This window comes from Pelatocladus sp. BLCC-F211 (assembly GCF_041928655.1).
GTDB lineage: Bacteria > Cyanobacteriota > Cyanobacteriia > Cyanobacteriales > Nostocaceae > Pelatocladus.
Map to the genome: position 1 here is coordinate 1 of NZ_JBHFLM010000009.1, position 40,741 is coordinate 40,741.

31 protein-coding genes and 1 pseudogene are annotated in these 40,741 nt (G+C 40.3%); 13 read left to right on the forward strand and 19 right to left on the reverse strand.

Going from position 1 to position 40,741, the window contains the following annotated elements; all coding sequences use genetic code 11:
* Positions 1-107 precede the first annotated feature (107 nt).
* From ACE1AT_RS00490 to ACE1AT_RS00505, 4 genes are all read left to right on the forward strand, one after another.
* Complete coding sequence (locus ACE1AT_RS00490; RefSeq protein WP_374865382.1) at positions 108-434, forward strand: hypothetical protein; 327 nt, start codon at positions 108-110, stop codon at positions 432-434.
* Positions 431-2,287 (forward strand): DrmB family protein, encoded by a 1,857-nt coding sequence (drmB, locus tag ACE1AT_RS00495; RefSeq protein WP_374865383.1) that lies wholly within the window; start codon positions 431-433, stop codon positions 2,285-2,287. The genes ACE1AT_RS00490 and drmB overlap by 4 nt, the downstream gene beginning before the upstream one ends.
* Positions 2,284-2,952: a DISARM system phospholipase D-like protein DrmC gene (drmC, locus tag ACE1AT_RS00500; protein ID WP_374865384.1), complete on the forward strand. Its 669-nt coding sequence runs from the start codon at positions 2,284-2,286 to the stop codon at positions 2,950-2,952. Before drmB ends, drmC begins: the two co-directional genes overlap by 4 nt.
* Positions 2,953-3,265: 313 nt before the next feature.
* Positions 3,266-3,700 carry a hypothetical protein gene (locus ACE1AT_RS00505; RefSeq protein ID WP_374865385.1) on the forward strand — a complete coding sequence of 145 codons (435 nt, stop codon included), beginning with the start codon at positions 3,266-3,268 and terminating at the stop codon, positions 3,698-3,700.
* A 223-nt stretch (positions 3,701-3,923) separates the two neighbouring features.
* Here the strand turns inward: ACE1AT_RS00505 and cax (ACE1AT_RS00510) are convergent, their stop codons facing one another.
* From cax (ACE1AT_RS00510) to ACE1AT_RS00540, 7 genes are all read right to left on the reverse strand, one after another.
* Positions 3,924-5,039, reverse strand: coding sequence for a calcium/proton exchanger (cax, locus tag ACE1AT_RS00510; RefSeq protein ID WP_374865386.1), 1,116 nt, complete (start codon positions 5,037-5,039; stop codon positions 3,924-3,926).
* A gap of 405 nt (positions 5,040-5,444) precedes the next feature.
* Entirely contained in the window at positions 5,445-5,945 is a 501-nt protein-coding gene (locus tag ACE1AT_RS00515) for a universal stress protein (protein ID WP_374865387.1), read from the reverse strand.
* 82 nt (positions 5,946-6,027) lie between these two features.
* Entirely contained in the window at positions 6,028-6,465 is a 438-nt protein-coding gene (locus ACE1AT_RS00520; protein ID WP_374865388.1) for a universal stress protein, read from the reverse strand.
* 551 nt (positions 6,466-7,016) lie between these two features.
* Entirely contained in the window at positions 7,017-9,548 is a 2,532-nt protein-coding gene (locus ACE1AT_RS00525; protein ID WP_374865389.1) for a heavy metal translocating P-type ATPase, read from the reverse strand.
* Positions 9,549-10,867: 1,319 nt separating this feature from the next.
* A complete protein-coding gene (locus ACE1AT_RS00530) occupies positions 10,868-11,095 on the reverse strand; it encodes a Nif11 family protein (RefSeq protein WP_374865390.1) in 228 nt (75 codons plus the stop codon).
* Positions 11,096-11,417: 322 nt separating this feature from the next.
* Positions 11,418-12,719, reverse strand: coding sequence for an SUMF1/EgtB/PvdO family nonheme iron enzyme (locus tag ACE1AT_RS00535; protein WP_374865391.1), 1,302 nt, complete (start codon positions 12,717-12,719; stop codon positions 11,418-11,420).
* 102 nt (positions 12,720-12,821) lie between these two features.
* A complete protein-coding gene (locus tag ACE1AT_RS00540) occupies positions 12,822-15,119 on the reverse strand; it encodes a heavy metal translocating P-type ATPase (protein WP_374865392.1) in 2,298 nt (765 codons plus the stop codon).
* Between the two features lie 660 nt (positions 15,120-15,779).
* Here ACE1AT_RS00540 and ACE1AT_RS00545 point away from each other — a divergent pair.
* Positions 15,780-17,096 carry a ParB N-terminal domain-containing protein gene (locus tag ACE1AT_RS00545; RefSeq protein WP_374865393.1) on the forward strand — a complete coding sequence of 439 codons (1,317 nt, stop codon included), beginning with the start codon at positions 15,780-15,782 and terminating at the stop codon, positions 17,094-17,096.
* Positions 17,097-17,505: 409 nt separating this feature from the next.
* Positions 17,506-17,769 carry a hypothetical protein gene (locus tag ACE1AT_RS00550; RefSeq protein ID WP_374865394.1) on the forward strand — a complete coding sequence of 88 codons (264 nt, stop codon included), beginning with the start codon at positions 17,506-17,508 and terminating at the stop codon, positions 17,767-17,769.
* 97 nt (positions 17,770-17,866) lie between these two features.
* On the opposite strand, the gene ACE1AT_RS00555 is transcribed toward ACE1AT_RS00550, so the two are convergent.
* The 3 genes from ACE1AT_RS00555 to ACE1AT_RS00565 all read right to left on the reverse strand — a co-directional run bounded on the left by ACE1AT_RS00555 (position 17,867) and on the right by ACE1AT_RS00565 (position 20,150).
* On the reverse strand, positions 17,867-18,592 hold the full coding sequence (locus ACE1AT_RS00555; RefSeq protein WP_374865395.1) for a manganese efflux pump: 726 nt from the start codon (positions 18,590-18,592) through the stop codon (positions 17,867-17,869).
* Positions 18,593-18,655: 63 nt separating this feature from the next.
* Positions 18,656-19,321, reverse strand: a complete 666-nt coding sequence (locus ACE1AT_RS00560) for a DUF1345 domain-containing protein (RefSeq protein ID WP_374865396.1) — start codon at positions 19,319-19,321, stop codon at positions 18,656-18,658.
* 76 nt (positions 19,322-19,397) lie between these two features.
* A complete protein-coding gene (locus ACE1AT_RS00565) occupies positions 19,398-20,150 on the reverse strand; it encodes a DUF1345 domain-containing protein (RefSeq protein WP_374865397.1) in 753 nt (250 codons plus the stop codon).
* Between the two features lie 1,086 nt (positions 20,151-21,236).
* Here ACE1AT_RS00565 and ACE1AT_RS00570 point away from each other — a divergent pair.
* Entirely contained in the window at positions 21,237-21,548 is a 312-nt protein-coding gene (locus tag ACE1AT_RS00570) for a DUF5132 domain-containing protein (protein WP_374865398.1), read from the forward strand.
* Between the two features lie 267 nt (positions 21,549-21,815).
* Positions 21,816-22,016: a hypothetical protein gene (locus ACE1AT_RS00575; RefSeq protein WP_374865399.1), complete on the forward strand. Its 201-nt coding sequence runs from the start codon at positions 21,816-21,818 to the stop codon at positions 22,014-22,016.
* On the opposite strand, the gene ACE1AT_RS00580 is transcribed toward ACE1AT_RS00575, so the two are convergent.
* The gene (locus ACE1AT_RS00580; protein ID WP_374865400.1) at positions 21,995-23,983 is read right to left on the reverse strand and encodes an HMA2 domain-containing protein; all 1,989 of its coding nucleotides are present in this window, start codon (positions 23,981-23,983) and stop codon (positions 21,995-21,997) included. The genes ACE1AT_RS00575 and ACE1AT_RS00580 overlap by 22 nt on opposite strands.
* Positions 23,984-25,038: 1,055 nt before the next feature.
* On the opposite strand from ACE1AT_RS00580, the gene cax (ACE1AT_RS00585) reads away from it, so the two are divergent.
* From cax (ACE1AT_RS00585) to ACE1AT_RS00595, 3 genes are all read left to right on the forward strand, one after another.
* Entirely contained in the window at positions 25,039-26,121 is a 1,083-nt protein-coding gene (gene cax / locus ACE1AT_RS00585; RefSeq protein WP_374865401.1) for a calcium/proton exchanger, read from the forward strand.
* A 210-nt stretch (positions 26,122-26,331) separates the two neighbouring features.
* The gene (locus ACE1AT_RS00590; protein ID WP_374865402.1) at positions 26,332-27,324 is read left to right on the forward strand and encodes a hypothetical protein; all 993 of its coding nucleotides are present in this window, start codon (positions 26,332-26,334) and stop codon (positions 27,322-27,324) included.
* 132 nt (positions 27,325-27,456) lie between these two features.
* Positions 27,457-29,124, forward strand: coding sequence for a SulP family inorganic anion transporter (locus ACE1AT_RS00595; RefSeq protein WP_374865403.1), 1,668 nt, complete (start codon positions 27,457-27,459; stop codon positions 29,122-29,124).
* Between the two features lie 202 nt (positions 29,125-29,326).
* On the opposite strand, the gene ACE1AT_RS00600 is transcribed toward ACE1AT_RS00595, so the two are convergent.
* The 5 genes from ACE1AT_RS00600 to ACE1AT_RS00620 all read right to left on the reverse strand — a co-directional run bounded on the left by ACE1AT_RS00600 (position 29,327) and on the right by ACE1AT_RS00620 (position 33,723).
* On the reverse strand, positions 29,327-30,106 hold the full coding sequence (locus tag ACE1AT_RS00600) for a carbonic anhydrase (RefSeq protein WP_374865404.1): 780 nt from the start codon (positions 30,104-30,106) through the stop codon (positions 29,327-29,329).
* A 228-nt stretch (positions 30,107-30,334) separates the two neighbouring features.
* Positions 30,335-30,547 (reverse strand): hypothetical protein, encoded by a 213-nt coding sequence (locus ACE1AT_RS00605; protein WP_374865405.1) that lies wholly within the window; start codon positions 30,545-30,547, stop codon positions 30,335-30,337.
* Positions 30,548-30,600: 53 nt separating this feature from the next.
* On the reverse strand, positions 30,601-31,725 hold the full coding sequence (locus tag ACE1AT_RS00610; RefSeq protein ID WP_374865406.1) for an ArsA family ATPase: 1,125 nt from the start codon (positions 31,723-31,725) through the stop codon (positions 30,601-30,603).
* A 207-nt stretch (positions 31,726-31,932) separates the two neighbouring features.
* Positions 31,933-32,079, reverse strand: a complete 147-nt coding sequence (locus tag ACE1AT_RS00615) for a DUF454 family protein (RefSeq protein WP_374865407.1) — start codon at positions 32,077-32,079, stop codon at positions 31,933-31,935.
* A 444-nt stretch (positions 32,080-32,523) separates the two neighbouring features.
* Positions 32,524-33,723 (reverse strand): ATP-binding protein, encoded by a 1,200-nt coding sequence (locus tag ACE1AT_RS00620; RefSeq protein WP_374865408.1) that lies wholly within the window; start codon positions 33,721-33,723, stop codon positions 32,524-32,526.
* A gap of 395 nt (positions 33,724-34,118) precedes the next feature.
* Between ACE1AT_RS00620 and ACE1AT_RS00625 the strand changes: the two genes are divergently transcribed.
* A complete protein-coding gene (locus ACE1AT_RS00625; RefSeq protein WP_374865409.1) occupies positions 34,119-36,983 on the forward strand; it encodes a cation-translocating P-type ATPase in 2,865 nt (954 codons plus the stop codon).
* A 128-nt stretch (positions 36,984-37,111) separates the two neighbouring features.
* On the opposite strand, the pseudogene ACE1AT_RS00630 reads toward ACE1AT_RS00625, so the two are convergent.
* The 3 genes and pseudogenes from ACE1AT_RS00630 to ACE1AT_RS00640 form a co-directional block, all read right to left on the reverse strand.
* Positions 37,112-37,294, reverse strand: a pseudogene (locus tag ACE1AT_RS00630) (IS5/IS1182 family transposase); the annotation flags it as partial.
* Between the two features lie 172 nt (positions 37,295-37,466).
* A complete protein-coding gene (locus tag ACE1AT_RS00635) occupies positions 37,467-37,829 on the reverse strand; it encodes a hypothetical protein (protein ID WP_374865410.1) in 363 nt (120 codons plus the stop codon).
* A gap of 252 nt (positions 37,830-38,081) precedes the next feature.
* Positions 38,082-39,569 (reverse strand): IS1380 family transposase, encoded by a 1,488-nt coding sequence (locus ACE1AT_RS00640; RefSeq protein WP_374865411.1) that lies wholly within the window; start codon positions 39,567-39,569, stop codon positions 38,082-38,084.
* Positions 39,570-40,038: 469 nt separating this feature from the next.
* Here ACE1AT_RS00640 and ACE1AT_RS00645 point away from each other — a divergent pair, with 469 nt between their 5' ends.
* Positions 40,039-40,620 (forward strand): Tn7 transposase TnsA N-terminal domain-containing protein, encoded by a 582-nt coding sequence (locus ACE1AT_RS00645; RefSeq protein ID WP_374865412.1) that lies wholly within the window; start codon positions 40,039-40,041, stop codon positions 40,618-40,620.
* The last annotated feature ends 121 nt before the right edge of the window (positions 40,621-40,741 follow it).

Below are 40,741 nucleotides of genomic sequence, written 5' to 3' on the forward strand. Positions count from 1 at the left end.
TGAGGATTTCAAACAGTTAGTAATGTTTGTCATACTGTCTATATTAATTACTCACTAATTTACGTGATTATATTTAATTGAAATTGTATCTATTAGTACTAGTATATGTGCTACAAAATGAAGTGCGGAATGTGGGTTATAAAGAACTTGATGCTGTGGAAGCCGAAGCACTACGTCAAAAAGTTCGCGGACGGGTGAAAGATTTACTAGACACTTGGGAACGCATTGCTAGTCAAAAAATTAGCTTGCAATACCAACAAGAAGTAGGTCAAGCACCACCATTATTATTCGACCCCCTTGACCCAGAACTTGAAAAGCAACCAATGGAAGCACGCAAGTTCAAAGCACAACGCAGCCTCCGAGATGTAGAACCAACAGTCAACTTGTGGGTTTGCAACCCTGATGGTTTTGAGGTTGAGGAGGACGAAAAATGAAGTCAAAAAGCAAACGCAAGCCTTCAGGAGAAATACGGCAAAGCCAAATTATCTCCACCTTTGGCCCCGGCGCAATGGTGGACTTACCAAATTACTCAGTCATCATCGGCGGACTCAACCACTGGCGGGGTAATAGACGGCGAATTTACGAAGACCGCCTTGCAGCCAGAGTTGCCGAGATTTTGGGTGTCAGAGACATTGCTATGTATGCGCCACCTACAGACGAGCAAGACCCAGCCGCCGCTAGAAGTGGAATTTCAGCTTTTACCTTCCCCACTTGGTTTGTCGCCCAAGTAGAAGAAACTTGGACTTCCCCTAACGCCAAAGAATACCGTACTCGTCCTCTGATTCCTTGGGGTAGTCTAGTTAAAGGTAAATACCTCAGCGATACCAAAAAGAAAATCCCAGTTGTCCCCGTTCGCTTTGTCCAAGCCTGTGTTAACGGACACATCAGTGATATCGACTGGTATCGCTTTGTCCACAGTAATAGCGATGTTTCCAGTAAATGCCGGGGTCAACTTTGGCTTGACGAACGTGGTTCTGGCAACGATTTCGTAGATATCTTCGTTCGCTGTGAAGCCTGCGGCGCTCGTCGTCCCCTCTCTGATGCCACAGTACCCAATGGCAAAATTTTGGGTCAATGTCTGGGGCATCGTCCTTGGCTTGGGCCAAAAGCTTTTGAACCTTGCGTTTCCCGCGTCACTGGTAAACCAGAGTACAACCGACTGCTAGTAAGAGCTGCCAGTAATACCTATTTTTCTCAGGTTTTGAGCGTTATCTCCCTCCCAGATTCAGATGAAGCCCTGCGAGCAGCAGTTAATTTAGTTTATGAAGACTTTCTTCAGTATGCAGAAAGTTCAGATGATGTCAAAAGAGAACGCCGTAAACAAAAAGTTGCTAATGCTTTAGAGGGATTTAGCGATGAAGCTGTGTGGGCAGAAATACGGCGCAAGCAAAGCGGCCAAGGAGACCAAAATAAAAGCATTAAGCAAGTAGAAATTGAAACCTTGCTTTCCAGCCCAGAAGAGATGGGAGAAGATGCTCCAGATGGTGACTTTTATGCCCGCGCCCGCAAGTTAACTGCTTTGCCCTCATTATTATCCTCTCGTATTGACCGGATTATTCTAGTACATCGTTTACGAGAGGTCATTGCCCAAGTCGGATTTACCCGCTTTGAACCTGCAATGCCTGATATTGATGGCGAACTGGCACTGGATGTGCGAAGGGCAGCCCTTGATATCGAACCAAGCTGGGTTCCTGCCATCGAAAACCGTGGTGAGGGTGTATTTATCAGCTTTCAAAAACAGGCAATCGAAAACTGGGTAAAGCAGCCTGCGGTGCAAAAACGTGGGCTGGAATTGTTGAGAGGCTTCGAGGTGTGGCAGAAGCGCAAGGCACTCCCAGAAGCTAAATTCCCAGGACTACCTTATATTATGCTGCACTCCTTATCACACTTGTTGATTACAGCAGTATCTCTAGAGTGTGGTTATGCTGCTTCATCAATTCGTGAACGCATTTATGTTGGTGACACTGGCTATGGAATTCTTTTATACACTGGTTCGCCTGGGTCGGAGGGAACTTTGGGAGGTCTAGTACAAATTGGCAAGCGAATTGAGTACCACCTAACTACCGCCCTAGAATTAGGAAAGCTATGTTCTAATGACCCTGTTTGCGCCCAACATCAGCCAGACAACGTACAAGAGGAGCGTTTTTTGCATGGTGCAGCCTGTCATGGGTGTTTATTAATTGCTGAATCTTCCTGCGAACGTGGTAACGAATTTCTTGACCGGGCGCTTGTCGTAGCTACAGTTGAAGGTTTGGGTGCTGAGTTTTTTCTTCATCAAGAAATATGATGGCAGCGTTTCTCCACCTGAGCCGACCAGTTTTGCTCAGTTTGGCTACAGCCTTTGAAACAGGAAGGCTTCATCCACCCTTTAGCATATCAACTATTAAAACCTACGTCCCAGAAATTCTCAGTAGCAGTGTTGTTGAGGAACTCAATCGACTTAACGCAATTGGTACTAGTCCTGACCACATAGCTTACACATTGCGTCTACTAGCAGCAGAACGGTCAGCATCTCAGGAAATACACGACAGAGTAGAGTTGGTTTGGACAGGACAGGAGGTTGTGGGTTCCCAAAGCCGCGATACTAGCGTTGTTGTGCGCGAGTTATTCAGCACAGCCAAAAGTAGCATCCTTATTTCTAGTTTTGCTGTTGACAAAGGGAAAAAAGCACAAGCTCTGTTTGGTGTGCTGGCTTCCCGGATGGATGCAAATCCAGAGCTAAATGTCAGGATGTTCCTTAACGTGAAGCGATCGCACAACAATAAATTACCAGAGTCAACGCTTCTCAAAGAGTTTGCAGACATATTCTGTAAAGAAATCTGGATGGGACAACGCTTACCAGAAGTATTTTATGACCCCCGTTCCCTCGCCCCAGGTGCAGGTACAAAAGCCTGTCTTCATGCAAAATGCGTTGTTGTAGATGAAGAACGTCATTTTATTTTTAATTCATGAATAATCTCAGTTATTACTGTTTCTGGTAATAAATCTTTGAAAGGCAATCCGATTGAATTACTAAACTTATGCTTGAGAATTTGTACCCTTTTTGGCATAGTAAAAGTACTAATTTATAGTAATGTCCCTAGTATCCAATCTAGTTTGACTGGATACTATGGGAATTTTCTACAGGGTCACTCATGTGTTGATTATGACTAACTGTTGCGTAATTTTGATTAATTCTTAAGCTGTTGATACGATTCCAGGTACAATTCGTTTAATCAGAGCGCGGAAATCGAGGAGCGAATTTCATCCGCTTGAAATTATAAAAATGTCACAGAAAATATCCTCTGACCAAGAAGATATAATTACACGTGCTGACTTCCTTGCAGCATTAATGTCAAATCTTGAGCGTGAAATTAAACAAATTACGTCCTCTGGGGAGGTTGCCCCCAAAGATTCTTGGATTGTACGCTATCAAGTAAAGGGTAAATACGGTGTCTATTGGTATTACAAATTGCAGTCATCATCTGCTGTGTTTCCATCACAACGTGACAATAAAAAGCTTTCAAAATATAGGCATTTAGGTAAACCAGGTAGTTCTGCATACAACGATGCTGTCCTTGCTTTGGCACGACGTGCAAAAATCGATGCCCTTGAACGCATGATTAATACGATTAAGCAAGGTTGGATTGATTTGTATGAGGAGAAGGAGAAAACCGAGAATAAGAACAATAAACATTCGCGTCAAAAATCCGCGAATTAATTTTTTGTTCTCTACTCCCCTTCACCCAAAACCTCAATCATTCAAACTCTTATACCATCTTTGTTTCGGCTTATCTTAGTACCATTCGCGTATAAAGCTAGTTTGGGCTATATTTGGGCTTAGTTTTTGTTTAAGTCCCATTACTTACTTTCCGCTTATCTTAGTGCCATTCGGCTACAGGCTAATGACGGAAAGGCTTTGATTGTTTTCGGAGATGTCTATTTTAGTGTACACCTGCTAAAGAAGGGTGTAGGAAAAAAGCACTAGCTAGCATGGCATAGGTTATCAACAGTAATATTCCCTCAAGCCAGTTGGCCCGTCTGTCAGTTTTGACAGAATTCGTCATTAAAACTGCAATGCCCAATCCCAATACTGTAAAGTTGTCAAAGTCCAAGTTCATTGGCTGATCGATAATCAAACCAGCAAAAACTAAAATAGGAGTCACAAACATTGCAATCTGTAGGCTAGACCCAATAGCAACTGAAGATGCTAACTCGACCTTATTTTTTGTGCCACATATTCCGCAGGTAATGATTTCAACTGCTGCACCAAACATAGGAATAAGAATGACGCCAGTAAAAAGCTCCGTCAATCCTGTGGTGGCGATCGCCTCTTCCAAACTACTTACAAGTACTTCCGAGACAAATAACAGAACTATTGTTGTTCCCAAAAGCAGTCCGATGTGAAGTTTTAACTTGTATAATCCTCTAGCTTCACTGCCGTAGCTTTCAGGTTCGGGATCTTCATCTAATCCGTAAAGATAGCTGTGAGTTTTCATTGAGAACAACAGCATCAAAATGTAACAGATAAGCATGAGTGCTGATGCAATATAGGAAAAATCATTGGTTGTTTCCAGGTGTAAAGAAATAGAAGTAATCTCTATTGCAGTCGGTGCTAGCAAAAAAACAACTACCAGGTTAAGCAGAGAGGCATTAACTCGAGCAACAGTACCAAGGTTTTCTGCATTCAGTTGAAAAGGTTGCTTCGGGATATGCAATCCACCTAAGAAGAGAGCTAAACCTAAACCTAATAGTAGGTTTGCCATCATTGACCCCATCAAACTAGCTTTGACTACTTCTAGAAGTCCCGCTCGAAGGGCAACTATGGAGACAATCATTTCAGTCGCATTGCCAAAAGTTGCGTTGAGTAAACCGCCAAAAGTGGGGCCAATACGAGTGGCGATCGCTTCTGTAAAGTTGGCAATCCAAGCTGCCAAGGGGATAATTGCCAAACCTGCCGTGATAAAGACTATCAATGGATCGATATCCAATCTATTCAAAACCAGGCAGATGGGTACAAAAATCAGCATCCGTAAAAGTAGTGCATCTTTACGGGACATGAAGCGATTGTTTGAACTGAATGTCTCTTTATTAGATTTTGTGACTGACATAGTTATCACTCTAAAGTTTTATTGTTTGACCGGAGAAAATGAAGAACGTGACAACTTCGAGGTGGTTAAACATCTAATTTCAATTCAGCACTCATTTTTCAGTACTGTCTTGCTTATAAAACCACCCTAAATCAGCAAAGTTTTGTTAATTAACTGGGAAAAATGTATTTAGTTTTTCCCAATATAAAAAATTCCGTAACAGAAATCTAAACAGTTACAAATTGAAAATTCTTAGGTGTAGAGCCAGCGTTTATTAATTGCAATACCAAGCTGGGATAGATTGGATTTTTTGGAAAAGTTGAAACAGCGCAGCTGTAAAGATCAACAATCCAAAATCTAAAATTCAAATTTGTATTAGAGGGTATTTGCCAATTGACTTTCTTTGAAAGTTTCAGATTTAGCTGAAGTTAAAGATTGCACTACTAGTATTGAGCAAGGTGCATGATGAGTGACATAGTTGCTAACACTACCCAAAATTAATTCACTAAGTCCTGAAATTCCTCGACGTCCCATTATGATTAAATCTGCCTCCCAAGTTTTAGCTGTTTCACAGATAATGCGGCTAGGGCTACCTAAAATTTGAGAATACTCAGTTGATACACCTGCTGCAATTGCTTCGTTTGCAAAAGATTTGAGTAGATCCAAACCGGGCTTCTCAAACTCTTCCCAACGTTTTTTGCTTTCTGAAGTATTCATTAATGACAATATGCCGGGGGTGTCTTTGTCGTCCAAAGATAGAACATGTAGTAGTCTCAAGTTTGCCCCAGTTGCTTTTGCCAGGTCGAGTGCTTCCCGAAAAAGGTACTTGCCAACGGTATTAGAACTAGCAATTGGAACCAGTATTCTGTGTAGCATAATAATCTCCCAAGTTATGAAATATAAATTGTCAGATGAACCTCATTGACAGAAAATTTGTTCTAATTAGGACTGCTGATGGCTATGTTGGTTGTATGGTTAATACCGAACATGGTGCGTAGTGCATAACGTAGTTGCTAACACTTCCTCGAGCTAGCTCTTGTAAGGAAGATATTTTTTGATGTCCAACTACGATTAGGTCAGCCTTCCAAGACTTAGCAAGCTTACAGATAGTGGACGGAGCAGATCCAGGGATTTGAGTAAAACCAGTATTGACACCTATGTATGTTGCAACATTCTGACGAGTTTGTAAGAGTTCTAGTCTCTTTTTGCTGTAGTCTTCCCATTTATCTAAATATTCATCTAGATTTTTGACCTTTGGATAGCCAATCTCTAAATCCGACAAAACATGTAGTAGCATCAAGCGTGCATGGGTCAGTTTAGCAATGGACAGCGCTTCCTCGAAAACATATTGACTCATTTCTGAATTATCTAACGCCACTAAAATTCTTTGGAACATACAAATCATTTTTGGGATTTAAAGTACAAATATTTCATTACGCCTATTTTTTTCTAGGTATAAGTTCATTGTAAATTTGGAATTGCAGGGTTGGAAGTTAATTTTGCTGAACTCATTTTTTGCTATATATGAGTTCATTTTAAATATAGAACTGTAAAATTCTAATTTAGCTCGATTAAGCTTATTGTTTTCAGAATGTAAGTTCATTTTGAATTTAAATAAATTGTCAAGACAGCTAATCACGGTAAAATCTTACAATCAAACATGAAAATATGACTATTCTCACACCCATTTTCTAGCTAGATATTCAGTATGCCAAGAGAAAGGGATATCCATAGGATGTCCCATACTCTCTTTAGCTAAACTAAACTCTCGGCAGGTGATTGTGTTGCATAGATTAGGGAATCAACTACATAGAAAGGCTTAGTTGTTGGCTCGTATACCCAAGCAACACCTTTTGGGTTTTGGATTCTTCTCCACTCAACGAAACCAGATATGGAACGGGAACGGTAACGTGTTAGTAATTGCGGAGATCATCCCAAGCCTTTTGCTCATTCACTTTGCTTTAGTTGTACTGTTTTATTGTCAGAAGGTTTTGCAGCCTTAACTGTGGTTAGTTGGCTTTTTACTTGCGAACCATTTGCTCCATTTAGAGTGATGGTAGTATCTTCTTTATGACCATTGCTATTGCTATTTTCATGGTTGCTATGTCCGTTGCTGTCAGCTAACTTGACCTCGGATTGCAATTCAGAAGAAACAAAAACCTCTTCAACCTTCACATCATAGGTTGGTAGAACTTGGTTAGATACAGGTTGATGTTGGTGAAGCCGATTTTCTTCTTCAGCAATTTCGGCAGCACTAAGTGTATGTCCTAATGGAGTGACATCACTTGGCCCCATCAGCGGACGCAGACCGTTGAGTTCTGCCAAAATGGCAGTACCATTATTGATGACGACTGCCAAAATTGGATCAAGGGCAAAGAAAATACCTGAAAGTAGAGCGCCGAGGTTAGGAATTGCTACGATCGCTGTATTCTGCCAGATAATATCCATTGCTTGGCGGGCGCATTTGACTGCCATGATTAAGCCGCGTAGGTCGTCTTCCATCAGCACCACATCAGCGGTTTCTCTGGCGATGTCCGTTGCACCCGCAAAAGAGATCGAAACGTCTGCGTATGCTAAAGCTGCCGAGTCGTTGATGCCATCTCCGCAGAAAGCAACCGTCTTCCCACTGTCGTGCAATCCTTTGACAACTTCGACTTTTTTCTCTGGGAAGGCTTCTGCATAAATGTTATCAGGATTCATGCCCAGATTGCCAGCGATTGATCTTGCAACTCGTGTCACATCACCGCTTAACATATAAGCATTGATGCCCATTTCTTTTAGTTCCTTGATCACTGCCTTACTTTCTTCGCGTGGTGGATCACTATAGCGAATCACACCTATAAGTTTGCCATCACCTGCCACATAAACCAGAGATTGTCCCCCAGACTTGGCATCTGGATAGCAGCGATCATACTCATCTAGATCGACGTTTTCCTGAGTCATGAACCGAGGACTACCTACAATGATCTGCATTCCATCGATTTTTGCTGCTGCACCCAGACCAACCCTGTACTCCCAGTCTTCACATTCCTTAAGAACAAGTCCCTTGTCTCTAGCATTGTGAACTATCGCTTCAGCAATTGGATGCGTCAGCCCTTGTTCAGCCGTAGCAGCTAGACACAATACCTCATCCTTGGTGAAGCGGTCATCCATGATATCAATGTCATTAACACCTGCATGTCCGATGGTCAACGTTCCTGTTTTGTCAAAGACGACGGTGTCAATAGTCGCCAAAATTTCAATCGCTCGACCACTGCGGATGAGAACGCCATTACGAGCAGCATAGGTGAGTACAGAGAGAATTGTTGTAGGTACGGAAACACGAATGCCAGTACCAAAGTCTAGTGTTAACAGAGCAACTGCTCGATTCATATTGCCCGAAGCAAGTCCAACACCACCAGCAATTAACAGGGTGGGTATCACAAACTGATTCGCCACCGTCGCCGCATAGTTTTCTACGCGGGTATCATGCACCGGAGCCGCCTGCATCAAGTTGACGATCACACCAGCACGGGTGTTGTTGCCAGTTCGCTCTGCCAGTATCGTCAAGTTACCATCTACTAACAGCGTTGAGGCAAACACCTCATCGCCTTCTCGACGAGTCACAGGAACCGATTCTCCAGTCAGTTTGCATTGGTCAAGAATGCCAGTACCTGTCAAGATAATGCCGTCAACGGGAACCTGATCACCTGGGTACACCAGAACATGATCACCCACTACCACATCTTTTGTCTCGATTTCCAGTTCCTGCCCATCGCGAATGACGATGGTGGTTTTATTCAAACAAGACATCAAGTCGAGATTTGCTCGCTCACTACCACGAGCAGTCATATCCCGAACTACTTCACCAGATTCCACTAAACCCAACATAAAGGAAGGTGCAAAGTAATGCCCTTGCAGGGTATGTAAGGAGATTGCCAAACCATCTAAAAAATCAATGGTGAGTTGACGGTCTTGTTGAATGGCTTCCCATGCTCGTTTAAAAACAGGTACGGCACCAATAAATACAACACCTGCAATCACAAAACCTGGAATTGGCAAGCCTACCAATGCTCCTACACTCAACACCAAACCAGCAATCGGAAATCCTAATCGTTCTACAAAGTCAATCTCATTATCAGCTTTTTTCTCTTCACCTTCCCCTGTCCATCCGAGAGGAACTTCAACTTCTGGTGCGCGCTGAATTGCAGTAAATAGCTTTTCTTGAACTGTAGCAATGGCAATTGCTGTTGGTTGATGTTTGTAACTAACTACTAGGGAACTAGCTTGGGCGTTGATTTCGACTTCTGTCACAAATTCGATTGTGTCAAGAACATACTTAAGTTTAGTGATGTACTCTTCATCTTCATGTAGTCGAGGAATTAGGATGCGAAAACGTCCTGGTATCCAATGCACAACCTGATAATGGATATTTTCTGCCTGACTGGAGTGAGCCTCTACTGATATAACCAATTTATCTGCAACTGCTGTAACCTTCATAAGGCACTCCTGAGTTGAGTTGTTAGCTGAGGTACAAATCTTAAAACACAATACTTACGGCAAATTTTTGGCAAGCTTTTAAAGCTTGTAGCTGTGAGTTCAAGAAGTTTCTAAAAAGTTTCCTGAACAATGATGAATTCATCAAAGCTTGGTAGAATTTTTCTGCCCAGATTTTAACTATTAAGCATTGAAAAATAATCAATCCATTTTCTAATTGGATTGACGTTTTTCAGCTAAGATAAAAGAAGTTGATGAATCATTGTTAATTAGATAATCATCGAATTACCACAACTTAGAGAATATCCCAATTTAGGTAATTTTTATTTTTGAGACGAGCTAAAAAATCGCCCCAGAAGTGAACACAAGTGAGCCAAGCATTTCACAAGAAATGATTTGTGTGTAACAGCGTGATGTGTCTTTATTGATTTGATGCTTATCCTACTTAAAGAAGAGTTTACATAAAAATTCCAAGAAAAAACAGAAAGTTTTGTTAACTATTTATTTACATAACTAATTAGTTTGAAAAGAAAACTTAACTTAAATGTATGAGCCTATCAATCAATATATTTTATTTATGAAAAATAATAGTACTGCTCATAGACTGGTACACAGCATAAGAAGCGATATATTCACAAAAAATAGGTTATTTTGGCTTTCAATAACCTATTTATACAAATATAGTAGTTTTCAATAGATTTATTCACATATAGTGCTATATACACAAGATATTGTACTCCTACGATGTAATAGAACTCTTGCATAAATATTATTTGTTTTCATGTTCCAACACAAAATTGAAGATCGAAGCAATGATCTATGCAATAATTCCAATGAAAACTATTGAAGATCACTATAGTTTTGTTTTGAGAATTCAGAGAGCAATTAGGAGACTAGACTTATTACAAATAGAAATAATGGCTACAAAAAAAAGCCTACTTACGCAGGCTTGAGATAGACTAAGTTTTTACGGCAATTCTTATTTAATGTCATGTCCAGTTAATTACCCTAGCATAATAGCAATCCTATTTGAGTTATGTTGGCGTAGCTTGCGCTTAAATTCGCAGTGTCCAGCTCCCCGACTTCTTTAAGAAATCGGGGAGCTAATACAATTTTGGATTTTGGATTACTCTGTCGAGTAGACACGGAGTGGCTTCCAAAGGTAGCCGCACTTCGTGCGTCTATAGATTTTGGATTGGGAAACTCTTTTTGCATAAGAGTTCTGTAAGTCTATCTGTCGGATTCTTTTTTCAAATTGGTATAACTTTTCACGAATGATTTAGGATTGCTATCTGATGACAAAAACATATCTATCGATAATATTACAATAAAAATTGTCTCATCAAAGTTAATATATTTTGGCCGATATAAGCCTCTACTTCTTGGTGAGTAAAATTATAACCCAGTTCAGTTCCCAACTGTACTGCTATTCTTACGAGACTAGGTTGGTCTGTCGCTACTCTTAAACGCTCTTTTAAGGAAGAATCTTGAAGAACTAATTGATGGAATTGCTTTAGTTGATGGAGTTGTTTTACTTGTTGTGGCGACACGTTTATCCTCACTTTTCTCTATTGAAAAACAGAAAATACAAGTTCATCATCCTTATCCCACCTTAGGTTTAGGAAAACGGATGATGAATTTTAATAAGTCAACATCAAGTTGCATAAATGTATATTTATGAAACTGAGATATTGTTGATGGCAAGGTACAAGCTAAATGGGTAATTGCTGGACAAAATTTGAAGAACTACAAAGAAAAGCAACTATTGAGCTGCTTTTGGAACCGATTTTTGAAAAACTGAGTTCTATAGTTTTACTCTCAATTTTTCTTATATCATAAATTAAGGATAAATAACTATTGAATCATTATGATTTAGATTGCACAACAGACTACTCGAAAACCAGTGCCACTACCTGCATGGTCTGCCTGATCCCAGTGCCGTTGGGCTGATCGGCAGAGAGTGGGGAGGCAATACCACGCTCCACCTCGCAATACACGATAGTTATTAGACTCATCCAACTGCCAAATACTGCCATCAGAAGGCGCGTCCTGATAGTTTTCATGCCAAGAATCGGCACACCATTCCCAGACATTGCCGTGTAAGTCAGATAATCCAAAAGCATTGGCTATTTGGAAAAACCCAACAGGAGTAGTCTGTTGACGATATGGTCCTTCTGTTCCAGAATCGTAAATATAGCTACCGTCGTAATTAGCAAGGTTAGAGCTTATGGTTTCACCGAAATGGAAAGGAGTTGTAGTTCCAGCGCGACAGGCGAATTCCCACTCTGCTTCACTTGGTAGTCGATAACTATGTTCTGTGAGTTGGGAAAGTCTGGCACAAAACTCAACGGCATCATGCCAGCAGACTTTCTCGACGGGAATATCTGGGTGTTTGAAATTGGAGGGGTCTGGGTTGAGGTATCTATTGATTTGGGGAAGTTGGGCAATTACCCTCCATTGGGCTTGAGTAATGGGAAATCTGCTGAAATAGAAAGGTTGGAGGACCACTGGATGTTGGGGTGCTTCATTGCTCTCTCGATCTAATTCATCTTCAGGAGATCCCATCATAAATGTTCCTCCTGGAATGTAAACCATGTCCACAAACACATTATTTCCCAAATGCTCTTGAAAATATTGTGCTTTGTTGATAGAGCAAGTAATTGGTTGTCCCTGGTTGTTTAAGGTCACAACTTCAAAACTAAACTCTTGTACTTTGACTGATGAAGAAATTTTTTGTAATTGCAAGTGGGGTACTATTGTATACTTATGCTTGCGCTCTTGTTTCATGGCATCTAGTTCAGTTCGCAGTTGTGCCATCTCTCGAGTAGATTGCTGCAATTGCTCTTGCAATAGTGTTAGTTTGGCTTCTTGTTTGTGCAAGGTTTCGGTAAGAGCAGACCGTTCTTGATAGCTTTGTTCAAACTGCAAACTAATTTGTGATGCACGTTGATTTGCTTGCTCAACCTGTATCTGTGCTTGCTTTAATTGCTCTTGGGCTAATTGTAAGGCTGTCCATATTTTTTTCGCCCAAGCCAATCTGGTATTTTCTTTTTGGACAATTTCGGGAATCCACCCCATATGAAATGGGTAAGGTGGTAGATTCCAATTACAGGAAGGACAATAATCGTCTTTGTTGTGAATGTATTTACTTTTGCAGACGGGGCAGCGAGGCATGATTATAACCTCTTGACCTAAGTTTAATCTTTGACTGTGCCAATTTTTGATTAATGAATTGGTATTAGAAGTCGATATTACAATTGTCACATATTTTATGTTTTAGGTAGGTAATAAATCAGAAATAGTAGTTTTCTTATTTTTGGTGTTGCTGGAATTACTATTTTCTTGAGAATTAGTAAACATAGAGATTAAAGATTTGTCTACTACATGTGAGTTAGGATCTGTGTCAGGCTCAAACAAAGGTCGGAAGCTGTTTAGCTCTGCTAGTAAGGCTGAACCATTGCTGATAATGACCCCTAATACCGGATCTAGAGCGAATAAAACTCCTGCCATGACAACGCTAATATTAGGAATTGCAGCGATCGCTGTATTCTGATAAATAATTTCCATTGCCCGTTTAGCAATGGCAATAGCATGAGCAATACCTCGCAGATCGTTATCCAAAAGTACTACATCAGCAGTTTCTCGTGCAATATCACTACCTTCAAGAAAAGATATTGAGACATCCGCATGAGCAAGGGCGGCAGCATCGTTAATACCTTCACCAACAAATGCAACCTTCTGCCCTTTGTCTTTTAAGCTACAGATAACTTCAACTTTTTTGTCAGGGAAAATTTGGGCATAAGTGTGATCCTGGCTTATACCTAATTGAGTACCGACATGATTTGCTACACGTTGATTATCTCCTGTTAAGATGTAAGTTGTCATACCTTGACATTGTAAAGATTCAACAACTTTTGTACTTTCTGGACGGAGAGGATCAGTAAACAAAATAACTCCCAGTAGTTCATTATTTTTTGCAACATAAACAAGAGAGTAAGTGCTTGTTTTCAAGTTTGGATATTTTTTGTGGATTGAATCTAAATTAATACCCTCTTGTTGAAGGAGCAACTCGCTACCCACTAAAACCTTTTCATCCTCAATCACGGCAACAATTCCTAAGCCAATACGATAGTCTTTAGTTGTAGAAGGTTTAATTTCAACTCCATTTTCTTCAGCACAGCGAATAATGGCACTAGCTACGGGGTGATAATTACCTTGTTCAGCAGAAGCTGCAAGCGCTAGGATTTCCTGGGGCGAAATTTGTTCGTGTGCTGTTTCAATCGTCACTACTGCTGCATTTCCTTGAGTTAGTGTTCCAGTTTTGTCAAAGACGACGGTATCTATCCGTGCTAGCATTTCCAATGCTCGGCCACTGCGGATGTAAATTCCCTGACGAGCAGCATAGGTGACAGCTGCAAGAGCTGTTGTCGGAACTGCAATCCGGATCGCGTGTCCAAAGTCAAGGTGGAGGGGAGCAAGCGCTCGTGATACATCTCGTGTAAAAGCAAAAATGATTCCACTTAATAACAGGGTAGGTGCGATTAGCGCATTGGCAATTTTAGAAGCGTAATCTTCCACACGAGTATCATGTACTGGCGCAGATTGCATCAGTTGCACTGCTAGACCTAAGCGAGTATTCTTGCCAGTGCGTTTTGTGAGGATACAAATCTTACCTTGTAATACTAGGGTAGAAGCATGTACGACTTGTCCTTCTGAGCGAGAAACTAGCTTAGATTCTCCTGTCAGCTTGTGTTCGTCGATCAACGCAGTACCCCTTAATACTCGGCCACTCACGGGAATTGTCTCACTTGCATAGACAACAATGCGATCGCCTTTTTTCACTTCACTTAATTGAATATGCTCTTCTTGTCCATCTCGCTCTATTCTGACGTACTTATCTACTCCTTGCAGCAAATCTAACATTTGTTGTTCATTGGCACGGGCGGTAGCATCTCTTAGTACATCTCCTGACTCTATGAGGCTGACCATTAATGCTGGGCCAACAAAGTCACCTTTGATTGTATAAAGACTCATCCAGAGGATATCCAGAATATCCGCATCCAAACGACGCTCTGTCAACATGAGATCGAGTGTGCGTTGAATAAATGGAATTGCTGCAACAGCTACCACTCCTGCTAGCAACAAAGGCGGAATCGGCAGGAATTGTTGGGCTAGGACTGTTAATCCCAAACTAAAGATAGGCATCCCAACTCTCTCTACCACCCAGTCGATTGGTGGTTTAAATTCTGTTTGAGTCCGGGCCATTTCTGACGAAGTTTCAGCTAATGCTGCTTGCTGAATAATTGTCAGGAGGCTTTCTTGAACTGTAGTGCTGGAAACAAGGTTTTCTTGATAGTGGATGATTAGTGATTCTGCTGCTAGATTGATGCGAGCACTAATGATGAAGTCAAAAGACTCAATCAACCAACTAAGTTGGTTGGCATACTCTAGATCTTTAGATAATCGAGGAATTCTAATCCGGAAACGACCGCTAGTAGTGTGGATGATTTGGTAATCGATCTCTCCAATATGCTTCTCTAAAGAAATAGGTTCTGTTTCTGCAACTGATTTCATTATTGTTCTACCCTTGATATCAATTGGGTTTAAAAAAGAATTTTAAGAAATTTACAAACATCTTGACAGAAGTAGCTTTTTGTTGCAACTATCTCAGGAACGATTGCTCTGGTGATTGAGTATAAAATTACCGATTAAATATATAAGTTTTACTGTATTTCAACAATTGCTGTTTAGTAACATAGCAAAACTATATTCCTTCATCTCATTTGTATCTCAAGAGAGATAGCATTATCACAAATATCTGCCAATGAGAGTATATTATTTTTGCATGACTTATATTTAGATAGATTATGAGAGAAAGTCTGAGGATTAAGTACTTGCGTAGCGGTTAGTACCCCGCTCCGGGAGATGCTACTAACAAACTCATAATCTAGATTGCACTTAGATGTACCAATAAACTCCTCAATAGCAGTGCTTTACAGCAAAATTTCCATACAATAACTTATACTAATAATCAACTATAGTTTATTGAAATATGTATTTGGTAGTTGGAGGTATATGCCATTGAATTGTATTTATTCCCAATTGAACATACAGTAAAGCTTTTAAAAGATATGCTAGACAATTTTAAACACTTCATAAAACTTATAATAGTGTCTTTAGAATTTTCGACTACGACACTTCAATTAAACTTTGGATTAATAGAGAAAGAATGTTATGTCCTTCATTGACATTAGTCGTGTCAATATTCTGCCTAACAGGCGTCCTCTCAATGACCAAAAAGTCGCTGAGTTGATGGAGTCCATCAAAGCTAATGGACTTTTAAATCCTATTACTTTAGACCAAGACTTCAATCTAGTTGCAGGCTTGCACCGTCTTACTGCCTGTAAGCTAATTGGTTTTCAAGAGATTGAGTGTCATATTATTACTTGCGAAGACACAGACCATGCTCGTCTAGCAGAAATCGATGAAAACTTGATTCGTAGCGAATTGGATGCTCTACAACGGTCTGAATTATGGTTGGAACGTGACCGGATTCTAGAACGGATGGGGCTGAGAGCAAAGGTAGGGGACAACCAGTTTACTCAAAGAGGTGGTGAAAGTATTTCACCACCGCCGAAAACAACAGTGGAGTTAGCAAAAGAGATAGGTTATACGGAGCGCACTTTTCAGTATGGTAAACAAATTGCTAAAAATATCGTTCCAGAAGTAAAAGAGATGATTAAAGGTACGCCAATTGCTCGGAATACCTCAGCGTTACTGAAAATAGCCAGGGAGGGTAGTAAAGAACGACAAGAAGCAGAACAAGCAGAAATCGCAGCAGAAGAAGCTAGAGTACAACAAAAAAGAGGGGAGCTAGAAAAGCAAAAAAAGCTAGCAGCACAGGCAAGAGACAAACAAAAACAACTTCAATTAATTGCTTTTCAAAACGCTATAGCCCAGAAGGAAGCCAAAGAGTCTAGCAAGCCAACTCAACGTATATCAAAAAATATTAAGACCGATGAAATTCAGACACAGGCTGACGAAGTCTGGATTCTAGACCGACACATGATTTATTGCGGCGATACCACCGATGAAGATTTTATTCAACTATTACCATCTAATGCAGCATTGGCGATCGCTCCTCCGTGTTGTTCTTGGAAGCATGACTATTTAGTAAACGAAGCTCGTGTTGTAGCTGTGATGTGTCGTGAGGGATCTATTTACAATCTTTGCAGATGCAGTCAAATGCCCTTTAGATTTGAATTAATTATAGGAAATATATACACTGCTATTTTCTCGCAAGAACCTTTACTCAAACCAAATCATAATCCTCACATTGAGGGTGTTGAAGGCATCGTTTCTTATTTAGTAAGCTTTTTCACTAAACCCGGTAGTTTTGTCATTACCCCTTCTATAGGATATGGTGAAGTGCTAATTGCTTGTGAACGTTTAAGACGAATTTGTTTTGCTGGAGACGGAGATCCTAAGCGAGTTAATGAAGCGATCCTTCGTTGGCAGCGATGGACAGGAAAACAAGCGATCAGAGCTTAACGCTCTTGTATACTCTCATTAGAGAATATTCAAAAGCTTGTTTCTCCATGCTTGGTTCCAAACAAGAATTTTTTTTACATTCGCATCTTTAACAAAGTCCGGCTTGACTTTTAACTCTGTAAAGGATGTAATGTCTTGTGCTTCTGCTAGCTCCTCTCACAAAGTTTTCAGAATGCAAACGAGACTGCTACATAGATTTTAAATTAATTTCTATCGTAATTCTCATAAAGTCCCATTAGTATCTCCTAGCATTAAGTTAGAAATTACTGAACTATCATTCTTTCAATATAGTAAGTTTTATAGATTACAATTCTGTAAATATATACAGATTTAAAAGTATTGCATTTAATAAACATTAAATGTCATTTTTCCATAGGTTTCATATCAACTTATTTTGGGTTCCCAAATTATGGCATTCATAAAAATTGATAATATTGTGGTCAACACAAACTATATTGCTGCTATTCGATTACAAGACCGAGTCCGCTCCGAAGAAGAAAGTGTTTCTTTGTTGATTGCAATTCCTACTACTACTTTGTTTCAAGAAGACAGCATCTCATCTAATCTCTACCACTATGAATGGATAGAGTTTACGGGTGCTGCTGCTAGAGCATTACGAGACTATTTTACAAGTTTCAATAATGTCATTGATTTACTACCGTTATGTCATTAATCAACCATAACGTAAAATGATTGGCGGTTAGTGGTTAATTAAAATTATTTCAATAGTCTAAAATGTTTATCTATTCTTAGCTACTCACTATCCTATCTCAGACGACAAAGTATTCGTATATACCTGTAGCAATCATGAGGAATCCAGAAATAGTCCCAGCCCAGAAACCAGATAGTTTTGTAGTGAAGCGATCGCCTAAAACATATCCCCCAGTCATTGCCAAAACGCTAAATATAAAGGTGAGAAGTGTCATGACTATCAAATTAACTTCGGAAATCCCAGCACCGATACCACTACCTAGATTATTGAACGTTAAACCAAATGCAAGGGCTATTGACTCTCGAATATCGATATAACCTGATTTATCTATATCTGCTTTTGCAGGATTTTCTATATATGTTTCATAAGAAAACTCACGAATAATTTCTTGAGAAAAGTCCTCTGTCATAATTGCTGGAGATTCCTCCATCACAGCCCTTGAAGAAGGTGAAGAAAATCTTGTTTTCACAGGTATTCGCTTCTGTTGCATCCTCAAGAGCATTTTCGTCTTTTTTCGCTCTCGTTTTAATGTTTCCCTAATTACCCAAACTCCAACACCTACGAGAACCGCACTACCAATAAAATTGGCGACAGTTATATTTAAACTTTTACTAATGTCTTCCCCAACCGATGTGGCAAGATAAGTACCTAAACCAGAAATGAAGGCAACAAATAGATTTGTAGATAAACCAATTTTGATTTTTTTGAAGCCATAGGCAATTCCTACCGCTAAGTTATCTACATTGGCCGAAAACGCTAGCAAAAAAGCTGATATGAGATGCATATTAAATTCTCCAATATTTAGGTTAGGGAACAAAATAACCGTTTTACAAAAAGTTCGTATGATTCAAAATAACCCGGAAATTATACTCACCGTTAAGGTGATAACTACGCTGTAGAAAAAAAATGACATAATTGCATGTCCCAGTGATAACCGTCGCATAGCAGACGAAGTTATTTGTGTGTCGGATGTCTGGGATGTCATGCCAAGAGTGAACGTAAAATAGAGAAAGTCTAAGTAGCAGGGAAGTTCTACATTAGAAAACTCTAAGCCTCCCATTGCTTCCCCTTCAGAACTTAAGTCATTGCTGCGGTAATAGAATGCCGCATAGTTCAATGTAAACATTGTCTGCATTAGAACCCAGGAGCTAAAAATCGCTACAATAGACAATCCAACTGGAAGAGTAAAGGAATCCTTATGTTTCGCTAACACGACTGCGATCGCAAAGAGACTGCTAAAAGCAATAAATACAACAAGTAAAAAAACAGCAAGATGATCAGCTTCTCGCCGCTGGGCGCGATCGCGAGTTTTACCAGGAGTAGCATCAAACATCATAAACCAAGCTAGGGCTACAAAGCACAGAACCCCAGCACTCCAAGCTGCAAGAATACGTAGTTCGAGCATGGAAGATGGCATTAGCAAGAAAACCAAAGCAGCTAACCACAAAGATAGAATTGTGCGGTATTTTGGACTTAGATTTTTGCAAGTGATGAGTAAAGAACCAAAATTCATAACTAATTTTCAACTAATATCATCAATAACTGCTAAAAATAGCAAGTATGATTTTTGCTACAAGACAAACTTCAGTCTAAATCAATCCAGAGACAACATTAACACTGGAACCCAGTATCACCATATAGAAAAGAAAAGATACAATTCCATGTCCTAAAACCAATTGGCGCATCGATAAGGATGTAATTGAGACATCAGAGGTTTGAGCTGTCATGCCAAGAGTGAAAGAAAAATACATAAAATCCCAGTAATTAGGCTCTTCCTCACCTGGAAAGTCCAACCCCTTTGCACATTCTTCTGCCTGATTTATTTGTTCTCGACGATAGTAGCAAGTAGCGTAGTGGAGTGCAAAAACGGTATGGGTTAAACACCAAGAACAAAGGACTGCTATCAAAGACAAACTGACTTCAAGAACAAGAGCAGAAGTTGGTACATGTTGATTGTTTGTCTCCATCAGCCCAATGGCAAAGATACTAGTGCAAGCAGTAATTATAACCAATAAAAAAGTTACTGAATGTTGTGCTTCTTTGCCTTGAGCAAGATAGTAAGTTTTTTGAGGAGTAGCGCTGTTTGCCATCAACACAAACAGCATTAAGAAACAAAGAACACCAGAGATCCAAGCAGCAAGAATTTGAATATCTAGGTGCATAAAGTCTGGCATGATGATAAAGGCTGCCATCCCCACCATTATTGATACTCCCAAACGACTGCGCGAATCTAAGTTCTTGAGTAAGCTAAGTAAAACTGCTAATCTGGTTTGCCCTACAAACAAAAAGTGGAGGGCTTTAACTTTGCCAGTATTAACTTTATTGCCTGATAAGAATTTCATAGTTTTTTAGAGGTTCAAGGTTAGTAGCAATCGGGGGCTTTAACCCAACCTAAACAAGATGGAAATTAAAAATTTCTACTTGCTTGTTGAAATCAGCTTTGTTTAGTAACCAATCTGAATTAACTAGAAGACAACAAAGTATTTTGTGCGTCAACAGTCTGCAAGAGTACTCTACGCCGCTAGGTCATTTATCTATAAATTGACGGTTCAATACAAGAATATAGTTGAATAGCATTGCGAAACCAGAGGTACTCAAGCACTTATCAACTTCAAAAAATTTTTTGCAGATATTCTAGTAGTATATACACAACAGTAATCTGTGTAAAGAATTTAAGCTGCTCACATCTTAATTAATCAGGGGAAATAGATATTACCCTACTGCCTGCTTGACTCTACTGAAAATAATATTTGCTATGGCTATTTGCATCTAACGAGTAACAAGTTCCACAACAAGCCATAATATATAGTCTCTACAAATAGAGCTAGTGATTGATCCTTAAGTTTGTAAAGGCACGAAATATCAAGCCCTTACACTGAAAACACGAAGTTTCAGCAGATAATTCCGATCAAGCGTCTCTTAGAATTACTAATAGCTGACGGCTAATAGCTAACGGTTTGACCAAATTAGCAACTAGCAATTGGCTACTAGCAGCTTTAATCAATATTTTTCCTGATTTGTCTGCATACTTGTTTGTGATTAATTATGAGTGAGTTTGATTGGAGACTAAGATATCATTGCTATAAAAGATACAATAATTTGCTAAAAGTCAAAAAAATGTTTCATCATATCTACTTTTTTAACAAAAACTTAATGTTGTTTCTAGTACCTTATTTTCCTGATACCATGTAACATGGATTGGTAAAGGTAGAAACATATAGAAAGTTTAGCTACCTGTTTTCCTACAGTTTTTACTCTCACTATTTCAGCCTTCTTGTAATTGCTTGATGTAGCTATTGGAGATTCGTTTCTGCTTTTTCATTCAATATTTGAAGTGACATACCTTCAATAACCTAAGATTCGAGTTGTTTAGATAGCTCCAGCTTGAAGCAAGCAGGTTTATCTATCATTTTGGAGGTTAATTTATAATGTTAGAACTAGAAGCGCTTTTGCTTGGTCTTGAACCTATGACTGCTGCCGTAATTGGAGTTGGAGCATTGGTTTTAGTACCTGTTGTTAGTGCTCTTGATTCTGCAACCGGACACAATGTTTCAGAATCTGCCAGGGGTGCGGCTAAGACGGGATTGATTTGGACTTTCGAGGCTATTGACAAAGCTCAATCTACTTTCGCTGAAGCAAGCGAATCCTTCAAGGATTTAGTGGCTGAAGCTAAAGCAGATCGCTCATCTTCCAAAAACGGAACAGTCGAAAGTACTCCCCGTGAGGTAACTATCGGTTAACCTCTGCAAAGCATGGAAGTGAACACCTAACGTCTTGCCAGAGACTGATAGCCTCTCGGTTGTCAGTCTTTATTGACTAGCCTACTAGTTATCTTGAAACAAATTTTGCCAATAATTAAGCCACCTTCGGCACTCCTCTGTGAACCTACGCAGAGGAGATAGAGGTGAGGTTAAACGGGAATTACAAGTAATCATGCAAACTTGATATTAATTCTCCTGATTTCTAATCAGGAGAAAAGAACTTTCCTCTATCGGAGATTTTTTACCATGCTTGAATATCCAGAGTTCTTTAACTTACGCAAGCTAACGATCAGTCTTGCTATTGGACCATTTGCTTTTCTTGTGCTGGTCATTCTCACTGATTTATCAGCTCATTTGTTCATGACTCAACAAACAGCAGATGCTCTGTGTGCAAATGCATATCCTCAAGATCATCTTGCAAAACTTCAAGCGAGTGAATGTCGATAGCGCTTTGCTACTGGATCAAAATCCCATGCTATTCCTTCTGGATCTCTAGCCTGAGTCCATATATGAAACTCAGGCTTTAATCTTTTGTTGGTAAGAGACTGAGATGATACTCCTAAGCGCTTTGCCAATTCAGCCTGTTTGAGTGCTTTACCATTTGATGAATTGTATTCTTCAAGATTTTCTCGACTGATTTTTTGAGAACTGCTTCTCAGAGGAGGTAAGAAGTTTGTCTCAAAAAGTGGGCGCGAACCGTTTAAGAATTCAGCTACAAAGGCTGTACCATTATTTACAATTACATTATAAACAGGATTTACACCCAATAATATTCCACCACCTATTTGCATAAATAGGTTAGGAATGACTATAGTTGCAGTGTTTTCGTAGATTGTTTCCATTGCTCGCTTGGCGATCGCAATGGCATGTGTTACTCCGCGTAAATCATCTTCTAAAATGACAACATCAGTTGTGGTATGGGGAATCTCACTCGTCTTGGCAAATGAAATGGAGACATGAGCGTGAGCAAGGCGCACTGCCTCATCTTCTTCATCTCCCACAAAAGCCACTGTCTTACCTTGGTGCTGCAATCCACGAATCAGATTAATTTTTTGGGTTAAAGGAACTTCTGCACAGACTTGATGGGGATGAATTCCTAACTGAGTTGCAATCTCAACAGCGATCGATTCAGGAGCATCAGAAACTAAGTAAATATCTATGTTTTGACCCTGGAGAATGGCAATAGTTTCCATAGTTTCAGGGGAATCTAAAGCCAAGACATCGATATCAAAGACAATAGCATCGATTTGCGCTAATGCTTCCAAAACACCACCACTGCGAATGTAGACTCCATGTTGCACAGCATAGATCAACGCTTGTAGGACTGTTGTCGAAAGCGAAATTGGAATACCACTGCCAAAATCAAATTGGTAGGGTGAGATAGCAGCACCAATATTACCCGTCATTAAATAAATTGTGCCACCTAAAGCGAGAGTTGGTAAAATTGCATTCCTAACGAATTCTGCTTGCAAAGCACCAATTTTTGTATCGTGAACAGGCGCTAATTCAGTGACCAGAGCAGCTAAACCAGCACGAGTATTAAGTCCTATTCTTTTCACCAAGACACATAAGCAACCTTCAAGCAATATTGAAGAGGCGTAGATATCTTGTCCTTGAGAGCAAACAACAGGTGTAGAACTACCTGTTAAATTCTGGGAATCGATTAAACCATAACCATAAACAATGATCCCATCTACCAAAATCATTTCACCTGATTTAATGATGATGCGATCGCCTTCCTGTAAATTGCTTATATGGATATGTTGTTCTTCTCCATCCAACTCTACCCAAACATACTGATCTAATTCATTTAATAAATTTAAAGACAGCTCTTCTCTAGTCTGGGTTGTATTTCCCCTCAGAGTTCTCCTAATTTCTACCAAAGCTGTCTTGAGTGAAGGTGCGATAAATTGACCTTGGACAGCCTGCATAGTCATCCAGGCTGAATCCAGTAGATCAATATTAGGCTGACGTTGATTGAGCAGACTATCAGCAGCACGGTTAAACCAAGGTGTTGCAGCTCCAGCAATTGCTAAAACTAGAATCAAAGGCGGTAACTCCAAAGGAGCTGCTAACAAAGCCAAACTCAGGCTGAGGAGAGGAAATCCTAAATCCTTCCATTGATTAACTTCCGGTTTCAGGTCTTCTCCAGGTAGAGATTCTGTAAAAGGAATTTCAATACAATCTACCGCCTGGATACAGCTAACAAACTTTTCCAGCGCCATTGTGCTGCAAATATCATCTTGATAATGGACAATGAGTGAACTTGCTTGTGCATTAATACGAACCTCAGTCACAAATGCTAGGGATTCAACTAGTGTCTTTAGTTTGCTAGCAAAGTCTGAATCATGAGCAAGTTGAGGTATACGAATACGATAACGTCCAAAAGTAGAGTGAACGACCTGGTAGCTCATCGCATCAAGAGAATCTTATGAAAGGGTTTTAAATCTCACATTAGTTAACATCATAAGCTACAACTGAAACAAGTCAAAAGCTTTTGTTGTAAAACTATGTGAGAATTGTTCAGTGTTTTGAACACAAAGAAAACACCTGTAACTGGCATAAGCCATCAAAGCTGATTAAGTCAAAAGGCTTCTATGGCACACTAGTTAGTTCTACTTTGTTGTTTTCTATGTATATCTACCACTCATCAATCACCCTAAATTATCTCTTATTCCTGCGATATTCAGCCAAAATCACCCTTCTTTCGATACTAAGCTCCTCCACTACCAACAATGTCATTCCAAATAAAATCACAAAACCCAGAATAGAAACTAATAGCATCTCATTCATAAAACTTACTCCTCATATAGCTCTTTGTTCTGATAGAATATATAAAAAATCGTAATACCTTCTCTTCCTAAGTAGGTAATACTTACTATCCAAAAGGTCTAACTTCCACAAACATTTTAAATAAAGATAAGTAGCTCAACTTTAAAATAGCTGTACTAGCTATTTGGTATGAATTGATGAAAATCAATATAGTTTTTTGTTTGATGTTTAGTATTTATGTTTGTTAAAGATAATTAATTTTTTAATTATAAGATTTTAAATGTGGTAGTTTTTCCTTTAGGCAAGCGATCATCTCAGTCAACTAAAATATTGTCAAATACACTCTGCTACGACAATCGTAATTAATAGTTTGTCACAGCAGTTTATGCAGGCGTTAAAGGCAATTCAGAGTATACATAAAATACACTCTAACCGTTGGATAACAGTTTTTATCCTTCAAATTCAATGTTTCTAACCTGAGAACATTTTGTCAATTTTTCTATTAATTTAGACGTAGCAATGCTACGTCTCTACACACCCGTGAATTGTAAATTTATATTTTGATTCAGCAACGCCTGTGTTCTTCTTGGCAGTATTGGCATCGATGCTCCGAGTAGCCACTGTACGTCTATGGACAACTAAGAGTGGGATAGGAGTAATTAACAGGAGAAAATTTTTTTAATTAGGAGTCTCAACAATGACTCAAAAACAGGTAATTCTGCTACGTATGTTGGTTTTTTTGCCAATTGCATTCATAGCAGAATGGCTAGATTTTCCCGTCATCATTGTTTTTATTGCTTCCGGCTTGGCAATAATTCCTCTAGCAGCATTTATTGCTGATTCAACAGAAGCGATCGCTGAGGTTATTGGCCCATCTTTGGGGGGTTTGCTTAACTCTACCTTCGGTAACGCAACAGAGTTAATCATCGCTATTGTTGCACTTAGAGCCGGACTGGTAGATGTAGTCAAAGCTAGCATTACAGGTACAATCGTTGCCAATCTTCTCTTAGCACTAGGGGCAGCAATTCTGTTAGGAGGATTGCGCTTTAAAGAGCAAAGCTTTCAACCAACAGTTGCTCGTATTAACGCTTCTTCGTTGAATTTAGCATTAGTAGTGCTGCTTTCCCCAACTGCTATTAATTTCACTTCTACAGGCTTGCAACCTGCAACAATTAATCATTTTTCAATAGTTGCTGCTTTGTTGTTGTTACTTTTCTATGGGTTGACTTTGGTTTTTTCCATGAAAACCCACAAATCTATTTATCAACTCAGAGAGCTAGAAGAAACTAACCAAGATGCACTTGCATCTGAGAAACATAAGACTGGTTTATGGAAGTCAGTTGGAATTCTGCTCATTTGCACGATTGTTCTGGTCTTTGTATCTGATACTCTAGTAGCAAGCCTACAAGAAGCGATTTCTATTTTAGGTTTATCTAGTCTTTTTACAGGCGTTATTCTCATTCCCATTTTTGGGGGAGCAGTGGAATATATCACCGCTGCCACCTTTGCGATGAAGAACAAGATGGATTTAGCGGTGGCAGTTGCAATGGGATCGAGTTTGCAAATTGCCATGTTTATTGCTCCTGTTTTAGTGTTGGTGGGTCAGTTAATGGGGCAATCAATGAATTTGGACTTCAACCCCTTTGAAGTACTCGCAGTGGCGATCGCAGTCTTAATTACCAACTCTATCAGCACCGATGGTCAATCCAATTGGTTAGAAGGAGCTTTGCTTCTCATTACCTATGCTGTTGTTGGCACAGCATTCTACTTTCACCCTTAACAACAATACAGTTCAACAAGGGTGTGTAGACGCGCTTTGCGCGGCTTCCCCCAGGGTGGGGATAAGGGTGTAAGGGTGTAGGGGAGATAAGAAATAAGGGGGCAAGAATATTTAACTTTCTTTCCTCCTACACCCCTAAACTCCTATACCCCTTGTCCAAACCCTTAACAGTGCTAAATCTCCCATCCCAATTTTTTTGAGGTCATCTCCATGTCAAGTGAAGCAAGAATCAAAGCTCAATCCTCAGATATTGAAGTCAAAGCAGAGGTAATCGAAGTTTATTCTCAATCTTCCAGTATTCAGTTAGCTAGAATTGCGACTCAAAAAGCTCCTCATTTAGGATTTTTCGCCACAGTTGCGAATGGCATCGGACAAGCAATCAGCGATGCAGCATGGCAAGTAGGAAAAGCTGTGACTGAAAACACTGCTGGTATGGCAGAAGTAATTAATGGCATGGCATACCAGGCTGGAAAAACGGCGCTGGAAACAGCTGCTAATGTTGGAGAAGTTCTTGATAGCGTCACACCTCCTGGTTTAGCATATTTGTCTGCAACAGCCAACAATATGGGTGAAGTGATTGGAAGTGCTGCTTTCTTAACTGGAAAAATGGTAGCAGGAACAACTGCTGGTTTTGGCGAAGCGATCGGGAATACCACCTCCCAAGCTGGCCAAGCTTTTGCTCAGACAGTATCTGAAGTAATAGAAAATATTCCCTCTCCTGCATCTAAGACCAAAATTCAAGAATTTGGAGGCAGCTTGATAGGAGCTACTGTGGGAGAAACAGTAGGGGGAACAGTTGGAGCTGTTGTAGTTGGGATAGCGATGGGACCAGCAGGCGTGATTGTTGGTACTCAAGTAGGCAGTGTAGTTGGTTTTACTATTGGATCACAGCTTGGCGAAGATGCGGTGCGGCAAGTCAATCAGGCCACTCAAAAAAATTCTGAAACTGTTTCTAATGTCAAACCATTATCTTCTCAACAGCAGAAAGGAAGTTGGTTAAGCAATGCTACCTGCAATTTCTTAGGTGAAACTGGTACAGCTGTTATCGGTGGAGTGATTGGAGGTACAGTACTGGGACCAAAAGGCAAAGAAGTTGGCAAAAAAATTGGCATGTTTGTAGGTAGAAGAACAGAATGGAACCCTAACATCAAAACCACAGATCGTGTCGAAGTTGGAGGTGAAGAAGAAAAGCAACAATCTTAATATATTTGTTTGTCACATATATTTGTCACATATAGAAACTACTCCACCCTCCGCGAACAGAGTGAGTAGGGCGAGGTTTCCACATCCCCACCTGAATCCTTACTATTCGACTTTCAACCCAGTTAAAATTCCATGCAGTTGACTAATAGAATTCATTTCCGAAGCTTACGCGGTGACATTTTTGGCGGTGTCACCAATGCCATTGTTTCATTACCAATAGCCCTGGCGTTTGGGGCGGCTTCTGGTCTAGGACCTGTAGCAGGTCTTTATGGATCGATCTGTGTTGGCTTTTTTGCATCTCTGTTTGGTGGTACACCAACTCAAATTTCTGAACCAACCGGACCAACAACCGTATTTATGACAGCAATCGTTAGCGCTATGATTGCTAGAAATCCGGAGAATGGCATGGCGATGGCGTTTACGGTGGTCATGCTTTCCGGAGTGTTTCAAATCCTCTTTGGCATCTTTCAGTTGGGCAAATACATTATCCTCATGCCCTATAGCGTTGTTTCAGGCTTCATGTCTGGAATAGGCGTGATTCTAATTATTCTTCAGATACCACCATTTCTAGGACATGCAGCCCCAGAAGGGGGTTTAATGGGAACGCTAACCAGGCTACCTCAACTTCTGACAAACCTGAATCCTGTCGAAACCAACCTAGCAATTATAACGATGGCAATTATTTTCTTAATGCCCTCGAAACTTAAGCATTATTTTCCACCACAATTGGCAGCATTGGTCATCGGTACAATCATTTCCTTTACCTTGCTCCATAATGTGGAGTTAAGACGGATAGGTGAAATCCCGTCAGGACTACCGACTCTGTACATGCCTACCTTCACACCCACTCAAACCGTGCAGATGTTCATCGATGGAGCCATGCTGGGTATGTTGGGTTCGATTGATGCCCTGCTGACATCGGTCATTGCTGATAGTATGACGCGCACGGAGACTTATGAAGATCAGGAATTGGTTGGTCAGGGAATAGGGAATTTAGTTGCTGGTTTTTGCGGTGGGCTTCCCGGTTCTGGTGCGACGATGGGAACTGTGATCAATGTCCAGGTAGGAGCTAGGACTGCTCTTGCAGGTTTGATTCGTGCAGCGCTGATGTTGGTTGTGGTGTTATGGGCTGCTGATTTAGCAGAAAATATTCCAATGGCGGTACTAGCGGGGATTGCTTTCTCGGTGGGAATTGAAATGCTCGATTGGAACTTCTTGAAGCGATCGCATAAGGTTCCCTGGAAATCAACCTTGATTATGTACGGAGTACTGCTGATGACGGTGTTTATGGATTTGATGGTTGCTGCTGGGGTGGGAATGTTTATTGCTAACCTCTTGACAATCGAGCAATTGAGTAATGTACATGCTCAACAGATCAAAGCAGTTTGTGATGGAGATGATTCTATTCCCCTGAATTTGGAAGAAAAGGAGTTGCTTAATTTAGCCGATGGGCGAGTCTCATTGTTCTACATGGGTGGACCGATGAGCTTCGGGGTGGCAAAAACCATCGCTCGCGAACAGTTAGCCATCAAGAATTGTGATACTTTAGTGATTGATCTCAGCAATGTTCCCTATCTGGATGAAACTGCTGCGTTGGCGATCGAAAATGCCATCAAAGATTTTCAGCAAAAAGGCTGTCAGGTGTTTATTGTTGGTGCAGTTGGCAGAGTTAAGCAGCTGTTGGAGCGTCTTGACATACTCAACTTAGTACCCTGTGAAAACCTGTTTATGGATCGAACCTATGCCCTGAAACGAGCAGTCGTGATGGATAAGGTTGAAATCGGTTTGCAGACTGGTTGAGTTTAGGGGGCTTGTACCCTGTTCAGAATTATCGCTCAAAATCATACTGAACTGATAACTAAAAATATGTCTTGAAAGTTAACTTTCAAGACATATTTTAATTCATAATATTTTTTTTGTTAGCTCCTCGATATAGCATTCTTAAGTCATTTGTTAGAGACAAGATCCCCGACTTCTCACAGTCGAGGATCTTATTTTCAAGCTAGGTTACTGCTTCATGTTGCTGAGATGAATCATTTGAGCCATTACCATTATGGGAAGCAATGACATGATACTGGGGTAGTTCTAAAGCTACTAGAGGAGCGCTGGTATTGGCAAATTGTCCTGGGGTTGGCCCTGTTTCAGAATCGTAGTCACTCAGCTGACTCTGAGGATATACATAGCCATGACTCACAGAATCATATGCTAGTACTTCACCTGTCTCAATGTGATAAATCCAGCCATAAATCTTCAACCTACCTTGATACAACCTAGAGTGAACAATGGGGTAAGTTTTCAGATTTTCAATTTGCGTTAGGACATTTTCCGCGATCGCAATCTCCAATAATTCTTCAGACTGGAATGTTCTGTAGTTGTCTTTTACTAATCTTCTGGTAGCTTCCGCATGTTTGAGCCAGTCATAAACCAAAGGCATTTCTTGTCTGAGGTTATCCAGTGTCAGCAATCCTTTCATCGCTCCACAGTGGGTATGACCGCAGATCACAACCTGTTCAATATCCAATGCTTGAATTGCATATTCTATCGAAGCTCCTTCACCACCATTAGCTGCTCCATAAGGTGGAACAATATTACCTGCATTGCGAATGACAAACAACTCACCTACTTCAGCCTGAGTAATCAAATTTGGGTCCATCCGGGAGTCGGAGCAAGTAATAAATAGAACTCTAGGTTTTTGACCATGAGAAAGTTGCTCAAACAACTCCAGATGGGTAGAGAAATAAATGCTTTTAAACTGTTGTAGACCTCTAATTAATTTTCTCATAAGCTAAGTACTGTTGTGCGTAAAATTGTCGCATAGTCTGGTAATCGGTAATAGGAAAAACCAATTACAAACTATTACGATTTACCTTGCTTAAGGAGTTCGGGGTCTGCATTTCCAAAATCGCCATAGAGAAAAACCCAGCAACCCTAGCATGATAGACCAACTGGTTATGGTAGAAAAATCCAAGTTATCCATTAGGTAATCTAACTTCAAATCAAAGTTTTACATTTAAGAGATAGGTAGGTTTCTCCTGACAAATATCGCCAGTTCTATGACTAATGCAGTTACTGCTTCTGCAATCCATTCAGCAATCAAGCCAATTACTATTTCTGTAATAAAGATGGCGATCGCTTCAACAATCACCGATCTTACCCACTCTACCAAGACATTAACAATAAATTCAGTAATAGTTTCCGTTACTAATGTGATTAACCAACCCATACATTCACCTATTATGGAATCAATTCAAAATCTCAAATCCAAAATTGCATGACCTAAGCCTGTCCTTGCTTTTCTTCAAAAGCAACTATCAAATATGGTTCTTCAAATTTACCTGATTGAATAGATAACTTTTGCAAATCTGGAGGTAAAAAGATATTTCGCCGTTGCTCGCCTGCTTCAACTGTCAGTTCTTTACCATGTTGAGTTAATTTAACCTGTTTTTTAGTGAATCCCGGTAAAAATACAAATAATTGACGAGATTCTAGATCAATCTTGAGAGGTAAAGGAGCCTGATGATTATCGTTAAAATCAGGTAGTGCTTCTAATAAGGGATCCCAGTTATGCTCTTTTAAAGCTGGAATGGAAGTAACATTCAAGGGAGCAAAGACTTGCTGTAAATCGGTTAGGTCGTTACTTTCTTGACACTGATAAGCCAGAACACCACTCACTATTAAGTTTACCTGTTGAGCGCTCCCCCAAAGCCATTTAGTCTCAGCGCTCGCTCCCGGTTCATTACTAGTCACTAGGTAAGATGTCAGCCTACCTGCATCTCCCACAACAGCCATACCTTCAGCAATCCAACTACGGATTTGCTCTAAACCTTGTTGCACTTTTTCAGTATCCACATTTGCCGAAACAATCGCAGAAGCAATTGGCCCACCAATAGAATCAGCAATTTTGTGTAAGCTAAATCCCTCAAACATCTTGCCAAAACGCTGAAAATACCAGTCCAACATTCCTGGTATGCCTAACATCCGCAGCGTTTCTAAATCTCCCCGACCATCATAGACTATGACTTCATAGTCGCCACTTTGATAGTATTGGCGCATAGCATTGAAATAGAGGAGACTGTCAAATCCAGGGAACAAAATTAACTCCCCTGAGTAGATCTCTTCAGAGTCAGGCATTGGGATATAGAGGGACAGTAGTTTTTTAACTTCTTCCCAGGTTTGGTCAAGCATTATTGTAGGTTGTAGCTGCACAGCTTGGAGATGGGGAGCTACAATCTGGGGGATATTCGTCAGCGGAGTTTTCAACAAAATTTCAGCATTGGGACTAGGGTTATGAGTGACAAATAGCACTTCTTTCCTCTGTTGAGAAAACCATTTGGCAGTAGCGATCGCTAGCGTTGTATGCCCTATCCCTGCTTTACCAATAAATGTAATAATTCTGCTCATTGAAATATTAACCTTTCACTCTAGAATTACTGGAATTGATGTGAAAGTTAGGTGTTAGAAAAACTCTAGCCAGTATGAGGTAGAGTTAATTAACCCAGACTAAAATATTCAGGTAATTCTATGTGAGTAAAGATGAATTAGTGAGATTGACTAATTTTTTGAAAAAATTGACCAATTGTGATACAAATTGGTCAATCAATCAGGAATTTAAGGTTCTAAAGAACTAAAGCAAGCCGCAGCTACTAGAAGAAATGGAGTACCAGGAACCAGAGGCAGAAGTATCCCAACAACACCTACAACAGCGGATATCGAGCCAACAACAATTCTTGCGGCATTTCTCATCTGCTTAAACATAATTTATTTGTCCAAATACTTACGATTTCCTACTAATTGAAATGTACCAGAAAAATTACCCCTTGACTCAGAAAATTAATAGTGCGTTACTATACTAATAGTTGATTGCAATGATAAGGTAAAATTCATCTATTTGCCCTAGTTTTAGTATAAAGTTCTATCATCCTTGCATTGGATTTAGTGGTAAGGTGATGTTAACGGTAATGTATTCCCTTAAACCATACATTTTGAGGTACTTATGTACTCTTCCTTCAGCATAGCCCCTAGAAAAAATGGTTGGACTCAACCGTTCAATCGGTTTATGAACACACTTGGGTTGTTGCTCCCCAATATTCTGTTATCGCTGGTCATATCTATTATTGGCTCAATCATTCTGACCATTTTTGCCTATGGGTTGAGCGCGATCGCGGGGTTTCCTATCATGCCCTTTTTCCTAATTATCATTTAACTCAGACGGTGCTTTAGCCAGAATGCTAACAGTGGCATTGCTATCTGATAGCTATATTTAGAACCGTAAACAAGTCCTTTTTGTTCCAATCCAGCAAGCGCCCCTTGCAGACCTCCTCCTCTAGAAAGTTGATGTTTCTCAATATATTCGCGTGAGTGAGGGCTATCAGTTGGGTCAAGAGCTAAACTTTCTAAAACACGAGCTTGAATGGGTGGCAGCAATAAAAGCAACGACTCGAAAGTTAGAGATAGGTCTTCCACTAAACTTAGAGCACTACGATGGACGTGGTGAGTTTGAATCAATCCGTCTTCAAAAGAATAAACTATTGGTGATGAAGGATGAACTAAAGGATGACTTAAAGATTGCAGATCAGAGTTCGTGACTCCAGATGCATTTTTTTTAGTACCTTCATCCTTCATTCTTGCAAAAGCTCGACAGTCTAGCCATATACGACGGGCAAGAGCTATGGCATCACCAAGATGACCTTGGACGTAGTTGAGAAACATGTTGAGTGCTTGACTCTCTGCTTCAAACTTTAATCCTTCTACTGCCATCACATTTATAACCCAAGACTGGAGAACTTGGCGCTCAAGAGGTGCTAAGGTAACGACATGCAAATTGCTTTCATAAACCCAGGGTTCTGTAACTGTAGCAATTAGGACATAACTGACACGGTTTTGCCGCTCAACTTCCTGGCGCACGTAATCTTCCCACTTTCCAGTTCGATCCCAAGAACGAATGTGGGGAAAATTTTGAAATACTAACACAACTCGGCAATCCAGCCATTCTGCCATCACTTGCGGCAGGGTTAGAAGAGCTTGTAGGATAATCCAGTTATCCTTAGATGGGACGTGCCAGACTAAGCGGGTTCGTCGTGTCAAATATTGTTCCAGAATCAACGGATGTTCTGTACTCCATCGTTGGATGAGTTCTAGTTCGCCTGGATCTGAGAACACTTCTACTAGTTTCTCTGCCAACAGTTCCAAAAAACGGGAAGAATTTGTCGCTCGCAGACAGTCAATTTCCAAAACTCTCGCTCCTACCTGTTGGGCAGCCCAACGGATGAGCGCTCGCCGCCCATTTCCTGGAACACCTGCTACCATCAGGTCGCCATCCTGAGCAAGAATTGTACTGACTTGCAGTAGTTCTGCCTGTCTGCCTACTAAATATCGGGGAATAAAAGGATTGCTGACCATTTTTTCAGGGAGTAAGGGTTAGGAAGTACGATACACTTAAGGTAAGAGTCATAATAACTATAATTTTAGATTATAGTTAATACTATTTAATAGTATTTAAATCTTTTACAAATACTATTATTTATTGTTATAGATATATAAGATCCTATTTGAGTTGTGAAAAATTCAGCCCACCAAGATCCCCCACTTTTTGGAAAAGTGGGGGATCTTGTTTTTCACAAATCGGTACTTCTGAACTAGTATCCGCCAACTTTGGTAATTACCAATTATTAAAAGCACTGAAGAGTGATATTAATAGATCTTATGTTCAATACTATTTAATAGTGCTGTATAGTAAGATGAGTACTATTAAATATTGCAAGTAGACATAGCAGCATTACTAGGAATTTCAATCCATGTCTTCTAGTACCATATCAGACTCAGCTTTTGCCAAGCCTGAAGCTCCGGCTTGGCATACCTTGGAGGTTAATCAAGCACTTCAGAAGCTGAAAGGCGATCGCACCTCCGGTTTAACAACCACACAAATTACAGAAAAACGGCAGCGCTATGGTTCTAACGAATTGGTAGAAACGGGGGGACGTACACCCTTAGAAATCTTGTGGGACCAGTTCAAAAACATCATGCTGCTAATGCTGATTGCAGTTGCAGTCATCTCTGCAATTTTGGATATTCGCGAATCTTTTACAGGTGGGAAGTTCGTGTTTCCCAAGGATGCTGTCGCTATTTTTGTAGTGGTAATCTTGAATGGTGTACTAGGCTATATTCAAGAAAGTGGTGCCGAAAAAGCCTTAGCAGCACTAAAAAACCTAGCTTCATCAAAAGTGCGAGTCATTCGGGACAGCAAGCCAGTAGAAGTAGAGTCAAAGGAGCTGGTGCCAGGAGACATAATGCTGCTAGAAGCTGGAGTCAAAGTAGCAGCGGATGGACGCTTGGTAGAAGCTGCGAATCTGCAAGTGCGAGAAGCAGCCCTCACAGGAGAAGCACATGCAGTCAACAAACAAGCAGAAGTGCTGTTACCAAAAGATTCGCCTTTGGGCGATCGCATCAATTTAGTTTTCTCTGGCACTGAAGTTGTTCAAGGACGGGCAACAGCCATAGTCACTGAAACTGGAATGCAAACAGAACTGGGCAAGATTGCAACCGCACTCCAATCAGTGGAATCTGAGCCTACCCCCTTGCAAAAGCGCATGAGCCAACTGGGAAATACCCTAGTAACGGGTTCCTTAATACTGGTGGCAATAGTCATAGTGGGCGGTACAATTGTTCATCCCTCTCTGTTTGAGGAATTAGTAAAAGTTTCCCTCAGCATGGCAGTTGCCGTTGTTCCAGAAGGTTTACCAGCAGTAATCACCGTCACCTTGGCACTGGGAACCCAGCGAATGGTAAGGCGCAATGCTCTCATTCGCAAACTTCCTGCTGTAGAAACTCTTGGTTCTGTCACCACCATTTGCTCAGACAAAACTGGAACTCTCACCCAAAACAAAATGGTAGTACAGGCACTGCATACACCTAGTAGTTCTGTCAGTATCACAGGAGAAGGGTACAGTCCTGAAGGTCAATTTTACGAGATGGGTATGGTAAACCAACCATCTAAAATGATTTCGCCTCAACAGCAGCCAGAACTTTTAGCACTCATGCTTGCCTGTGTGTTGTGTAACGATGCAATTTTGCAAAAAGAAAGTGGTGAGTGGGCAATTCTCGGAGATCCCACAGAAGGAGCATTACTATCTGTTGCAGGTAAAGCTGGACTCCGCAAGCATGAGCAAGATATCTATTTCCCTCGCGTTGCAGAATTCCCTTTTTCCTCAGAGCGTAAGCGTATGAGTGTAATGGTGGAAACTCACACAGGCAATGAACAACTTTCTGTGTTCCATAACCTACACCTTGCACCCTACGTTATGTTTACCAAGGGATCGCCAGAGTTAACCTTAGAACGTTGTACTCATATTCAGGTGGGGAATCGTTGGCAACCTCTCACAAATGAACAGCGTCGAACAATTCTCCAGCAAAATAATCAGCTTGCGGGTCGAGGTCTGCGAGTATTAGGATTTGCCACTAAGCTTTTAACAGAATTGCCGCTCGAAGCTTCTGAAGATGTCTCCGAAAATGAACTGACATGGTTAGGCTTAGTAGGAATGCTAGATGCACCCCGTCCTGAAGTCAGAGAAGCAGTAGCAAAATGCCGAGCAGCAGGTATTCGCCCTGTCATGATTACTGGAGATCATCAGTTAACAGCGCAGGCGATCGCTGAAGATTTAGGTATTGCTAAAGTAGGTGACTTATGTCTTACTGGACAGGAATTAGAAAAACTGAGCATGGCAGACTTGGAAATAGAGGTTGACAGAATCAGCGTCTATGCTCGTGTTTCACCAGAGCATAAGCTGCGGATTGTCCAAGCACTGCAACATCGCAACAATGTAGTGGCAATGACAGGAGACGGAGTTAATGATGCTCCAGCATTAAAACAGGCAGATATTGGCGTGGCAATGGGAATTACAGGTACAGATGTCAGTAAAGAAGCCAGTGATATGGTGCTATTAGATGACAACTTCACCACAATCGTATCAGCCGTAGAGGAAGGGCGTGTTGTTTACATCAACATTCGCCGCTTTATCCGTTACATTTTAGGCAGTAACATTGGAGAAGTCCTAACTATTGCTGCTGCACCCTTACTAGGATTAGGTGGTGTGCCGATGTCACCCTTACAAATTCTTTGGATGAACCTAGTAACAGACGGTGTTCCTGCCTTAGCTTTAGCAGTTGAGCCAGGTAGACCGATTGTCATGCAGCAGCCACCCAAAGACCCCAAAGAAAATATCTTTGCCAGAGGCTTGGGAGCTTATATGATTCGGATCGGCTGTGTTCTAGCGGTAGTCACGATCTCGATGATGGTCTGGGCATACGGCTTTACCCAACAGAACACAGCAGGTGGAACACTTGATCCAGACCGTTGGAAGACAATGGTATTCACTACCCTCTGTCTAGCTCAAATGGGACATGCACTTGCTATTCGTTCCAACACTCGTTTATTCATTCAGGTCAATCCCTTCTCTAACCCCTTTATCCTTGCTTCTGTGGTTTTAACCAGTATCTTGCAATTGTTGCTGATTTATATCGAACCACTCCGAAACTTCTTCGGCACTCACTACATTACCTTCCAAGAGCTAATGGTTTGTATTGGCTTCAGTGCTATTATCTTTATATGGATTGAGGTCGAGAAGCTATTTATCCGATGGTTCTTCCGTCGGCAAAGAGGCTAAATTCAGGGCAAACGCACCTTAAACTGATGATGATCTAGTTTGGGGATAGTTAGTATTTACCCAATGGTAAAGATGGGCGACGAGTAACGGCTCGTTCCAAAGGTAAGGTGGAGCGACCGTTTCGCTGCGCCAATCGTACTGCCTAAAGCTTCTCGCTCTGAATCCAATTTAGGTAAACGATAGTTTTCTACTCGACGACCGTAGCGGTCAAACCAATCTGGTTGAATGTGGGCAGTTAACCACTCTGGTACGGCTACTGCTAAACTATCCAGGGCAGAACGCATTCCTTCTCCTAATGTTTCTAGTCGAATGGCACTAAGATAAGCTAGAAGTCAGTAACTGTAAGGGTTAGAAAAAAGGATCTGTGTAGAATGAGGGAGTGGAGGCAAGAAAAAACTAATTCGCGTAAATATTACGCGAATTAGATATTCAGATTGAGTATGGTATGTTATCCTTAAAATTTGAAATTACTTCTTATAAGAATTAAGCAGACTTTAAATCAATATGATACTGTTGTCTTGATTTTTGCATCAAGGGGTAAGCTTTAGGACGACGTTTTCTCACTCTCGGCTCACAGCGACCAGATCTTAGTGGTACTTCTTTATGAATAAGTATTTTTAACAAGGTCTGGTAAATTCTGTCGCGAATTTGGTTAGAAACATTTAAGAATTTATCCGCATACGCACAAAAAGCCCTGTCTCCTAAAAGCACATCTCCCGGATTTAAAAACTCGTATAATTTTCTTGCAAGTTGAATGTCATGCGTATTAAAAACATCGATAACTAAGGCAATTACAGCACCTGTCGCTATACTAAAAAGCACTCCTATTTTACCCGGATTTCTCACAAACAATAAAAAATCGATTTACATTACCTGATGTAAGATATTTTGTTGCTACATTACCAATTCAAATTTACGCAGGGAGACAAATTAAGTGTAAATCGGCAATTATAAAGATAAAATAGCTACTGTATTTTTATTGATACTGAAATCGAAGTGCTTTGTTCATGAAATAAAGCATTACAAAACTAGACTCGGATAAAACTAAGCCTAAAGTATCATTAATTCGAGATTCACGAAATGCACCTTGACTTTACATTAAGCGGTATTTGGGAGTATTTTTAAGTATCTGTAAGCAGCAGCAAAGATATGTTTGTACGGACAAGAGCTACTAATTGCAATTAAAACCCGCTGTGCGCTTACAGTAATCAGTGCTCCTAACTTCAATAATTTTGTACGAATAGTTCCAACAGTAGCATTTTGTAGTTCCGTCTTCACTAAACATTGTTGACGCAAGGCATTCATCAAAACGTAAGCAATAGAAGAAAACCATAATCGTAGTTGATTTCCAGCGAATGTATGTGTGCTGGTTCTATCACTAAAAAGTTCCAGTTGTTGTTCCTTAAAGCGATTTTCCATCTCCCCCCGCTTACAGTATTTTTGTGTGTAGAGTTGACTAGGGGGTACTTTATTGGTAGGAAGAGAAGTTACAACGAAACGAATATTAGTTCCCTTTGCCCCATACTCAACCTTAGAAACAACACGACGACTACGACTCCAAGATTCACGGGTTTGATAATCTAACGACTTATACCAAATTGAGTTATTAATCAGGTTGCCAGCCAATTCGGGAAGTTGTTCATCTGGTTTAAATACGGTTTCTAAAAATGAAACTACTGTTGATAATTTTTGCTCAAACCCAAGCTTCGCTCTATCTTGAGTCGTCTTAATCATCTGAATTAAACGGTTGTTTTGTGCCAATCCAAAAACGTAGTCAACTCCAGTCTGCGACTCACACCATGTCATGATATCGTCCCTGGAATAGGCACTATCTCCACGTACTAAAATCTCAACATTCTTCCATTGTTGACGTATTTGTTGAATCACTCTCTGTAGTTCTGATAATGCCCCTGCTGCTGGGTCTACATTTGACGCTCTCAGTTTGGCTGCTAACAAGTGTTTTCCACAGAAAATATAAAGTGGAGCATAGCAGTATCCTCCATAATAAGTATTGAAGAAAACTTGCTCCTGATTCCCATGTACTAAATCATCGGTTACATCTAAGTCCAAAATAATTTGTCGTGGTTCTTTAGAGTAAGATTCTAGAAATATTTTCACAAATAATCTTTCAATTTCTTCTGGAGAATGCCCAATTTTATGATAACGACTATCGCTTCCTTGTTCTACATCTTCAGGACAATGTTCCAGCCGATTTAATGTGCTCTTTCCTGCTAATACTGTCGGCTCATTCTCTAGTCCTATTTTTTTCAATACTGCTAGAGCAAACATCGGGTTATGACGTAATTCTTCATGGTCATTCAAGTCTTCGTATCCCATGATCAACCCGTATATTCTTTGTTTAATTAAACTTTCTATTGAATGGTCAATTCGATTTGGCTTTCGGTAATCTTGGAAACACTGTGCAAACTTTGATGTGATTTGCAGTTTTCTGTCTATTTCAGCAATTAAGCTCAATCCTGCATCTGATGTTACCGTCCCACCCTGGAAATTAACTACAACCGGGCGTGACTTTTCAACTAAGAATTTGAATTGTTTTGGTGTACGATCTGTTAATATTGGGGTCATGCTTTATAGCTGCTGAAATGCTTATCCTATATACATTTTCGCACTTTTTGACCCCTTTTTTTATCTCTTTGTGAGAAATCCGGGTCCTTGTCGTAAATATTATCTCCTTTGTTAATGAACCTGCGGAATGTGGGATAGATTACTCACTTCCCGAAATTTTTTAACTATGGATACTATCTAGGTGTAAGGGGTGTTTTAAGTTAAATAGGTGTAGAGAAAAAACCTTCTCGCAACCATAATTTATTGGGTAGCAGGAAAAAGATTGTAGAATATAAGTTCGCGCATAAAGTGAAAATGTCGCAGATAAAGTGAAAATTTGTTGCAGATAAGATGAAAATGAGTGTTTGTAAATTAAGCTACAAAAACTCACTTTATCTCAGTATGGGCAAGACAGTTGAAGGCAGTTGGAGCGAGAAGAATCACAAATACTGGATCTAGGAAAGTCATTGGCAAATTCCCCAGCTTGAAAATGAACAGCACTATCTGGTGGGAATCGCAAATCGAACGGGACTACATCTATTTATTAGAGATTGACCCAACAGTGCAGTCTTACAGGAGCCAACCTTTTAAGTTGACTTACCTTCATGCTGGTAAAACCAGAACCTATACCCCAGATTTCTGGGTAATTAGACCCCGATGTCAACAGGTCGTAGAAGTCAAACCAGAGAGTAAAGTTAACGATTCTTCATATCTCGAGTTGTGGAGGCACATTATTCCTTTGTGTAGAGACATGAGCATGGAGTTTGTGGTTGTCACCGATGTGATGATTAGGCAGCAACCGCAGCTAGATAATATAAAGTTGCTCTACAAGTATGCTCGCAATCCGTTGAGTCTACAACAAATAATTGAATGTCAACGTTATTTCACACATAGAGAACCAACACCTCTAAAAGTTGTGTCTGTTGAATTGGAGCCAAAAGGAATATCTCTAAACCTCTTATTCAAACTCCTGTACGTTGGTGTTCTTTCTTGCGATTTCATGCAACCCATTGGCGCAGACAGTCTAATTAAACTATCCCAATTTAAAGGTGATAAGCTGTTCCACACCTAATTTGCATAAAATGTAAACTGGATAAACTCGTGAAGCTACTACTATGCCTGCTCAAGGATACTTGAATCAATCACAGAAAGAAAGTTTACAGAAAGCTCTATCAGAAAGTAACAATCCACAA

Excerpts from the sequence above, each read along its gene's own strand:
- drmB (WP_374865383.1), top strand. The coding sequence starts at position 431 with ATGAAGTCAAAAAGCAAACGCAAGCCTTCAGGAGAAATACGGCAAAGC.
- drmC (WP_374865384.1), top strand. The coding sequence starts at position 2,284 with ATGATGGCAGCGTTTCTCCACCTGAGCCGACCAGTTTTGCTCAGTTTG.
- ACE1AT_RS00505 (WP_374865385.1), top strand. The coding sequence starts at position 3,266 with ATGTCACAGAAAATATCCTCTGACCAAGAAGATATAATTACACGTGCT.
- cax (WP_374865386.1), bottom strand. The coding sequence starts at position 5,039 with ATGTCCCGTAAAGATGCACTACTTTTACGGATGCTGATTTTTGTACCC.
- ACE1AT_RS00515 (WP_374865387.1), bottom strand. The coding sequence starts at position 5,945 with ATGCTACACAGAATACTGGTTCCAATTGCTAGTTCTAATACCGTTGGC.
- ACE1AT_RS00520 (WP_374865388.1), bottom strand. The coding sequence starts at position 6,465 with ATGTTCCAAAGAATTTTAGTGGCGTTAGATAATTCAGAAATGAGTCAA.
- ACE1AT_RS00525 (WP_374865389.1), bottom strand. The coding sequence starts at position 9,548 with ATGAAGGTTACAGCAGTTGCAGATAAATTGGTTATATCAGTAGAGGCT.
- ACE1AT_RS00535 (WP_374865391.1), bottom strand. The coding sequence starts at position 12,719 with ATGCCTCGCTGCCCCGTCTGCAAAAGTAAATACATTCACAACAAAGAC.
- ACE1AT_RS00540 (WP_374865392.1), bottom strand. The coding sequence starts at position 15,119 with ATGAAATCAGTTGCAGAAACAGAACCTATTTCTTTAGAGAAGCATATT.
- ACE1AT_RS00545 (WP_374865393.1), top strand. The coding sequence starts at position 15,780 with ATGTCCTTCATTGACATTAGTCGTGTCAATATTCTGCCTAACAGGCGT.
- ACE1AT_RS00550 (WP_374865394.1), top strand. The coding sequence starts at position 17,506 with ATGGCATTCATAAAAATTGATAATATTGTGGTCAACACAAACTATATT.
- ACE1AT_RS00555 (WP_374865395.1), bottom strand. The coding sequence starts at position 18,592 with ATGCATCTCATATCAGCTTTTTTGCTAGCGTTTTCGGCCAATGTAGAT.
- ACE1AT_RS00560 (WP_374865396.1), bottom strand. The coding sequence starts at position 19,321 with ATGAATTTTGGTTCTTTACTCATCACTTGCAAAAATCTAAGTCCAAAA.
- ACE1AT_RS00565 (WP_374865397.1), bottom strand. The coding sequence starts at position 20,150 with ATGAAATTCTTATCAGGCAATAAAGTTAATACTGGCAAAGTTAAAGCC.
- ACE1AT_RS00570 (WP_374865398.1), top strand. The coding sequence starts at position 21,237 with ATGTTAGAACTAGAAGCGCTTTTGCTTGGTCTTGAACCTATGACTGCT.
- ACE1AT_RS00575 (WP_374865399.1), top strand. The coding sequence starts at position 21,816 with ATGCTTGAATATCCAGAGTTCTTTAACTTACGCAAGCTAACGATCAGT.
- ACE1AT_RS00580 (WP_374865400.1), bottom strand. The coding sequence starts at position 23,983 with ATGAGCTACCAGGTCGTTCACTCTACTTTTGGACGTTATCGTATTCGT.
- cax (WP_374865401.1), top strand. The coding sequence starts at position 25,039 with ATGACTCAAAAACAGGTAATTCTGCTACGTATGTTGGTTTTTTTGCCA.
- ACE1AT_RS00590 (WP_374865402.1), top strand. The coding sequence starts at position 26,332 with ATGTCAAGTGAAGCAAGAATCAAAGCTCAATCCTCAGATATTGAAGTC.
- ACE1AT_RS00595 (WP_374865403.1), top strand. The coding sequence starts at position 27,457 with ATGCAGTTGACTAATAGAATTCATTTCCGAAGCTTACGCGGTGACATT.
- ACE1AT_RS00600 (WP_374865404.1), bottom strand. The coding sequence starts at position 30,106 with ATGAGAAAATTAATTAGAGGTCTACAACAGTTTAAAAGCATTTATTTC.
- ACE1AT_RS00605 (WP_374865405.1), bottom strand. The coding sequence starts at position 30,547 with ATGGGTTGGTTAATCACATTAGTAACGGAAACTATTACTGAATTTATT.
- ACE1AT_RS00610 (WP_374865406.1), bottom strand. The coding sequence starts at position 31,725 with ATGAGCAGAATTATTACATTTATTGGTAAAGCAGGGATAGGGCATACA.
- ACE1AT_RS00615 (WP_374865407.1), bottom strand. The coding sequence starts at position 32,079 with ATGTTTAAGCAGATGAGAAATGCCGCAAGAATTGTTGTTGGCTCGATA.
- ACE1AT_RS00620 (WP_374865408.1), bottom strand. The coding sequence starts at position 33,723 with ATGGTCAGCAATCCTTTTATTCCCCGATATTTAGTAGGCAGACAGGCA.
- ACE1AT_RS00625 (WP_374865409.1), top strand. The coding sequence starts at position 34,119 with ATGTCTTCTAGTACCATATCAGACTCAGCTTTTGCCAAGCCTGAAGCT.
- ACE1AT_RS00640 (WP_374865411.1), bottom strand. The coding sequence starts at position 39,569 with ATGACCCCAATATTAACAGATCGTACACCAAAACAATTCAAATTCTTA.
- ACE1AT_RS00645 (WP_374865412.1), top strand. The coding sequence starts at position 40,039 with ATGAACAGCACTATCTGGTGGGAATCGCAAATCGAACGGGACTACATC.